We start from the raw sequence: 47556 nt of genomic DNA, 5'->3' as shown, positions 1-47556 counted from the left end.
AACTGCTCAGGCAGCAGACTGATCGGCGTTCAGATGGCTTTTGAACGAACAAGGCCGCCGGACATTCCCCCGTCCGGCGGCCTTGTTCGTTCAAAAGCCATCTGAACGCCGATCAGTCTGCTGCCTGAGCAGTTCCCGCTTCCCGTTCCGTCCCGCCTGGCCTAGTCAGCGACACGGCGGTTGATCCGCCGTGGCGGCGGTCTAGTCTGTCGCCTCATCCGGCGGCCGACGGCCGCGCTTCAAGAGACTCATCATGGCTGGCCAGGCCCGCACCGCGTCCCCTCAGGCGACAACGCTGGAGGCGCTGGAAAGGGCGTTTGCCGCCGGCCTGGGGGCCGGCGGGTCGGTGGGATCGCTGGAGCGCTCCTTCCTCACCCAGGCCTATGAGGACTACGCCGCCGACGAAACGCCCGAGATCGACGGCGATGATCTGGCCGCCGTGCTGGCCGCCGCCTGGCGATCGTCAGCCGTGCGCAAGCCGGGTGAGCCCGCCAGCATCACCGTAGGGCCGCTGACCGGCCGGGACGGCCGCGCCACCGGCTATGACAACATCCAGATCATTCAGGATGACGGCCCCTTCCTGGTCGACAGCGTGCTGGGCCAGCTGGCCGACGCGGGCGTGTCGGTGCGGGCCCTGTTCCACCCCGTGGTTCCCACCGGCCGCGACGCCGCCGGCGCGCGGATGGAGGGCGCGGGCCGCGAATCGATGATCGTGGTCATCCTGGATCCCCTGCCGCAGGAGCGGCGCGACGCCCTGGGCGAGGCCCTGTCCGAGACCCTGGCCGATGTGCGATCGGCCGTGGCCGATCACGCCGCCATGACCGCCCTGATGGAGCGGTCGGCCCAGACCCTGACCGCCTGTCCCGCGGGGACCGATCCCGAAGTTCTGGCCGAGAATGTCGAGTTCCTGAACTGGCTGACCGCCGACCGTTTCGTCTTCCTGGGTGCGCGGGATTATGATTATCCGCGCAGCGCCGACGGCGGCTATGAGGCCGAGGCGCCGCTGAGCCAGTCGGGCGAGGGGCTGGGCGTGCTCAGCGATCCGGAGCGCCGCGTCCTGCGCCGCGCGTCAGAGCCGGCCGTCCTGACCCGCCAGATGCAGCGCCAGCTGGATCTCAGCGAACCGGTCACCGTGGCCAAGGCCAATATCCGCTCGCGCGTCCATCGCCGGGCCTACATGGATTATGTTGGGGTCAAGCGGTACGGCGCGGACGGCCGCCCGTCGGGCGAGACCCGTTTCGTCGGCCTGTTCACGGCCGAGGCCTATGACAAGATGGCCAAGGAGGTGCCGCTGATCCGGCGCAAGGTGGCCAATGCGCTGGAGCGCGCGGGCAAGGCGCCGGGCAGCCACAACCACAAGCGCCTGAAGAACATCCTCGAGAATTATCCTCGCGATGAGCTGTTCCAGATCGGCGAGGACGAGCTGCTGAACATCGCGCTGGGCATCCTGCACCTGTACGACCGCCCGCGGATCAAGATCTTCTCGCGCAAGGATCCGTTCGACCGGTTCGTGTCGATCCTGGCCTTCATCCCGCGCGAGCGGTTCCACACCTCGGTGCGCGAGCGGATCGGCGCCATCCTGGCCCGCGCCTGGGGCGGCCGGGTCTCGGCCTGGTATCCGGAACTCAGCGACCAGCCGCTGGTGCGCATTCACTACATCATCGGCGTCAATCCGGGCGATCATCCGTGTCCGGACGAAGCGACGCTGGAGGCCGAGGTGGCCGAGGCGGGCCGCAGCTGGGTCGACCGGTTCGAGAGCGCCCTGCGCGTCGCCGACTTCGACGAAGTGGCCGTCGGCCCGCTCAGCGCCCGCTGGGCCCAGGCCTTCGGCGCCGGCTATCGCGACCGCTATGACGCGGCCGAGGCCGTGCGCGACCTGATGTCGATCGACACGCTGAACGCCGACGGCAAGGTCGGGGACGGCGAGCCGGTCGCCGTGCGCGCCTTCCGGCCGTCCACCGACAACGCCCTGCAATTCCGGTTCAAGCTGTATCGTCGCGGCGCGCCTGTGCCGCTGTCGGACGTGCTGCCGATCCTGGCGGACATGGGGCTGAAGACGCTGGAGGAGTTCGGTCACGCCATCCGGCCGGGGGGCGGCGACCCTATCCACATCCACGAATTCCTGCTGGAGGATCCGCGCGGCGAGGCGCTGAGCTTTGACGCGGTCAGCGGCCCGTTCGAGGACGCCTTCAGCGCCGTCTGGAACGGCCGCACCGAAAGCGACGGCTTCAACCGGCTGGTGCTGGAACTGGGCGTCGACTGGCGCGAGGCGGCGCTGATCCGCACCCTGTCCCGCTATCGCCAGCAGACCGGCCTGGATCCCAGTCAGGCGGTGCAGGAAGAGGCGCTGCGCGAATATCCGACCGTGGCGCGCGCCCTGCTGGCCCTGTTCGCGGCCAGGTTCGACCCGGCGGGCGGCCCGGTCGAAACGCGCGAGACGCCGGTGGCCGAACTGCATGAGGGGCTTCTGGCCCTGCTGCAGGAGGTCAAGAGTCTGGACCACGACCGCGCCCTGCGTCGGATCGCTGCTTTGCTCCTGGCGATCAAGCGCACCAACTTCTATCAGTTGGCCGCCGACGGCCGGCCGCACCCCTATATCGCCATCAAGATCGCCTCGCGCGAGCTTGATGACCTGCCGCTGCCCAAGCCGTTCCGCGAGATCTTTGTCTGGGCGCCGCACGTCGAGGGCGTGCACCTGCGCTTTGGCCCGGTCGCCCGCGGCGGCCTGCGCTGGTCCGACCGCCGCGACGATTTCCGCACCGAGGTTCTGGGCCTGGTCAAGGCGCAGCAGGTCAAGAACGCAGTCATCGTGCCCGTCGGCTCCAAGGGCGGCTTCTATCCCAAATGCCTGCCGCGCGGCGGCGACCGCGACGCCATCCAGGCCGAGGCGATCCGCGCCTACAAGACCTTCCTGTCCGGCCTGCTGGACCTGACCGACAACATCGTCGGCGACGGCGCCCCGGTGCGGCCGGCCAATGTCATCGCCTGGGAAGGGGACGACCCCTATCTGGTCGTGGCCGCCGACAAGGGCACGGCGACCTTCTCGGACATCGCCAACGGCGTATCGCAATCCTACGGCTTCTGGCTGGACGACGCCTTCGCTTCGGGCGGCTCGGCCGGTTACGACCACAAGGAAATGGGCATCACGGCGCGCGGCGCCTGGGAGGCGGTCAAGCGGCACTTCCGCGAGATGGGCAAGGATATCCAATCCCAGCCCTTCACTGTGGTCGGTGTGGGGGACATGTCCGGCGACGTGTTCGGCAACGGCATGTTGCTGTCGAAAGCGATCCAGCTGGTCGCCGCCTTCGACCACCGCGACATCTTCATCGACCCGACGCCCGACCCGGCCAGGTCGTGGGAGGAACGCCAGCGCCTGTTCGAGCTGCCGCGTTCGTCTTGGCAGGACTATGACAAGGCGTTGATTTCCGAGGGCGGCGGAGTCTTCCCGCGCTCGGCCAAGTCGATCACCCTGACGCCGCAGATCCGCGCCCTGTTCGGCATCGAGGCCGAGAGCGTCGATCCGGCTGCGCTGATGCAGGCCATCCTGCGCGCCGACGCCGAACTGCTCTATTTCGGCGGCATCGGCACCTATGTGAAGGCCGCGCACGAGACCCACGCCCAGGCGGGGGACAAGGCCAACGACGTCATCCGCATCGACGGCGTCGAGGTCCGCGCCAAGGTCATCGGCGAAGGCGCCAACCTGGGCCTGACACAGGCGGGCCGCATCGAAATGGCCCGCAACGGCGTGCGCCTGAACACCGACGCCATCGACAACTCGGCCGGCGTCGACAGTTCGGACCACGAGGTCAACATCAAGATCCTGACCGGGGCGGCCATCGCCTCGGGCGCGCTGAAGGCCGAGGACCGCAACGCACTTCTGGCCTCGATGACCGACGAGGTGGGCCTGAAGGTGCTGGCCCACAACTACGACCAGACCCTGGCCCTGACCCTGCAACAGGCCGAGGGGGCGAATGCGCTCGACGCCCAGCAGCGGTTCATGCAGTGGCTGTCGGCCAAGGGTAAACTGGACCGCAAGGTCGAGGGGCTGCCTGACGATGCGCGGATGGCCGAGCTGAAGGCCACGGCTTCACCGCTGGTCCGGCCTGAGCTGGCCGTGCTGATGGCCTATTCCAAGCTGGAGCTGTTCGACGACATCGTGGGCTCGACCGCGCCGGACGATCCCTTCTTCGAAGAGACGCTGGTGCGCTATTTCCCCGGTCCGCTGGCGAAGTTCGAGGCCGACATGGGTCGTCACCGCCTGCGCCGCGAGATCGTCTCGACCGTGCTGTCGAACGAGATCGTCAACATGTGCGGTCCGACCTTCCCCGAGCGACTGCGCTCGGCGGCGGAATGCGACACCGGGGCCATGGTCACGGCGTTCGAGGCGGCGCGCCGCATCTTCCGGCTGGACGAGGCCTGGGACGCGGTGTCGGCCCTGGACCTGAAGATTTCGGCCGAGGCGCAGACCGCCCTCTATACCGAGATCGCCGTCGTCCTGCGTCGCCAGACCTTCTGGCTGGCGCGCCGCGCGGCGCGTACCGAGACTTCGGTCGGGGGCCTGATCGCCACCTATCGCCCGGCCGCCGACGCGCTGCGCCAGGCCGGGGCCGATGTCCTGTCCCGCTTCGAACAGGACCGGACCGAGGCGCGGGTCCAGCGTTTCATCGGCCTGGGCGTGCCCGAGGCTCTGGCCCGCACCGTCGCGGCGCTGCGTCCGCTGGTGGCCACGGCCGACATCGGCGACCTGTCCGCCGCAGCGGGCTGGAGCGCCCCGGCCATGGCGCGCCTGTATCACCAGGTCGGCGCCGCCTTCGACTTCGACCGGCTGCGCGCGGCGGCGGGGTCGGTGCCTTCGGCCGATCATTTCGATCGGCTGGCGGTGCGTCGTCTGATCCAGGACTTCATGAACGAGCAGGTCCAGCTGACCCGCGCGGTGGCCACGACGTCGGCCGAGGCTGTCGGCGCCAGCGAAGCGGCGGCGGAAAAGGCCGTCGACGCCTGGATCGGCCCGCGCCTGTCGCTGGTCGAGGGGGTCCGCGCCTCGGTCGACGAGATCGAGGCCTCCGGTTCGGGCTGGACCTTCGCCAAACTGACCATCGCCAACGCCACCATCCGCGAAGTCGCGGCGGCGGCGCAGGCCTGATCGGAAGGGGAGGGGCCCATGCCGCGTAAATTCCTCGTCGTCGTCGATGACAGTCCGGAGTTCGGCGCGGCCCTGGGCTATGCCGCGCGCCGCGCCCGCTCGACGGGCGGGCGCGTGGCCCTGCTGCGCGTCATCCCGACCAGTTCCGACGAGCACTGGTCGGGGGTGCGCGACGAGATCCGCCGCCAGCAACGCGAAGAGGCCGAGGCCCTGCTGAATCGCGTGGGTCAGGAGGCGGCCGAACGCTCCGGCTCCTCGCCCCTGTTCCTGATTGAGGAAGGTGAGCCCCAGGCCGCCATCCGCAAGGTCGTCGGCGAGGATCCGGATATCAAGATCCTGGTGCTGGCCGCCGGCGCGGGCGCACGCGGTCCCGGACCACTGGTCACGGCGGTGCTGAAGAGCGGCGGCTTCGGCGGCCGCAAACTGCCCGTAACCATCGTGCCCGGCGAACTGAGCGAGGCGGATATCGAGGATCTGGCCTAACCCACACCGCCTCTCCCTCCCCGGGACGGGGAGGGAGATGCGTCGCACTTGCGATCCGGGGCCTTCGAGCGCATCTCCGGGTCATGTTCATCCAGACCGAAGCCACCCCCAATCCGAACGTGCTGAAATTCCTGCCGGGCCGCGAAGTCTCGCCACAGCGACCGCTGGAGTACCGCACTATCGAGGAAGGCGCCGCCTCGCCCCTGGCCGAGGCGCTGTTCCAGCTTGAGGGGGTCGAAGGGGTCTTCTTCGGCGCCGACTATGTCTCGGTGACGCGGGCCGCGCACGGGCCCGACTGGTCGGAGCTGAAGGCGTCGATCCTGGGCGTGGTCATGGATCATTTTGTCTCGGGCGCGGCCCTGCTGCGCCATGACGACGGCGCCGATGGCCATGCCGAGGACGACAGCGAGATCGTGGCCGAGATCAAGGCCCTGCTGGACAGCCGCATCCGCCCGGCCGTGGCCCAGGACGGCGGCGACATCCTGTTCGACGCCTTCGACGAGGAGACCGGGATCGTTCGCCTGCGCATGCGCGGCGCCTGTTCGGGATGCCCGTCGTCCGGCGCCACGCTCAAGGCCGGGGTTGAGCAGATGCTGAAACACTATGTGCCCGAGGTCACCAGCGTCGAGCAGGTGATCTGAGAGTTTTTCGCGCGCTATCGTTCGCTGCTTGAGCGCGGTTTGATGCTGACGCCGTTTCAATGAAACCTTGGCGTCCCGAACCGACCTGCGCCATGATGGCCCATGGCTCAAACACCCGCCGATGAGGAACGCGCCCAATGGCTGGCCCTGGGCGAAGCCCTGGCCGCGCTGCGGCGCGAGCGCGGGCTCAGCCAGGCCGAGGCGGGCGCGCGGGTCGCCATGACCAGTCAGGGATGGGGCCTGTATGAGGCCGGCCGCCGCGCGGGCCTGTTCCGCCCCGACGTCCAGCGCCGCCTGACCGCCGCCCTGGACGCCACGCCCGAGGATCTGGCCCTGCGGCTGGTGCGCGCCGAGCCGATCGCGGCGCTTCCTCCGGATGGGCTTGAGGCTAGAGGCCGGGCCTATGTCGCCGCCCCGCCTCCGCCCCGCGCGACGCTGCGCCTGTCGGACGACGCCCTGGCGCCTTGGGCGTCGTCGGGTGTGTTGCTGGAGTATGAGCCCGGTCGCTGGCCACGCCGCGATCAGGGCTGTGTGATCGAGATGGTGACCGGCGAGGTGCGGGCCCGGCTGTATGAGAGCTCGGACGGCGATGTGGTGGTGGTGCGCGGCGCCGGGGCGCTGGACCGGGCCGAGCGGATCGCCCGTACAGATATCCGTCAGATATCCGCCGTACTATCGCGGCATGAAACCTGATGAAACATAATAGTTGCAAACCAGATCGTTTCATGAAACGATCTGCCCATGATGATGTCCGCACAGCCGCGCCATGCCGACTCGACCGACCTGTGGGTGGGGGCGCGCATCGCCGCGCGGCGCACGGCGCTGGGCCTGTCCCAGACCGCGCTGGCGCAGGCGATCGGAGTCAGTTTCCAGCAGCTTCAGAAATACGAGACGGGGGCCAACCGCATCTCGGCCTCGCGCCTGCATCGCGCCGCCCTGGCGCTGGGGGCGCCGGTGGCCGATTTCTTTCCGCCTGCGGACGGCGGGGTCGAGGCGCCGCTGACGCCCGGACCCGAATGGACGGCCCTGCGCTTCATGACCGCGACGCGCGAGGGACGGGCCGTGGCCGACGCCTTTCCGCTGATCGAGGATCGCCGCTGCCGCGCCGCCGTGGCGCGGATCGTCACAGCCTTGGCCCGCGCCTGATCCGGGCGGAGGCGTTGTCGTGAGGGTGCTGGCGCTGGACACGGCGCTGGGCGCCTGCACCGCCGCGGTATTCGAGGATGGCCGCGCGCTGGCCGTGGCGGAGGTCGCCATGACCATCGGCCATCAGGAGCGGCTGGCCGGGCTGGCGCGCGATGCCGTGGCGGACGCGGGCGGCGGGTTCGCGGCGCTGGACCGGATTGGCGTCACGGTGGGACCGGGATCCTTTACCGGTCTGCGGGTCGGGCTGGCCTTTGCCCAGGGATTGGGCGCGGCGCTGGACCGGCCGGTGGTGGGGATCTCGACACTGGACGCACTGGCGGCCTCGACCGCGCCGACCGGCCTGGTCGCGGCCCTGATCGACGCGCGCCGGGGCCAGGTCTATGCCCGCCTGTTCCGCGATGGCGCACCGGTGTCGACGGCCGAGCCGCTGGCGCTGGATGTGGCGCTTGAACGGCTGACGGCGTTTCGCGATACGGCGCCGGGTGAGGCGCTGACCCTGATCGGCTCGGGTGCAGCCCTGCTGGCCGAGGGGCTGCCGGGCGCAACCCTCCTGCCGCTGGCGGCGCCGACGGCTGAGGCGCTGACCCGTCTGATCGTCCTGGCGGATCCCGCCGCCGCGTCGCCCCGCCCCCTGTATCTGCGCGCGCCCGACGCAACGCCGCCAACCCGTCTGCCGGGCCAGCCGCGCCCGCCTCGCCCGTGAACGCCCCCGATCCGACCACCCTGGCGGCCCTTCACGCCGAGGCGTTCGACGCGCCGTGGGACCCCGCCGCCTTCGCCGACCTGTTGCGCCAGCCGGGCGTCTTCGCCGTGATGGAGGACGACGGGTTCATCCTGATGCGTCAGGTCGCGGACGAAGCCGAGATCCTGACGCTGGCCGTGCGGCCCGCAGCGCGAAGGGCCGGGCTGGGCGGGCGGCTGGTCGGGCAGGCGGCGGTGTTGTCGGCCGCGCGCGGGGCGACGCGCATCTTCCTGGAGGTGGCCGAGAGTAATGTGGCCGCCCGCACCCTCTACGCCCGCGCCGGGTTCGACGAGGTCGGTCGCCGCCGCGGCTATTATTCGCGTTCTGACGGTGTTCGCGAGGACGCGCTGGTGCTGGCGCTGAACTTTCCCCGACAGCTTCCATAAGGCGGCGCTCCGTCCTATCCTGCCTGCATGGACCGGATCGAAAAACTTTGCGCCGAGCGCGGCATGCGCATGACCGAACAGCGACGCGTGATCGCCCGCGTCTTGTCGAACGCCGAAGACCATCCGGATGTGGAGGAGCTGTATCGTCGCGCCTCCGCCATCGATCCGCACATCTCCATCGCCACCGTCTACCGCACCGTGCGCCTGTTCGAAGAGGCCGGCGTGGTCGAGAAGCATGACTTCGGCGATGGCCGCAGCCGCTATGAAGAAGCCGGCGACGATCACCACGATCACCTGATCGACACCCGCACGGGCGAGGTGATCGAATTCTTCGACGCCGAGATCGAGCGGCTGAAGACCGAGATCGCGCGCAAGCTGGGCTATGAACTGGTCGGCCACAAGCTGGAGCTTTATGGCCACGCCATCCCCGGCGCCGCCCCGACCGAGCGTGAGGGCCTGATCTACAAGCGCCACGTCGCCAAGGTCGATCCCGACACCCTCGACACCTGACGACGGCTTGTCCGACGCGCGTAGTCCGGCGCCAATGGCGCGACGCGTTCTGGCGCACTAGAAGACCTGCATGACCGATACGCTCGACATGCCCGTTGAGACGATGGACCACGCCCCGGCCAGGCGGCTGTTCATCAAGACCTACGGCTGCCAGATGAATGTCTATGACAGTGAGCGCATGGCCGATGTGCTGCGCCCGCTGGGCTATGCGCCGACCGACACGCCAGAGAGCGCCGACTTCGTCATCCTGAACACCTGCCACATCCGCGAAAGGGCGGCGGAAAAGGTCTATTCCGAGCTCGGCAAACTGAAACAGATGCGCGAGGCCAAACTGGCGGCCGGGCGTGGCGGCATGACCATCGCCGTCGCCGGTTGTGTCGCCCAGGCCGAGGGCGAGGAGATCATGAAGCGCCAGCCGGCGGTCGATCTGGTCGTCGGCCCGCAGGCCTATCACCAGCTGCCCGAACTGCTGACCCGCACCGCCCGGGCGCGGGGCGAGCGTATCGGCGCCGATTTCGCGCCGCATGAGAAGTTCGATGCCCTGCCTGCGGAACGCGGCGGCGACGGCGTCACCGCCTTCCTGACGGTGCAGGAAGGGTGCGACAAATTCTGCACCTTCTGCGTCGTGCCCTATACGCGCGGGGCCGAATGGTCGCGGCCGGTCGCGGCGGTGCTGGACGAGGCGCGGGCCCTGGCCGATCGCGGCGTGCGCGAGGTCACCCTGCTGGGTCAGAACGTCAACGCCTATAACGGCGAGGGGCCGGACGGACAGCCGTTCACCCTGGCCAGACTGGCCTATGCCCTGGCCGAAATCCCCGGCCTGGACCGCATCCGTTATACGACCAGCCATCCGAACGACATGTCGGACGACCTGATCGCCGCGCACGGCGAACTGGACGCGCTGATGCCCTATCTGCATTTGCCGGTTCAGGCGGGGTCGGACCGCATCTTGCGGTTGATGAACCGCAAGCACGGGCGGCAGAAATATCTCGACCTGATCGACCGTATCCGCGACGCTCGGCCGGACATGGCGATGGCGGGCGACTTCATCGTCGGCTTCCCCGGCGAGACGGATCGCGATTTCGAGGACACGATGGATCTGGTGCGGCGCGTAACCTACGCCGGGGCCTTCTCCTTCATGTATTCGCCGAGACCGGGCACCCCCGCCGCGACCATGGGCGTCCAGGTTCCGGCGCAGGTCATGCGCGAGCGGCTGCATGCGTTGCAGGGTTTGCTGACGGAACAGCAGATCGCGTTCAACGCCTCGCTGGCGGGCCGCGTCCTGCCGGTGCTGTTCGAGAAGAAGGGCCGCCACGGCGCCCAGGCCATCGGCCGCTCGCCCTATCTGCAATCGGTCCACGTCGATGGCGCGGATCATCTGATCGGCCAGATCGTTCAGGTCGAAATCCTGAGTGGCCAGCAGAACAGTCTGACCGGCCGACTGATCCCGACGATGGAGAGCTGATGGCGCGCGAGTCTGAATTCCTGTCACTGGACGATCGCGCCCTGCGCGCGGTCATCGGCCCCAACAGCCGTCACGTCGCCCTGATCGAGGACGCCTTCAAGGTGCTGATCGAGACGCCCGGCGGCGGCGTGTCGATTAATGGATCCGCGCGCGACAGGGCGCAGGCCAAACGTGTGGTCGAAACACTGGCCAAGCGCGCCGACACCGGCGCCGAAATCACCGAAGCCGATGTCCGCACCGCTCTTGGCGCCGCCGTGTCCCAGCCGCGCGACGACCAGCGGCCTTCGTCGGGCAGGGTTGTGCCGGACGCCGTGGCCCTGCCGGTCGGACGGCGCGGCGCCATCGCGCCCAAGACGGCGGCCCAGGCGCGTTACATCGATCTGTTGAGCCGCTGCGAGCTGACCTTCGGCGTCGGTCCGGCGGGTACGGGCAAGACGTTTCTGGCGGCGGCTTACGGCGCTTCCCTGCTGCGGCGGGGGCAGGTGGACCGGCTGGTCATCACCCGCCCGGCGGTCGAGGCGGGCGAGAAGCTGGGTTTCCTGCCAGGCGACTTGAACGAGAAGGTCGATCCCTATCTGGCCCCGATCTGGGAGGCGCTGAACGACATCCTGGGCGTCGACGACGTGCGCCGCCGGCGCGAGAAGGGCGAGATCGAGGCCGCGCCCATCGCCTTCATGCGCGGCCGGACGCTGAGCCACGCCTTCATCATCGTGGACGAGGCGCAGAACACTTCGCGCCTGCAGATGAAGATGGTGCTGACCCGGCTGGGCGAGGGCGCGCGGATGGTGGTCACCGGCGACCCGTCGCAGATCGATCTGTTGAACCCGCGTGATTCCGGTCTGGCGCACGCCTTGCGGATCCTGAAGGACGTCCAGGGCGTGGGCGTCCAGCAGTTCAAGGCCGAGGATGTAGTGCGCCACGCCATGGTCGAGCGGATCGTGCGGGCCTATGACGCCGACTCGGCGCGTGGCCGTCCGCCTGTGGATCTGGAAGATCCTGAGTTGGCCGCGGGCGCATGATCGAGGTCGAGATTGAGGACGACGCCTGGACTGCGGCCCTGCCCGGCGCGGCGGCCCATGTCGAACGCGCGGCTCTGGCGGCGCTGGGCGCGGTTCATGGCGACGTGGTCATCGCCTTGGCGGACGACGCGGCGGTTCGGGACATCAACACCCGTTTCCGTGACCGCGATGCGCCGACCAATGTCCTGTCGTTCCCGGCGGCCGAGAGCGCCTTTCCGCATTTGGGCGATCTGATCCTGGCCTATGGCGTCTGCGCGCGAGAGGCGGTCGAACAGGGCAAGACCCTGGCCGATCATCTGTCGCATATGGTGGTGCATGGGGTGCTGCACCTGCTGGGCCGCGACCATGAAGTGGACGCCGAAGCCGAGGAGATGGAGGCCGAGGAACGCCAGATTCTGGCGGGACTGGGCATCGCCGACCCCTATGGGCATGAGCATGACTGAGACGACGACGCGCCCGACCGATCGGCGCGCCCAGGTGGTTCGCTTCGGGCGCATCGCCCTGGCTCTGCTGGCCGGGGCTGGCGCGGCGCTGGCGCATCCGCCGTTCGGCTTTCTGCCGGGACTGCTGGGCTATCCGCTGCTGCTGATCCTGTCCGAACGGTCGGTCGCGAGCCGCGGCGCCTTCTGGATGGGATGGCTGGCGGGGTTCGCCTATTTCTTTATCAGCTGCTGGTGGGTGGCCGAGGCGTTTCTGGTCAACAGGGACCAGGCCTGGATGGCGCCGTTTGCGGCCAGCCTGTTGCCGATGGGGTTGGGCCTGTTCTGGGGCTGCGCCTGCGCCCTTTATCGCCGGTTCGCGCCGAAGGGTGTGGTTCGGGTGCTGGTCTTCGCCGCCTTGTTCAGCCTGTTCGAGTGGCTGCGCGGCCATATCCTGACCGGGTTCCCGTGGAACCCCGCGGGGGCCGGCTGGACCGCAGGATCGGCGCCGTCCCAGTTCGCCGCCGTGGTCGGCGTCTATGGTCTGGGGCTGGTCACGGTGGCGGCCGTTTCCGCGTTTGCACCGCTGGTGGGGCCTGACCCGATCCGGTCGCGGGCGGTTTCAGCGCTGGGCGGGCTGATGGTGCTGGTCGCCCTGTTCGTGGGCGGCGCCCTGGTGCTGTCCGGCGCCCGCCCGACGCTGACGCCGACGGTGGTCCGCATCGTCCAGGCCGATGTGAAGCAGGAATCGAAATGGTCGCCCGAGGCCTATCGCTCCATCGTCGATCGTTACGTCAACCTGACCGCGCGATCGGGGGCCGTGCTGCCCGATGTGGTGGTCTGGCCTGAAGGGGCGCTGCCGGCCTCGGCCAACGATGTCTTCGCGTCAGAGGACGGGACCGCCATCGCGCGTGCGCTCAAACCCGGCCAGACCCTGCTGATGGGACTGGCCCGAGGTGAGCCCGATCCCGGCGCGCCGGATGGCGCCCGTTACTACAACAGTCTGTTCGCCCTGCATGATGAAGGCGGCGAGGGGCTGCGGATCAGCGCCGTCTATGACAAGCACCGGCTGGTGCCGTTCGGTGAGTATCTGCCGGTCGGTCAGCTGATGAGCCGGCTGGGGATCCGCAGCCTGGTCCATATGCCGGCCGACTTCACCGCTGGGCGCCGGCCGTCGCCGATCCGCTTGGCCAATGCGCCGTCGGTGCAGCCGCTGATCTGTTACGAGAGCCTCTATCCCGGCTTTACGCCTGCAGGCGGCGCTGACCGTCCGGCGTGGATCGCCAATGTCTCCAACGACGCCTGGTTCGGAAAAACGTCGGGGCCGCTGCAGCATCTGAACCTGGCCAGCTATCGCGCCATCGAGACAGGCCTGCCGGTTGTGCGCGCCACGCCCACCGGCGTTTCGGCCATGATCGACCCTTGGGGGCGCGTTGTGAAAGGCCAGCGGCTGGACCCCGGCGAGAGCGGGGTCATCGACGCCCGCCTGCCCGCGCCCCGCGGCGTCACCCTGTATGGGCGGCTGGGTGATCTGCTGTTCTGGCTGATGCTGTTGGCGGCCTTGGCTCCAGCGATCGCAGCGTCGCGGCGCGACGTATCCCCGCGCCTCCGCTGATAGAGTTTGCTGACACGACAGGTTGTATGCAAAAGCAGATGACAAGGCCTTGCAAAAGCGCAATAAGCCTTGCACTTTTGTAAGTGGGACGGAAAGCACTATGGCCCGAGGACGCGGCGAAGACGGCCCCCACCCGGTAGATCGTCATGTGGGACGTCGGGTGTGCGAGAAACGCATCGCGCTGGGTTACAACCAGAGCGATCTGGGCCGCGCCCTGGGCCTGACCTTCCAGCAGATTCAAAAGTACGAGAAGGGCGCCAACCGGATTTCGGCGTCCAAGCTCTGGGATATCGCGCGCTTCTTCAAGGTCGACATAGGCTATTTCTTCGACGGGCTGACCGCCGCACGACCGGGCATGGCCGAGGGCGACGCCCCGGCCTTCGACCACGACTTCCCCTCAACCCGCCACACCATCGAGATCGGTCGCCTGGCCCCGCAGCTGTCGGTGCGCCAGCAGAAGCTGGCCCTGGACCTGATCCGCGAAATGACGGGCCGGGGCGAGGACGGCGAGCGGTCCTGAATCAGTCCTGGGCTAGTTCTGGGCGCGACGGCGTCCGAACTCGGGGGCCTTGGCCTGTTGCTCGGCCCAGTAGGCCGGGCCGTCGTCGGGCTTGAACATCGTCCGCGCCGTGCCGTCGCGCGCCACCACCGCAAAGGTGTTGGTCGAGGCCTGATAGATCAGGGTGTCGCCATTGGGCCGCTTGGCCGTTTCCGCGTCGCGGGGCGGCGTGCCGGTGAAGGCCCGCACCTTGGCCAGATAATCCTCGGCCGACCGCGCGCCGAACGCGGCGCCGTTTCGCTGGAACAACCGCTCGACCTTGGCGTCGACGGTTTCGCGGCGGTTGGCGGTGACGACGGGCTTGGCCTCTGCCAGGTCCTCTGCTGTTTCCAGCACCGCCGGCGCGGCGGTCATCGCAGCTTGCGCCGCCTCGCCCGCCCGATCCCGCGTCTCGACCGCCGACGGCCCGTTGTCGCAGGCGGCCAGCACCAGCGTCGCCAAACCCAGACCGGCCCCCGCCGTGATGGTGGTGAACTTCATAAGACCCCTCCCCGAAAGTTCGTTAACCGACGTTAGACCGATGCGCGGAGTTCGTGCAATGTTCTTTCTTCTCGGCCGGGGGTTGTTTTGCGCGTGTCATCCGCCTCGGCTAGAGGAAAGGGCATGAGCGCACCCTCCACCGATCTGAGCCGTCGCAAGATCCTGCTGATCGTCGGCGGCGGCATCGCCGCCTACAAGGCGTTGGAACTGATCCGCCTGATCCGCAAGGCGGGCGGGCAGGTGCGGGTGATCCTGACGGCTTCGGGGGCCGAGTTCGTGACCCCGCTGTCGATCGCCTCGCTCACCGGCTTCCCGACCCATCAGGCCCTGTTCTCGCCCGAGGACGAGACGACCATGGGTCATATCGAACTGTCGCGCTGGGCCGATCTGGTGGTGGTGGCGCCTGCGACGGCGGGCCTGATCGCCAAGGCGGCCAACGGCATGGCCGATGATCTGGCCTCGACCACCCTGCTGGCGACCGACAAGCGGGTGCTGCTGGCCCCGGCCATGAATGTCCGCATGTGGACCCACCCGGCGGTTCAGACGAACGTTGCGCGATTGAAAAGCTTCCCTGGCCTGCACGGCATCGCCGTGGTCGGGCCGGACGACGGCGAGATGGCCTGCGGCGAATACGGTCCTGGCCGGATGGCTGAACCCCCCGCCATTCTGGGCGCCATCGCGGCCGAGCTGGATCGCGGCGCGCATCGCCCGTTGACTGGGAAGCGGGTCGTCGTCACCGCCGGTCCGACGTTCGAGCCGATCGATCCGGTGCGCGGCCTGACCAACCGATCCAGCGGAAAACAGGGCTACGCCATCGCCGCCGCCTTGGCCGAACTGGGCGCCGAGGTGACGCTGGTGTCGGGCCCGGTCGCGCTGGACGCGCCCGCCCGCGTGCGCCGCGTCTTCGTCGAGGCCGCCACCGAAATGCAGGCGGCGGTGCAGGCCGCCTTGCCCGCCGACGTCGCGGTGATGAGTGCGGCGGTCGCCGATTGGCGCGTCGATGGCGTGGCCTCGGGCAAGATCAAGAAGGCGCCGGGCGGCCCGCCGTCCCTGGCCCTGATCGAGAACCCGGACATCCTGGCGGGCGTCTCCGCGCCCGGCCCGAAACGGCCCGCCCTGGTGGTGGGCTTCGCCGCCGAGACCACGGATCTGGAAGCCAACGCCCGGGCCAAGCTGTCGCGCAAGGGCTGCGACTGGATCGTGGGCAATGACGTGTCTGACGATGTGTTCGGCGCCGAGTCCAACGCCGTCACCCTGTTCACCCGCGACGGGGCCGAGCCCTGGCCGCGCCAGTCCAAGATCGAGGTGGCCCGCCGTCTCGCCGACCGTATCGCCGCCCACCTGACCGGAGCCGACCGCCCATGACCATCGTCCAGATCCAGCGCCTGCCGCACGCCCAAGACCTGCCGCTGCCGGCCTATGAGACGATGGGTTCGGCGGGGATGGATCTGCGCGCGGCCGTGGCCGAGGACCAGCCGCTGACCCTGGCGCCGGGCGCGCGCGCATTGGTGCCGACGGGACTGAAGATCGCACTGCAGCCGGGATACGAGGCGCAGGTGCGGCCCCGCTCGGGCCTGGCGCTGAAGCACGGCCTGACGTGCCTGAACTCGCCCGGCACCATCGACAGCGACTATCGCGGGGAGGTCGGGGTGATCCTGGCCAATCTGGGCGCCGAGCCCTTTGTCGTGCGTCGGGGTGAGCGCATCGCCCAGATGGTCATCGCCGCCTATGCCCAGGCGAAACTGGAAGAGGTCGACGCGCTGGACGAAACCGCGCGCGGCGCTGGCGGCTTCGGCTCGACGGGGCGCTGAACTTCCCTTCTCCCCTTGCGGGAGAAGGTGGCTTGCGGAGCAAGACGGATGAGGGGTGTCGGCGCGCGGCTGGAAGGTCGTGACCGACGGCGGTTCATGTCTTCGGATAGGGGGCGCCCGCACCCCTCATCCGAGCGCCTCCGGCGCCCACCTTCTCCCGCAAGGGGAGAAGGAAATGCGGGATCAGTGTCGGAACACCCGCACACCGGTGAAGGCCATGGCGATGTTGTTCTCGTCGGCGGCGGCGATGACCTCGGCGTCGCGCATCGAGCCGCCGGGCTGGATCACCGCCGTGGCGCCGGCGGCGATGGCTTCCAGCAGGCCGTCGGCGAAGGGGAAGAAGGCTTCGGACGCGCAGGCCGAGCCTTGGGCCAGCGAATGGGCCAGACCCTTGGCCTCGCCGGCTTCCCTGGCGCGGATGGCGGCGATGCGGGCCGAGTCCCGGCGGTTCATCTGGCCGGCGCCGATGCCCGCCGTCTGGCCGTCCTTGGCGTAGACGATGGCGTTGGACTTGACGTGCTTGGCCACGGTGAAGGCGAACAGCATGTCCTGGATCTCGGTCGAGGTCGGCTGGCGACGCGTAACGATCTTCAGGTCTTCAGGCTTGATCAGCGAGCGATCCCGCGATTGCACCAGGAAGCCGCCCGCCACCGAGCGGAAGACCTCGCCCGCGCCATGCGGATCGGGCAGGCCGTCGGTGATCAGCAGGCGCAGGTTCTTCTTGGCGGCGAAGACGGCCTTGGCCTCTTCATCCGCGCCGGGGGCGATGACGACTTCGGTGAAGATACCGGTGATGGCGCGGGCGTCGTCACCGTTCAGCGGGCGGTTGACGGCTATGACGCCGCCGAAGGCCGAGACGGCGTCGCATTCCAGCGCGCGGGCGTAGGCTTCCGACAGGGTGTTTCCGACGGCCACGCCGCAGGGGTTGGCGTGTTTGACGATGACGCAGGCCGGGGCCTCGAACTCGGCCACCAGCTCATAGGCGGCGTCGGCGTCGGCGATGTTGTTGTAGCCCAGCTCCTTGCCCTGGACCTGTTCGGCATGGGCCACGCCCGGACGACGTTCGCCGGTGCGGTAGAAGGCGCCGGTCTGGTGCGGATTTTCGCCATAGCGCAGGGTTTGCGCCAGGGCGCCGGCGATCGACTTGCGGGCCGGGGCGGCGTCGTTCAACTGAGCGGCGAACCAGCCGGAAACGGCGGCGTCATAGGCGGCGGTGCGGGCGAAGGCGCGGGCGGCCAGCGACTTGCGCAGGGCCAGCGTGGTCGAACCGTCAACCTTCAGCGCCTCGACGATCAGGCCGATGCTCTCGCCGTCCACGGCGACGGCGACGTGGCCGTGGTTCTTAGAGCCCGAGCGGATCATGGCCGGGCCGCCGATGTCGATGTTCTCGATGGCCGCTTCGAAGCCGCCGCCGTCTTCGACCGTCTTCTCGAACGGATAGAGGTCGATCCAGACGATATCGATGGCGCCGATGCTGTGCGCGGCCATGGCGGCGGCGTGGGCCGGCGCGTTGCGCACGCCCAGCAGGCCGCCGTGCACGACGGGGTGCAGGGTCTTGACCCGGCCGTCCATCATTTCCGGGAAGCCGGTCAGGTCGGCCACGTCCTTGACCGGCAGGCCATAGCCCGCGATCGCCGCCTTGGTCCCACCGGTTGAGACCAGCTCGACCCCCAGCCCCGCCAGGGTGCGCGCCACATCTTCCAGCCCTGCCTTGTCCGACAGCGAGATCAGCGCGCGGACAGGCTTGATCGCGTCCGGAGCGGGCGGAAAGTCGGGAGCGGCGGGCATGGCGGCGTCCGTTATGGTTGGGCAGGGGAGATGGCGCGGCCTCTAGCACCATCCCCCGGCCGCGTCAGCCTTTGCGCCGTATTTCCTGGCGCCGAAATACGACGGCGCCCGCCAGCGCCGCCGCCAGGAACAGGCCCGAGGCGGCGCCCCAAGCCAATCCGGACTGACGGTGCCGAACCACGCCCTCCGCCGCATCGAAGCAGCGGCCCTCGGCGTCGAAGCAGCCGCGATGCGCCCAATAGGCGTCCATGAAGCCCGCCAGGCAAAGGGCGGACAGGGCCAGCCCGACCAGAATCCATCCGATCGTCAGCGCACGGATCATCAATGCGGATCGTCGGCGGCGCCGGCGGGGCTCAGCTTCCAGCGGACCTTGGTCTCGCCGTCGGTGCGGGCCGAACCGCGCACGACGATCTGCAGGCTGCGCCGGGTCAGGCCGTTGTCGATGTGGACCGACGGTTCGATGGCCACGTCCGGGCCGTCGGTGCGGAACCACCAGCCGCGCCCCGAATGGCCACGCAGCAGGATCGAGCGACGGTCGCGCGCCAGCGAGGCCTGGACCCCCGGCTCCAGCTGGAAGCGTACGGCCCAGGGGGCGGCGATGGCGCGGACCTCGTGCTTGCGGTCGGGGGCGGGGTGCAGACGCTCTTCGGCGCGCAGCTCGTCCAGCCGCTGGTCCAGATACAGGCGCCGCTGGTGGACCAGGCCGTATTCGGCGGTCCAGCCGTCATGCTCCAGCTCCAGCCAGACGGCGCCGTCGCCGTCGCGCTGATCCTCACTGACGGTCCAGGGATGGCCGAACAGGCGCGACCCCAGAAGCTCGCCCTTCCAGCCGCCCAGCGGCTCGGCCAGCGAGGTCTCGCCCAGCGTCAGGGTCGAGGCGCCGGGCGCCAGACGCAGGGCCTGCCGTTCGGGCGCGCGCGGGGTCCAGCCGCAGCTGGTGATCAGCCGGTCGTGGCCGCAGACGATCTCCAGCGCCAGCGGCTGGGCGCAGGCGGCGGCGGACCAGGCCCCGCGCGCGGGGGCGGCGGCGTCGGCCAGAATGGTCAACAGCGGGCTGTGAATCCGCACATAACCGCCGACGTGGCCCGAACCCTCGGCCGGGGTCTCGTCATGGGCGCGGGCGGCGGCGATCCGGTCGACGCTGGAGGTGCCGCCCCCCTGAAGCGCGGGCAGACGCCCATCCGGCAGGGTCAGCACGCGCAGGGCGGCGGTCAGCCGGGCGATGGCGGCGGCGACCGGGGCGGGTGTCGGCTCCGACAACTGGGCCAGGGCGTCGTCCAGCGTCAGCAGGTCCAGCAGCAGCTCCAGCCCCGCCTCGGGCGAACGGCTGGCGTGAACGCCGTCGGCCGCGACGGCGGCCTCCAGCGCGCGCGGCAGGCGCGACAACGCCCTGCGACGCAGCCCCGCGCCGGTCGGACCGGCCAGCACGCAGCCGGCCACGGCGGCGGCGACCAGTCGTTCGGCTCGCGTGGCCACGCCGCCCGGCGGGCGCATCAGCTGGCGGGCGTGTCGGCCCAGAAGATCGGTCAGCCGCAGCCGTTCGGCCTCGGTCGCCACCGTGCCCATGCGGCGGGCGGCGCACGACAGGTTCAGCGTCCGCCGGGTCAGCACCAGCGGCCCCCAGGCGAACGGCGACCAGCGGGCGAAGGTCTCGGCCCAGGCCAGGGTCAGGCGCAGCGCCTCGCGCGCGCCGCGCTCGCCCTGCAACATCAGGCCGGGCAGCCAGGCGAAGGCGTGCAATTCGGTGGCGAAGGCCCGGCTGGGGCTGGGCCGGTTCCAGGGATCCTCGGGCGCGATGGCCTCCAGGCTGGATTCCGCCAGGATGAACCGCCCCGACAGGGCGGCGGCCCCGCGTTCCACATCGACTGGCCGGAAATCGCGCGGCGTGGCGGCCAGCGCCTCGACCTTGCGGCCCTTCAGCGTCAGGCCGTAGCCGGGCAGGCCGTACAGCTCGACCCAGAACTGGCGGCTGATCAGATGGCCCGCCAAGGTCGGCCACAGGCCCGGCCCGGTGACGGGGCCGGCAGACCGGACAGGCGTGCGGACGGGCGCGCCGCGCAGGCCGGGGATCTCGCCCGGCGGCGGGCTGTGCGGCTCGGGGCGGGCGAAGGGTCCCACAGGGCTCACGCCGCTTCCTTCAACGTCCTGATGTTGGCGGCATAGGCGTCCGGCCCGCCCTTGAAGACGAACGAGCCGGCGACCAGGGCGTCCGCCCCCGCCGCGACGCAGGCGGCGGCGTTGTCGGCGACCACGCCGCCGTCTACCTGCAGATGCGCCTTCGACCCGGCGCGATCCAGAATGGCGCGGGCGCGCTCGATCTTGGTCAACGAGGTCGGGATGAATTTCTGGCCGCCGAAGCCGGGGTTGACCGACATGATCAGCACCAGATCGACCAGATCGACCACCTCTTCCAGCAGCGACAGCGGCGTGCCCGGATTGAACACCAGCCCGGCCTTGGCGCCCAGCTGGCGAATGCGGCCCAGCGTCCGGTGGACGTGCGGACCGCTCTCGGGATGGACGGTCAGGATATCAGCCCCCGCCTCGCGATACGCCTCCAGCCACGGATCGACCGGCGCGACCATCAGGTGCACGTCGAACGGCAGGGCGGTGTGTGGACGCAACGCCTTCACCACGTCCGGGCCGATGGTGATGTTGGGCACGAAATGCCCGTCCATCACATCGACATGGATCCAGTCGGCCCCCGCGCTTTCAAGCGAACGGATTTCCTCCCCCAGCTTGGCGAAGTCGCTGGCGAGGATCGACGGGCAGATCAGGGGTGCGCGGGCCATGCCCCGGACTTACGGCGAGGCGACGGACGGGGCAAGCGGCGCAAAGGTCGCTCTCGGCCTTGATGGCGCATTTACCGGCTCGCGCCTGAGGTGGGAGCGCTGATCGTAATCGCGCCGTCAGACGGCCTGAGGCGTAGATGCGTTCGAGTCGTCGGGCAGCGGGCGCGGCTTGCGCTCGGCGTCGATGGCCACATAGGTGAAGACGCCCTCGGTTACCCGCACCGATTGGGCCTCGGCTTGCCCGCGTGACCGCTTCCACGCCTCGACATGCACCCGGATCGAGGTGCGGCCGGTGTGCACGACCCTGGCGTAGATCGACACCTCGTCGCCGACCGAGACCGGCTGGTGAAAGACCATGCCGTCCAGCGCCACGGTGGCGCACCGCCCCCCCGCGCGCTCGAATGCCGGGGTCGCCCCAGCGAGGTCCATCTGCGCCAGCAGCCAACCGCCGAAGATATCACCCTCGGGATTGGTGTCCGCCGGCATGGCGATCACCCGCCCGACCGGCTGGCCCTCGGGAAGCGGCGCGTGGGCGGATTCTGCAGACATGGGGGAGGGAGCCTGTCGGGAGGTCGGAGAGGGAGGCGCCCGCTTTAAACCCGGACCTGTTTACGGCCAAGACAGAGGGAGCAGAAGAATGGCGCACCCGAGAGGATTCGAACCTCTGACCCCTGCCTTCGGAGGGCAGTACTCTATCCAGCTGAGCTACGGGTGCGTCTGTGGCCGCGAGGGCCGGACGGCGGTGCTTACATGAGGACGCGTGCGGCCTCAATCCCAAAGGGGCTCAATCCCGAAGACAGCAGCTTGGCGCGGGCGCGGTCGTGGCCTAGCGTCCGCACGACTGTCCTATGGGAGGGATGATGATGCGCACCCGGCTTCTCGCCAGAAATTCGCTGGCCTGTCTTTCGCTTGGTCTGGCGGTCGCCGGCCTGTCGCTGTCGGCGTGCGCCACCCCGGCCCGGCCGCCCGCTGTCGCCTCGCCTTCTCCGGTCATGGCCGCGCTGGACGCCGCCGCACGGGATTATGTCGCCCTGACTCTGGAGATCGGCGAGCGCGAACCGGGCTATGTCGACGCCTATTACGGCCCGGCGGACTGGGCCGAAGCTGCGAAGGCCAGCCCCCGCACCGTGGCGCAGTTGTCGGTCGCCGCCGCCGACCTGAGCGCTCGCCTGAACGCAATGCCGACGCAGGGCCTGGACCGCGAGGGCCTGCAACGCCGCGCCTATCTGCTGGCCCACGTCTCGGCCGCCTCGGCCCGGTTGCGGATGCTGGCGGGCGAGAAAATGGGCTTCGCGGACGAGGCCGAGGCCCTGTTCGGCGTCCGGCCGGAATTGAAACCGCTGGAAAGCTATGACGCAACCCTGGCGCGGATCGACGCCCTGGTCCCCGGCGACGGGCCGCTGGCCGATCGGGTCGCCGCCTTCCGGTCGCGCTACGTCATTCCCAAGGACCGGCTGGACACGGTGATGCGGGCCGCCATCGCCGAGTGCAAGGCGCGCACCGCCCGCCACATCCCCCTGCCGACCGACGAGACCTTCACCCTGGAGTTTGTCAACGACAAGCCCTGGTCCGGCTACAACTGGTACAAGGGCAAGGCCTTCAGCCTGATCCAGATCAACACCGACCTGCCCATCTATATCGACCGGGCGGTCGATCTGGGCTGCCACGAGGGTTATCCCGGCCACCACGTCTATAATGCCCTGCTGGAACGCACCTTTGTGACGAACAAGGGGTGGATCGAGATGAGCGTCTATCCGCTGTACAGCCCCATGTCCTTCATCGCCGAGGGCAGCGCCAACTACGGCATCGACCTGGCCTTCCCCGGCCATGAGCGGGTCGAGTTCGAACGCCGCGTCCTGTATCCGCTGGCCGGGCTGGACCCTGCCACGGCCGAGGCTCAGGCCCAGGTGCTGGGCCTGACGCGCGAACTGGCGCGGGCCGAATACACCATCGCGGACGACTTCCTGTCGGGCCGGGTGGATCGGGAGACGACGCTGGACCGGCTGCAGAAATACAGCCTGGTGGCGCGCGATCGGGCGACCCAGCGGCTCAGCTTCATCGAGACCTACCGCAGCTATGTCATCAACTATGGCCTGGGCCGCGACACGGTTCAGGCCTGGGTCGAGCGCCAGGGGCCGGATCACTGGAAGGGGATGGAGACCCTGCTGGCCAGCCAGACCCTGCCGGTCGATCTGCTGTAGGTCGCGGCGCCTCTTGCATCGCGGGCCGTCTGGTCCTTTAAGCGCCGCGAACGCCTCCCCGCGCTCCTGCAAGGATTTTCGCCATGACCGCTGCTCCCAAGAAGGTCGTCCTCGCCTATTCCGGCGGGCTCGACACCTCGATCATCCTGAAGTGGCTGCAGACCGAATATAACGCCGAGGTCGTGACCTTCACCGCCGACCTGGGCCAGGGCGAGGAACTGGGGCCGGCGCGCGAAAAGGCGCTGAAGCTGGGCATCAAGCCCGAGAACATCTTCATCGACGACCTGCGTGAGGAATTCGTGCGCGACTTCGTCTTCCCGATGTTCCGCGCCAACGCCCTGTATGAAGGCCAATATCTGCTGGGCACCTCGATCGCGCGACCGCTGATCGCCAAGCGCCAGATCGAGATCGCGCGTCAGGTCGGCGCCGACGCCGTCTGTCACGGCGCCACCGGCAAGGGCAACGACCAGGTCCGGTTCGAGCTGGGCTATTACGCGCTGAACCCCGACATCCACGTCATCGCCCCCTGGCGCGAGTGGGAGTTCCGCAGCCGCGAAGCTCTGCTGGACTTCGCCGAGAAGAACCAGATCCCGATCGCCAAGGACAAGCGCGGCGAGGCGCCGTTCAGCGTGGACGCCAACCTTCTGCACTCCTCATCCGAGGGCAAGGTGCTGGAGGATCCGGCCGTCGAGGCGCCCGAGTTCGTGCACCAGCGGACCATTTCGCCGGAAGACGCGCCGGATGTGGCGACGGTCATCGAGATCGGCTTCGAGCGCGGCGACGCCGTCTCGATCAACGGCGAGGCCATGTCGCCCGCCACCCTGCTGACCGCCCTGAACCAGTACGGCCACGACAACGGGATCGGCCGTCTGGACCTGGTCGAGAACCGCTTCGTCGGCATGAAGTCGCGCGGCGTCTATGAGACTCCCGGCGGGACCATCCTGCTGGCGGCGCACCGCGGCATCGAGTCGATCACGCTGGATCGCGGCGCCATGCACCTGAAGGACGAGCTGGCGGTGAAATACGCCCACCTGGTCTACAACGGCTTCTGGTTCTCGCCCGAGCGCGAGATGCTGCAGGCCGCGGTGGACAAGAGCCAGGAAAAGGTGTCCGGCACGGTGCGGGTCAAGCTCTACAAGGGCAACACCACCGTCATCGGCCGCGAAAGCCCCTACAGCCTGTACGATCAGGATCTGGTGACCTTCGAGGAAGGCGTCCAGGCCTATGATCACCACGACGCCGAGGGCTTCATCAAGCTGAACGCCCTGCGCCTGCGGGTGCTGGCCAAGCGCGACGCTCGGGACGTCTGACAACGGACGTTCGGCCGCGAACAGTGTGTCGCGGCCGAACGCCCTGATCGATCAATCGTCCGGGTTCTGACTCCGCGCCCGGTACTGGGCGGCCGTCATGCGCAGTCGGACCGTATCGCCCTCGACGAAGGCTTCGCGGCCGTAAATGCGGCGATAGTTCATATATCGATCTTCAGTGAAGAAGGTCTGGTTGGGACCGTAGTCCGTCGGTTTCGAAGCCCAGGCGATTTCCGCCACGCGTCCGCCGTCTGACGAGATAACGGCCATCCCGTTGACCAGCCCTTTCACGCCTTCAGCCTGGGTTGCGGCGGCCGGGGCGGCTTCAGTGGTCGCGGCCTGCTGGGCCACGGCGGGAGAGGCTGCGGCGAGCGCCAGGATCGCGAGAAGCGTTTTCATATAATCCTCCGTCGACTGGCCCTAAGGCGGGCCGTCAACGATGCGGGGCCATCACCTTGGCTCCGGCAACCGCATTGAGACGGAAGCGCTGCTGACTGCGACGAGCGGGCGCCTTACCGCGATTTCACTTGTCGGCGAGTGACGTTGGGCGGACTTTGCGGCCACCGACAGGAGCTCCGCCATGATCCGCGTTCTTTCCCTGACCGCCGCCCTGGTGCTGGCGCCCATGGCGATCGCCACGTCCGCATCCGCTTTCGACGGCGACCCCACAACGGCCCAGACCGCCGCCGAGGCCGCTCTGGAGCGCGCGGCCGCCGATTTCGAGGCGCGAATGCAGACCTTCCGCGATCAGGCCGAGCCGATCCGCGCCGACAGTCGCCTGAGCGAGGGCGAGCGCGAGGAAGAGCTGGAAGCGCTGTGGAACGCCTACGCCGAAGAGGTCGAGACCTTCACCACCCTGGCCACCGAACACGCCGCCGAAATCGCGGCTCTGGCGCTGGCCTCGCTCGATATCGACGCCATCGTCGCCGAGGCGACCCGGACCACCAGCGCTGTGGCCCTGGGCATGGCCCGGAACGGCGCCTGGGCCATCGACGATCCCGATCAGGTCGTCACCTATGGACTGATGGCCGACTACGCCATTCACGCCGTGGCCGACGCCATGGACGACGTCGAAGAGGCGGAGGGGGAATGAGAACCGCCATGCTGAAACCGCTTTCCCTCGCCCTTGCCGGGCTGTCGCTGGCCGCGACGGTCGCGACGGCCGATCCGCTGGATACGCCCAACCGGCCCGGCGCGCCCGTCGTCTGCGACGGCCGGCTGGACCCGCAGTTCAACGCCATCAAGGCCGATGCGGCGCTGAGCGAGGCCGAACGCGAGCTGCGCCTGAAGGAAGTGTGGGAGACGTGCAGCCCCGGCCTGATGGACGCCATCGGCGGCCTGACCCGGATGGCCGTCGATCTATCGGTGGACACCTATATCGACGCCGCCGTCGGCGGGGCCGACGCCGATGTGGCGGCCGCGAACGCCGACGCCGCCGTGGCCGGGTTGAAGGCCAACAGCGCCGACCCTGATCACCGCGTCACCAACGCCCTGGTCGCCCAGTATCACCGCGAACGCGGCGCCGCGGACTGATCCGCCGCACAGGCGCTTGACCGCACACCGGCTTCGGCCGACACGCGCGCCATGACCGCGCCGCACCTGCCCGTCGATCCGCACCTGTTCCTGGCATATGTCGGGGTCATGGCGGTGATGGCGGTGACGCCCGGCCCGGCCAATGTCTTCGCCGTCGCTACAGGCGCCCAGCGTGGCAAGCGCGCGGCCCTGGCCGCCGTGGCCGGGATGAACAGCGCCACCCTGGTCTGGTTCGGCGCCGCGGCCCTGGGGCTGGGCGCCCTGGTCACCGCCTTCCCGCAGGCCTTTCGCCTGATCGCCGTCGCGGGTGCGGCCTACGTCGCCTGGCTGGGGATCAAGGCGCTGATCGGCGCGCTGAAGGCCCAGGCCCCGGCCACGCCCGAAGATCCCGAACCCGGCGCGCCGCGCCTGAACCGCAGCGCCGTGCGCGACGGCTTCATGGTCCAGATCGCCAATCCCAAGGCTATCCTGTTCTTCACCGCCGTTCTGCCGCCGTTCCTCGACATGCAGCGCCCCGCCGCGCCGCAACTGGCGCTGTTCGCGGCGACCACCGTGGTGCTGGATAGCCTGGCCATGTGCGGTTACGGCCTGGGCGGGGCGGCCATCGCCGAGCGGATGCAGCGGCCCGGGTTCAGGCGCGGGTTCGGGGTGGCGGTCGGCGTGCTGCTGATGCTGGCGGCCGGCCTGATCGTACTGCGGCTCTGAGGCCCCTTGCCAAGCTTCGGAACCGGCGCATTCATGCGCCGTTCAGGAGTCATCGCGCCAGACTCTCTCCCAAAGGAGATTTCCATGAAATTCCGCGCCCTGAAACCGATGGTCGTCGTGGCGACCGCCGCACTGGCCCTGGCCGCCTGCGCCACGGCCACCCCGTACCAGCCCGCCGGTCAGGGCAGCCGTTACGGCTATTCCGACATGCGGCTGCAGGAAGATCGCTATCGCGTGACCTTCGCCGGCAATTCGGTGACCTCGCGCGAGCAGGTCGAGATGTCGCTGCTGCTGCGCTCGGCCGAGGTGACGCTGCAGAGCGGCTATGACTGGTTCGCCACGGTGAACCGCGCCACCGACCGCGACAGCCGCTACTACACCCAGCCTGATCCGTTCTATTCCAGCCGTTACGGCCCGTACTGGAGCCCCTACTGGCGCTTCCAGCGGCGTGGCTACTGGAGCCGCTGGGACCCCTTCTGGGGCAATGACTTCAACGTTCAGGAAGTGACCCGCTACGAAGCCTCGGCCGAGATCGTCATGGGACGCGGCCGCAAGCCCGCCAACGACGCCAACGCCTTTGACGCCCGCGAGGTGGTGGACAATCTGGGACCGCGCGTGGTCCGCCCGGCGAACTGATCCGGCCTGAAACAGCAGACGCCGCCGCCCGAAAGGACGGCGGCGTTTGTCGTTCTGGCGGCGTTCCTAGCCGACCCGGGGCGTCTTCAGCCGGCGCTTGTTCACATGGGCCGGGGCGGCGCCCATCGCCTCGGGCAGTTCGCCCTTGAAGTAGAACCGCTGCCACGCCTCCTTGGCCGCATCGGGATCGCCCGACGCCAGGCGGCTGTTGAAGTCGGTGCGCTGGCGGTTCCAGGCCTCGAACTGGCCCTTCATGCCGGGGTTGGACTCCAGCGAGCGGATCACCGGCTCGAACGCCTCGATCTTCTTGTGCTCGATCGGCTGGATGAAGCAGAAGGGCTCGCCCTTCTCGAACCGCACCCGGCCCGGGCGCGTGAACAGCCAGTTCATGGTGAAGGGGAAGGGCAACCAGTCCGTCTCGACCAGACCCGTCAGCGGCTGGATGCCGTCCTTGATGTGGTTCGGCGCGCCCGAGCACAGCATCCCCCAGCCCGGCGGCGTGCGGAACAGATACTGCGGATGCAGCGTCAGCACCCCGCTGGAGAAGTGCGAGGTGACGAAATGCTCCAGCTCGGGCTGGGGCCGGTCCGGCGTGATGGTGATGTCTTCCTGACGCGGGCCGCCGTTCCATTCGGCGGTGAAGCCGAACGGGCACAGGATCTCCCACCCCGTGGTGTTGGCCATGTTCAGCGGCAGGCAACGATAAGGATGGCGACCGATGAAGGCGTCCATCCAGTTGCGCGACTGACGACCGGGGACCAGGTCACACGGCCGCGACATCATCGGATAGCATTCCAGTTCCAAGGGGGCGCTCCGGCGGGTATCGAACAAGGGAAGGCTCCTCCCTAGCCCTCGTCCGGACCAGCCGTCAAAGCATGACCGAGCCCCAGCATCAGCCGCCCTTCGACCGCGACCGTCTGCTGGCCTGGATGGCCGATCGCGGCGTCGCCCAGACCACCCACGATCACCCCGCCGTCTTTCGCGTGGAAGAGGGGCTGGAGCTCAAGTCTGCACTGCCCGGCGCCCATACCAAGAACCTGTTCCTGAAGGACAAGAAGGGCCGGCTTTGGCTGATCTCGGCGCGTCAGGACACGATCATCGACCTGAAACGCGCCCACCGGGCCATGGGCTCGGACCGGCTGTCGTTCGGCAATGAAGCCCTGCTGTGGGAGACGCTGGGCGTCCGCCCCGGTTCGGTCACGGCTCTGGGCCTGATCAACGACGTGGACCGCCGCGTCACCTTCGTGCTGGATCGCCGCCTGCGGGACGCCGACATCGTCAACTTCCACCCCCTGACCAACACCGCGACCACGGCCCTGTCGCAGGCGGATTTCCGCAAGGTCATGCAGGCGCTGGGCCGCGACCCCATCGTCGTGGATTTCGATGCGCTGGAAACGGACCTCTTGCGGGTTTGAACGCCAGCCCACATCATCGTTTGGCTGTGATGGGGGAGAGAGCGCATGGCTGAAGACAAGGTGAAGGGGCCGGCGTCCTACTTCCCGTCCATCGAGAAGACCTATGGACGTCCGATCGCCGAGTGGCAGCACCTCGTCCGCGGCGCCTATCCGGCCAAACACATGGATCTGGTGGCGATGTTGAAGGCCGACCACGGCCTGGGTCACGGACACGCCAACGCCATCGTCGCCTACACCCTGTCCCAGGACGGTCTCAAATGACGGACCCGCAGACTCCGCCGTCAGGGCCCTCCATCAAGAAGGACGGTCCGCCATTCGTCCTTGGAATTTGCGGCGGAATCATCCTGGGCGCCCTGATCGACAATATGGCGATCGGCCTGCTGGTCGGCTTCGCCGTGGCGTTCGGCCTCATCAGGTTCGGACGCCGTTCCTCCTGAGCTCCCCTCCATAAACACTCCCATTGGGAGAGGGTATCGATCCGCCCCCTTCTGACGCAACGCTCTGTTATGGCCGGCCCCGATTGAGGGGCCGAACCGGCCCATTTCAGACTAATCAGACTATTCGGACCTGTTTTTTCGGCGACGGGTCTGAAATCCTGCGGCAGTGCGCCCGACTTCCTCCCGATCGGCGCTTGATGGCGAGGCATCCCGACGCCATCTGATCCGTTACAAATCCTGCGCGCCACCACGGACCCGACCATGACCTTCGCCGACCCGACGCTGAACACACCCCAGGACCTGATCAGGGACGGCACGGACGCCTCCTTCATGACGGACGTGATCGAGGCGTCGAAGACCCAGCCGGTCATCGTCGATTTCTGGGCGACCTGGTGCGGCCCGTGCCGGACCCTGGGTCCCGCGCTGGAAAAGGCCGTGCGCGCCGCCAAGGGGGCGGTGAAGATGGTCAAGATCGACGTCGACAAGAACCCGGCCTATGCGGGCCAGCTGCGGGTTCAGTCGATCCCCACGGTCTACGCCTTCGTCAACGGCCAGCCGGTCGATGGCTTCCAGGGCGCCATTCCGGACAGCCAGATCGCCGCCTTTATTGACAAGCTGACCGGCGGCGAGGGCGGCAACGCCGACATCGAGAAACTGCTGTCGCTGGGCGAGGAATCGCTGGGCCTGAACGATCTGGGCGGCGCCGCCCAGGCTTTCGCCGAGGTGCTGACCATCGAGCCGGAAAACCAGAAGGGCATCGCCGGCATGGCGCGGGTCTATCTGGCCGACGGCGACGCCGAACAGGCGCGCCAGACTATCGCCATGGCCCCGGCCGACTCGACCGATGCGGCGGTGCAGAGCGTGCGCGCGCAGCTGAGCCTGGCCTCATCCGCCCCTGAAAACGCCGCCACTGCCGAGCTGGAGGCGAAGCTGAAGGCCGACGCCAACGACCATCAGGCGCGCTTCGACCTGGCTTTGGCCCTGGCTGCGGGCGGCGACCTGAAGGGCGCCGTCGATCACCTGCTGAAGATCGTCGCCGCCGACCGCGAGTGGAACGAACAGGCGGCCCGCAAACAGCTGCTGACCATCTTCGAGGCGGCGGGTCCGACCAGCGAGGTCGCGCGCGACGGACGGCGCGGCCTGTCCACCATCCTGTTCTCCTAGCGGCAGGCGCGGCGAATGGCCCAGGGCTATGTGCGAACCAGCGAACTGTCCCAGGTCCTGCCGGTGTTTCCGTTGGGCGGGACGATCCTGCTGCCGCGCGGCCAGCTGCCACTGAACATCTTCGAGCCGCGCTATCTGAACATGATCGATGACGCCATGGCGGGAGATCGAACCATCGGCATGATCCAGCCCATGGGCGGGCCGCCGCAACTGCCCGGTCTGGCGGCGGTCGGTTGCCTGGGTCGGATCACCAGTTTCGCCGAGACCTCTGACGGACGCTATCTGATCACCCTGACCGGCGTCTGTCGGTTCGCGGTCGGCTCGGAACTGCCGGTACAGACGCCCTATCGCCAGGTGCGGGCCGACTTCCGTTCGTTCGAGCATGACCTGAACGCCCCCGATCCGGCCGAGGATTTCGATCGCCAGGGGTTCCGTGAGGCGTTGCGCGCCTATCTGGATGCGCGCGGGCTGGAAGTAGACTGGGATACCGCCGACAGCGCTCCGCCCGAGGCCCTGATCAACAGCCTGTCGATGGCCCTGCCGTTCGAAGTGGCCGAGAAACAGGCCCTGCTGCAGGCGCGGACCCTGCTGGATCGCGCTGCCGCCCTGACCGCCCTGATGCGGATAGACGCGGCCGACCCGGGCGACGAGGACGGGCCGGGACTGCAGTAGTGGCGGACCGGTGGCGCCGGGACGATCCGGGGACTAAACAGCGATCTGAAACAGGGCTCCAGACGGCCCTCAAGTAGCGCGAAGCGCGGTAGGGCCACCCATAATGAGCGACGTCTTCAACACTCCCGTCTCGGTCGACCCCCGCCTGCTGGAAATGCTGGTCTGCCCCGTCACGCGCGGACGCCTGACCTATGACCGCAAGGCCAATGAGCTGGTCTCGGCCGGGGCCAAGCTGGCCTATCCGATCCGCGACGGCGTGCCGATCATGCTGGCCGAGGAAGCCCGCAAGCTGGACTAGGGATCAGCCCCCTTGCTCAGCCCCAAGGGCCACGCGGCTGGGGCGTGGTGGGCACGCCGGTCGTGACGCGCGCGGGCGCCACATCGGCCACGGACGCGCGCGGACGCATCCCCATCTTCGTCCCCAGCTCCATCAGGGCGCGGACGCGATTGCAGGTCGCCGGGTGGGTCGAGAACAGGTTATCGGCGCCGCGCCCCGCCAGCGGATTGATGATGAACAGCTGGCCCGAGGCCGGATTGCGCTCGGCCGTGACGTTCACGATCCGCTTGGAATAGGCCTCGATCTTCTGCAGGGCGTCGGCCAGGGCCTGGGGATCGCCGGCGATCTCGGCGCCGACGCGGTCCGCCTCGTATTCGCGGGCGCGGCTGATGGCCATCTGCACCAGGCCCGCCGCCATCGGGGCCAGGATCATCAGCGCCAGCGTCCCGATCATGCCGCCCGGCCGCTCGCGGTCGTTGCCGCCGAAGAAGAGGGCGAAATTGGCCAGGGCCGAGATGGCGCCTGCCACCGTGGCCGTCACCGTCATGGTCAGGGTGTCGCGGTTCTTCACATGGGCCAGTTCGTGCGCCATCACGCCGCGCACCTCGTCCCGCGTCAGCATGTCCAGCAGGCCGGTGGTGGCGCAGACGGCGGCGTTCGCCGGGTTGCGGCCGGTGGCGAAGGCGTTGGGCTGGTCGTTGGGGATGATGGCGATCTTCGGCCGAGGCAGGCCCGCCCCCTCGGCCATCTGGACCACGTCGGCGACATAGTTGCGCACCACGGCGTTGGGATGGCTCTCGTCCACCGGCTGGGCGCGGTACATCTTCAGGACGATCTTGTCCGCGTTCCAGTAGCTGAACAGATTCATCCCCCCGGCGAAGACCAGGGCGATCAGCATGCCCGTGGTCCCGCCGATCAGGTAGCCGATCCCCATGAACAGGGCGGTCAGGGCGGCCAGCAGGACAAAGGTCTTCAGGTGGTTCATTCGGGTCGATCTATCGCGAAAAACATGGCGCCGCTCGCCTGAACGCCTATTTGAGACCGCGTATCCCCGCCCTCAAGGCAAGGCCCCTGTGACCGAACAGCCCACCCCGCCTGAAGACACGCCCGGCTTCAACGCCGAAACGCCCCACGCCACGCCGGAGCGGCCGATCAGCGACATCGCGCGCCGCGCCCTGCTGGAAGCGGCCGAACGTCGCGCCGCCGAGGACGCGGCCGTCCTGTCGCCCGAGCATGGCGGCCCGCGCGGCCCCGAACCGACCCGGTATGGCGACTGGGAGAAGAAGGGGCTGGCGGTCGATTTCTGACCCGCCGTCACGCCTGACAGGCGAATTCCGAACGAAGTTCTTTCATCCGCGTTAACCTTTGCCGCTTGACCCCAAAGGACGCCGCCGATGACCCGTCACCGCCTTTCCCCCCGCGCACTCGCGACTGGCGCGGCGGTATCCTTGCTGCTGTCCGGGATCGCCGGGGTCGCCTCGGCCCAGAGCTATCGCTACGCCCCGCCTCCGCCGCCGGTCGAGGCCTGGGGCGCGCCGGCCTGGGGCCAGCCGTATGGCGCCGGAAACTGGAGCCATGTGACGGGTTATTCCTATGGCTATTCCGGCGTCGGCCAGCCCTATGCGCCGGTTCAGCCCTATGCCTATGGCGGCCATCCGGCCTATGGCGGCGCCTATCCCTATGACTGGCGGCGTCAGGATCGGGGCGGGCGGTATGGATACAGCGTCCGGCATGACGAGCGGCGGTCCGGCTACCGCGACCGCTGGGGCTATAATGATGACCGGCCGCCGACCAGTCGCCGCTATGGCGATGACCGTCCGTATGCGGACTATCGCCCGGACTGCGACTGCCGTGACATCTATCTGTACGACCGCTGAGGTCTAGATCAGGGCGATGGAGGCCGCGATGGCGCCCGCCGCCGCGCGCGGATCCGCCACGGCGGTGATCGGGCGGCCGATGACCAGATGGGTCGCCCCGTCCGACAGGGCCTGCTGCGGGGTCGCCGCGCGGGCCTGATCGTCCATGGCCGCGCCCGCCGGACGCACGCCGGGCGTGACGATCAGGAAGTCGTCGCGTCCTGCAGCGCTGGCCAGTTCGCGCACCCGCTTCGCCTCGACCGGGCTGGCGACCACGCCGTGCAAGCCGACGTCCAGCGCCTGACGCACCCGGTGCTCAACCAGGTCAGCGGCGTTCAGCCCGTGATCGTCGGCGCGCAGGTCGGCGTCGGTCAGGCTGGTCAGGACAGTGACGCCCAGCACCTTCAGCCCCGACCCCGCCACGCCGCGCATCGCCGCCGCCATGACCTGGGGCCGCGCATGGACGGTCAGCAGGTCGCAGCCGGACCCGGCAAGCGCCGCCGCTGCCTTTTCCACCGTCGCGCCGATGTCGTGCAGCTTCCAGTCCAGGAACACCTGTTTACCCTGGGCCTTCAACTCGCGCGCCAGGCCCATGCCCCCGGTCGCGAACAGTTGCAGGCCGATCTTGTAGAAGACCACGCTGTCGCCCAGCCGGTCGACCAGCGCCCGCGCCTGATCGCCCGTCGGCACGTCCAGGGCGCAGATGACGCGCGGGTCAGCGGGGCGATTGGTCAGCTCGACGGACATTCGGACGCCTTTGGGCTATGGCGGGTTGCAGGCGCGCGCGGCCCGGCCGATAGGTAGGCGGCGGCAGCGCGAACAAGGCTTTCTGGGCGAGGGGAATCAATGGACGCGGTCGATCTGGGGGTCAACCTGTTCGTGACGCTGTTCGCGTTGCTGGATCCCATCGGCAATATCCCGATCTTCGCCGCCGCCACTGCCGGCGCGTCCTTGCGCCAGCGCATCTCGGTGTCGGGCCTGATCTGCCTGTTCGCAGCGGTTTTCCTGGGCTTCTTCTTCTTCACCGGCCTGGGGCTGCTGCAGTTCTTCGGCATCTCGCTGGCGGCGTTCCGCATCGCCGGCGGCGTGCTGCTGCTGCTGCTGGGTCTGGACATGGCGCGCGAGGATTTCATCGCCACCTTCGCCGACAAGGACGCGGCCACCGACCTGAAGGATGTGCGTGGTTACGCCAAACGGCGGTTCCAGCGGCTGGTCGTGCCCTTCGCCATTCCGCTGATGATCGGGCCGGGCGCCATCTCGGCCATCATCATCCAGGCGGGCGAGGCGGAAAAGCTGGGCGCGGCGGGCACCGCCGCCTCGCTGGCCGCCATCGCCGCCGCCTGCGTCGTGTCCTTCATCAGCTTCGCCCTGACCGGCCCGATCAGCCGCGTGCTGGGCGACGTCGGTCTGGCCATCGTGGTGCGGGTGCTGGGCCTGATCCTGTGCGCCCTGGCGATCCAGTTCATCCTGATGGGCCTGGGCGAGGCCCTGCCCGGGATCATCAGCTCGGGCGTGACCACGCCCTATCCGGCGGGTGGGCACTGATCGCGACGGTTCCTCCCCAGGTGGAGAGGAGCAAGCGGCTCAGATCCGCTTCAGCCGCTTGGCGTGACCGCCGACCATGTTCAGGGCGATGCGGTCGGGCAGGTGCTTGGCCAGGGCGGCCAGCAGGCGGTTGCGGCGGCCCGGCGTGACGCTGGGCCGGTTGGCCTCCAGCGCGGCATAGCCCTCGCGCGCGACGCGGGCGGCGTCCATCCACATCCAGGCTGGATAGGCGGCCGAGACCTCGGCCCGCGTGCCGTTGGCGTCGTGGAACTCGGTCAGGGTGTAGCCGGGGTTCAGACTGGTGACGTGGACGCCCCGGTCGCGCAGTTCCAGATGCAGGCCCTGCGACGCCTTGATCAGGAAGCTCTTGATCGGTCCATACAGGGTGTCGCCCCCCGTCGCGGGCATCTGACCGGCCAACGAGGCGACGTTCAGGATACGGCCGAAGCCGCGCTGGACCATGCCGGGCGCCAACAGGCGGCTGAGTTCGACCGGAGCGGCCAGCATGACCTGCAGCATGGCGGCCTGATCGTCCGGCGGCGTGTCGAGGAAGCCCGCCGTGCGGCTGAACCCGGCGTTGTTGACCAGTCCGTCGACGATCAGGCCGCGCGCCGTGAGGGCCTCGACCAGACGGCGCGACGCGGCGGGGTCGGACAGGTCCGCGGGGATGACGTGAGCGGCGACGCCATGGGTCGCCATCAGGCGCTCGGCCAGGGCGCGCAGAGCGGGCTCGCGCCGCGCGGTCAGGATCAGGTCCCAGCCGTTCGCGGCGAAGACTTCCCCCAGTGCGGCGCCGATGCCGGCCGAGGCGCCGGTGATCAGAACAAGAGGACGTCGGCCGTCAGGTCGGCTCACGCGTCAGGCTCAGGCGGCGCAGGGCGAGGCAGGCACGTCGACCAGCGAGTCCGCATTTTCGGCCAACAGGTCGGCGATCGTCACCTTGGACAGGCGGTCGGCGGCGGCCTGATTGGCGGCGGTCAGGGCCTTGGCGACCTGTCGCGGAATATGTTCGCCGACCGGACACCCCTTGGCGCCCGCCGGGGTCGAACCCAGGTGTGCGCAGCCGTTCACGGCCTTGAGCACCTCGTCCATGCGAATGTCCTCGGGCCGACGCAGCAGCCAGGCCCCGCCGGCGGCGCCGGGGCGCGTGCCGATCAGGCCGGCCTTGGCCAGCAAGGCCGTGACGCGGCGGATGACGACGGGGTTGGTCGGAACCGAGGCCGCCAGCAGGGCGCTGGGCGCGGCCTGGGCAGGCGCATAGGCGCCCTTGTGGGCCAGATAGGCCAGGGCATGGGCGGCGACGGGGAAACGCTGGCTGTCTGACATGGCTTTTACCGCCTGAATGTAGTGATCTCGCGCCGGTTTCACAAATTGCGTCGCCCAACGCCGCCGATACCGATGCAACCGGACCCTCACGGGCACGATTGAAGCGGGCGCGGAAAGGGTCTAAAGGCCCGCCGCTCTGGATGGGCCCGGCTCCCTTCGGCGCCCGGAGGAACGAGATGGTCGGGGATTCTTCCCGCGCCGACGGCGCCGGCCCTTCGGGGGAGGCTCAGCCGGATCAATCGATCGACGACAGCCATCAGCCCGGCAAGCGCTGGCCGCTGATCATCGCCGCCATCGGTGTCGTCTTCGGCGACATCGGCACCAGCCCCCTTTATGCCCTGCGCGAAGCCATCGACCACGCCCGGACCGGCGTGGGCGGCGATCTGGCTGTGCTGGGGGTCGTGTCGCTGGCCTTCTGGGCGCTGATGGTGGTGGTGACGTTCAAATACGTCCTGTTCCTGATGCGCGCCGACAACAAGGGCGAGGGCGGCACCCTGTCGCTGATGGCCCTGGCGCAGCACGCGATCGGCCGACGCAGCGCCTGGATTTTCGTGCTGGGCGTCTGCGGGGCGGCCCTGTTCTATGGCGACGGCATCATCACGCCCGCCATTTCGGTGCTGTCGGCGGTTGAGGGCCTGCAGGACGCGCCGGGGCTGGATGGGCGGCTGGACGCCTTTATCCTGCCGATCGCAGCGGTGATCCTGATCACCCTGTTCATGGTCCAGTCGCGCGGCACGGCCCGGCTGGGACGGTTCTTCGGCCCGATCACGGCTGTCTGGTTCCTGTGCCTGGGCGGGCTGGGGCTGTTTCATATCTTTGATGACATCAGCATCCTGCGGGCCCTGTCGCCGCATTACGGGATCATGCTGCTGATCAATGACGGCTTCCTGGGCTTCGTCATCCTGGGCAGCGTCTTCCTGGCCGTCACGGGGGCCGAGGCGCTGTACGCGGACATGGGCCATTTCGGAAAGGCGCCGATCCGCCAGGGCTGGCTGTATTTCGTCCTGCCCTGCCTGACGCTGAACTATCTGGGCCAGGGAGCCCTGATCCTGGACAATCCGGGGGCGGCGTCGAACCCGTTCTGGAACATGGTGCCGCAGTTCGCCTACTGGCCCATGCTGATCCTGGCCACGGTCGCGACGGTGGTGGCGTCACAGGCGGTCATCACCGGCGCCTTCTCGGTGACGCAGCAGGCGGTGCAACTGGGCCTGCTGCCGCGCATCGACATCCGCAACACCTCCGAAAGCCAGGCCGGGCAGATCTATGTTCCGGCGGTCAATTCCCTGCTGATGGTCGGGGTGCTGGCGCTGCTGGTCACCTTCCAGTCGTCGCACAATCTGACCGCGGCCTATGGCGTGGCCGTAACGGGCACCATGCTTGTCAACACCCTGATGTCGTGGTCGGTGGTGACGAAGAAGTGGAAATGGCCGCTGTGGGCGGCGCTGGGCACGCTGATCCCGTTCGCGGTGATCGATCTGACCTTCCTGACCTCCAACCTGCTCAAGATTCCGGACGGGGCGTGGATGCCGCTGGTGCTGGGCGCGGGACTGGTGCTGATCATGTGGACCTGGGTCAGCGGCACCCAGATACTGACCGCCAAGACGCGCAAGGACAGCCTGCCGCTGGCCGACCTGATCGAGATGCTGAAGGCGCGACCGCCGCACCGGGCGCCGGGCACCGCCATCTTCCTGACGTCAGACCCCGAGGTCGCGCCGGTGGCGCTGATGCACAATCTGAAGCACAACAAGGTGCTGCACGAGAAGAACATCATCCTGACCGTGCGCACCGCCGACCGGCCGCGCGTGGCCGAAAGCCAGCGCGTGGTGATGTCGCCCATCAACGACGACTTCAAGACACTGACCGTCACCTATGGCTTCATGGAGACGCCCAATGTGCCCAAGGCGCTGGGCCTGTGTCGCAAACAGGGGCTGAAGTTCGACATCATGTCGACCAGCTTCTTCCTCGGCCGTCGCTCGGTCGTTCCCTCCGCCCGTCAGGGCATGCCTTTGTGGCAGGACAAGCTGTTCATCTTCCTCATGCGTAACGCCGCCAACCCCACCGACTTCTTCCGCATTCCCCCCGGCCGCGTGGTCGAGCTGGGCACACAGGTGTCGGTGTGAGCGCCGGTCCTGGAAAGCCGACGGGCGGGCGCTCGTCCGCCGCGCGCGGTCGCCGCATGGCCGAAAAGGCGCGCGGCCCTCGCCCCGCCCCGGCCGCCGCGCCGGTTGAAGACGCCGCCGCCGACATTGGCGTCGAGGCCCGGCTGGCCGCCGGCGTGCTGCTGAATGCGGCGCTGGAAAAGCGCGGCGGCATGGACGAGGCGTTGAGCCAGCCCGCGCTTCAGGCCCTGCCCGCACCGGACCGGGCCTTCGCCCGCGCCGTGGCCATGGCCGCCCTGCGCCGGCTGGGCGAGATCGACCAGATTCTGGACCGCCGTCTGCAAAAGGCGCCGCCCCTGCCCGTGCGCACCATCCTGCGCATCGCCTTGGCCCAGACCCTGGTGCTGGAGACGCCGGCCTTCGCGGCGGTGTCGACGGCCGTGAAATTGGCAGAGCGCGATGCCAAGGCCCGACCGTACAAGAATCTGGTCAACGCCGTGCTTCGCGGCATCGGTCGCGACGGCCCCGGCCTGACCACCGCCACCTCCAACCTGCCGGACTGGATCGCCGCCCGCTGGCGCGCTGCCTATGGCGAGCCGTTGCTGGAAGGTCTGGCCCTGGCCACGCGCGAAGAGCCGCTGACCGACCTCAGCCTGAAACCCGGCGCCGATCCGGCCGCCGTGGCCGAGGCGTTGGACGGCGAGGTCCTGCCCGGCGGCACGGTGCGCACCGGCCGTCGCGGCGATGTGGCCGGCTGGCCCGGCTATGACGACAGCGGCTGGTGGGTTCAGGACGCGGCGGCCGCCGTGCCCGCCCGCCTGCTGGACGTGAAGGCCGGTCAGACTGCGCTGGACATGTGCGCCGCGCCGGGCGGCAAGACGCTGCAACTGGCCGCCGCCGGCGCCGACGTCGTCGCGCTGGACCGGTCCGAGGCCCGGCTGAAGCGGCTGCAGCGCAATTTCGAGCGCACCGGCCTGCCGGTCGAGGTCGTCGCGGTTCCGGCCGAGGATTGGGACGACGCCCGCACCTTCGACGCCGTGCTTCTGGACGCGCCCTGCACCGCCACCGGCACCTACCGCCGCAACCCGGAAGTGCTGCGCGCGACGCGGCCCGCCGACGTGGCCAAGCTGGCCGACGTGCAGCACCGCCTGCTGGACGCCGCCGCCGAACGGGTGAAGCCGGGCGGACGGCTGGCCTATTGCGTTTGCTCGCTGGAGCGCGAGGAGGGGGAAACCCAGATCATCGCCTTCCTGCGCCGCAACCCCGCCTTCCGCACGGTGGCCGCCGATCCGGTCGCCGTGGGCGCCCCGCCTGAGGCCCTGACACCCGAAGGCTGGCTGCGCATCCTGCCCGCCCACTGGCCGGAAAAGGGCGGTCTGGACGGCTTCTTCATCGCCTTGCTGGAACGCGTGGCTTAGGGGCTGTCATCTTGGTGTGCAGGCGCCCTAAGACCCAGTGCGACACTGGGAAATCTTGACCTGAGGGGCCTGTGCGCCTACCTCCCCGGCATGGCTATTCGTCGCATCCTGACCATCGACAACCCCGCCGATCTGGCGGTGCTCAAGACCGTCTCCACACTCGTCGAGGGCGGGGTCGGTGAAGAGTTGCGCGGTCTGATGGATGACATGCTGGAGACTATGTACGCGGCGCCGGGCATCGGCCTGGCCGCGGTGCAGATCGGCGACACGCGCCGGGTCATCGTCATGGATCTGGGCGACAAGGCTGTCGACGGCGCCTCGGAAGAGCCCGAGGCCGAGGAGAGCGAAGACCTTCAGCGGGCCCGTCGCAACCCGCGCTATTTCGTCAATCCCGAGATCGTCTGGTCGTCCGAAGAGCTGTTCAGCTACGAAGAGGGCTGCCTGTCGGTGCCGGAATATTTCGACGCCGTGCAACGCCCCGCCCGCGTGCGCATTCGCTACCTCGGCTATGACGGCCAGTCGGTTGAGGAAGAGGCCGAGGGCCTGTTCGCCGTCTGCATCCAGCACGAGATGGATCACCTCCAGGGCGTGCTGTTCATCGACCACCTGTCCCGTCTCAAGCGCGAGCGGGCGGTGGCCAAGGTCAAGAAGAACGCGAGGTTGGCGGCGTGAGCATCCGTTTCCGTGACGACGAACATCACCTGACCCGCGCCGGCAAGGTCGGCGTCGGCTCGGTGGCGGCCCTGGTCGCCGTGGGCGTGATCGGCTTTGTCGCGGGCCTGCTGGTCGATCGCCTGCTGGATTTCGACGACGCGCTGGACGCCGGCGGCGAGTGGGACGAGGGCGGCGGCGTCTATACCCGCTGGCAGTAACCGCCTAAACGCGTCGTCCATGCGCCTAGCCTTCATGGGAACCCCCGAATTCGCCGTGCCCTCGCTGGCCGAGCTGATCGCCTCGGGTCACGAGATCGTCGCCGTCTATTCGCAGCCGCCGCGCCCCAAGGGCCGAGGGCAGAAGCTGACGCCGTCACCGGTCCACGCCTTCGCCGAGGCCATGGGCCTGCCCGTCTTCACGCCCGAGAGCATGAAGGCGGCCGACGCCATCGAGACGTTCAAAAGCCTGGACCTGGATGCGGCCTGCGTCGTCGCATACGGCCAGATCCTGAAGCCAGAGGTGCTGGCCGCGCCGCGCCTGGGCTGTTTCAACCTGCATGGCTCGCTGCTGCCGCGCTGGCGCGGGGCCGCCCCGATTCAGCGCGCCATCATGGCCGGCGACCGCCAGACCGGCGCCCAGATCATGCGCATGAGCGAGGGGCTGGACGAGGGGGCGATCATCCTGTCCGAGGTGATGGACATTCTGCCGACCGACACGGCCGCCAGCCTGTCCGAACGCATGGCGACCACGGGCGCGACGCTGTGGACCCGGGCCCTGGCCGCCATCGAACGCGGCGGCTTCACCGAGACCGAACAGGTCGGGGAGGTCACCTATGCCAAGAAGATCACCCCGGCCGAAGCGCACATCGACTGGACCCGCTCGGCGGCGGACGTGGACGCTCACATCCGCGGCCTGTCGCCCTTCCCCGGCGCCTGGTTCGAGATTGCGGGCGACGAGCCTGTGCGGATCAAGGCGCTGATGTCGAAGGGGGTCGAGGGCGCGGGCGCGCCGGGCCAGGTGCTCGAGAGCGGGCCGCGATTGGTGGTGGCCTGTGGTACGGGCGCGGTCGAACTGATCCGCGCCCAGCGCCCCGGCAAGGCGGCGCAGGCGGCCGAAGAGATGCTGCGCGGCTATCCGGTCCCCGTTGGAAGCGTGGTGGGCTGATGCCCCGTTATCGCCTGACGCTGGAATACGACGGCTCGGCCTACAACGGCTTTCAGGCCCAGCGTGACCAGCCGACGGTGCAGGGCGCGGTCGAGACGGCGCTGACCGCCTTTTGCGGCGAGACGATCCGGCTGGCCGCCGCCGGACGCACCGACACGGGCGTGCATGCGATCGGTCAGGTGATCAGTTTCGACCTGGCCCGCGACTGGCCCGAGGCGACGGTGATGAACGCCCTGAACGCCCATCTGGTGCAGGAGGCGGTGGCGGTGCTGGACTGCGCCCGGGTCGAGGGCGACTGGCACGCGCGCTTCTCGGCCACGGGACGGGCCTATCTGTACCGCATCCTGAACCGGCCCGGCCGTCCGGCGCTGGATCAGGGGCGGGTCTGGCATGTGAAGCGGCCGCTGGATGCGGACGCCATGCACGCGGCGGCACAGACGCTGGTCGGGCTGCACGACTTCACCACCTTCCGCGACGTGAACTGCCAGTCGGCCAGCCCGGAAAAGACGCTGGACGTCGCCCGCGTGTCGCGCGTCGGCGAGGAGGTGCATCTGGTGTTCGAGGCGCGCAGCTTCCTGCATCGGCAGGTGCGGTCGATGACCGGCACCCTGGCGGAGGTCGGTCTGGGCCGCTGGAGCGTGGCGGACGTGGCGGCTGCGCTGGCGGCGAAAGACCGCACCGCCTGCGGACCGGTGGCGCCGTCGGACGGCCTGTATCTGACCGGCGTCCGGTATTGACGGCGCCGCTCCTCCCCACAAGCGGGTGAGGAGCGGCCCGCGATCTCAGCGACGCGCCGAGTTCGAGCCCGACGTGACCGCGTCGCCGGCGGCGGATACATCGCGGCCGATCCCGGCGATGGTGTTGCAGGCCGAAACGGCCAGGGCGGCGGCGATGACGGTCAAAGCGACGATCTTGCGCATGAGTTTTCCCCGAAAAACGATTGTGACGGTGTATGAACACCAAGCTTGACCATACAGTTGCATGGTCAAGCCTGTCTCTGATCTGCTAACGGCGAACTTATGACGCAAGCCCCCGGAACCGCCGCCCGCCGCCTGGTCGAAACCCTTGTCGTGAACGGGGTGGATCGGGTCTTCTGCGTGCCGGGCGAGAGCTATCTCGCCGTGCTCGACGCCCTGGCCGATGTCGAGGAGCGGATTCAGGTCATCGCCTGCCGCAACGAGGCCGGCGCCGCCAACATGGCCGAGGCCTATGGCAAGCTGACGGGCAAGCCGGGCGTCTGCATGGTCACGCGGGGACCGGGCGCGACCCACGCCAGCATCGGCGTGCACACGGCGCATCAGGATTCGACGCCGATGATCCTGTTCGTCGGCCAGATCGCCCTGACCGACCGGGGCCGCGGCGCCTTCCAGGAGGTCGATTACCGCGAGGTGTTCGGCGGCCTGGCCAAATGGGCTACCGAGATCGAGAGCCCCGAACGCACCGTCGAGATCGTCGAGCGCGCCTTCGCCACCGCTCTGCAAGGGCGGATGGGGCCGGTCGTGGTGGCCCTGCCCGAGAACATCCTGCACGACGACGGCGGCCCGGCCCCCGTCCGCGCCGTGACCCCCGCGCGTTCGGCGCTGGACCCGGCCTTCGTCGAACAGGTGCGCGCCCGTCTGGCCGCCGCCGAGCGGCCGCTGCTGGTGCTGGGCGGGTCGGGCTGGACCGAGGCGGCGACCACCGCCATCGCCGACTGGTCCGCGCGCCTTGGCCTGCCGGTCGCCCTGTCGTTCCGGCGCAAGGACCTGATCGACAACCTGGCGCCGAACTATGCCGGCGACCTGGGGCTGGGTTCGAACCCCAAGCTGCTGCAAAGGGTCCGCGACGCCGACCTGATCCTGTGCATCGGCGCGCGCCTGGGCGAAAATCCGACCCAGGGCTATACGCTGCTGGACCGCGCGCGCACGGCGCAGACCTTGATCCACATTCATCCGGGTCCGGAAGAACTGGGCCGCGTCTGGCCGACGCTGGCGTCCGCCGCCGCCGATAATTCGTTGGCCGCCATCGCCCTGTCGGCGGTCGAGCCGGGTCGCACTTGGGCCGATCAGGCCGCCGCCGCCCACGCCGACTACATCGCCTTCTCGACCCCCATCGCGGTCGAGAGCGCGGTGAACATGAGCGAGGTGATCGCGCATCTGGGCGAAACGCTGCCCGCCGACGCCATCCTGACCAACGGGGCGGGCAATTTCGCCGCCTGGCTGCACCGCTTCCACCGCCACCGCGCGCGTGGCACGCAACTCGCCCCCACCTCGGGCGCCATGGGCTATGGCTATCCGGCCGCCATCGGCGCCAAGAGCGCCCAACCGGGCCGCGAGGTCGTCTGCATCGCGGGCGACGGCGACTATCTGATGACGGGACAGGAGATCGCCACGGCGGTCCAGTACGGGATCAACGTCATCGTGGTGGTGGTCGACAACGGCGCCTACGGCACCATCCGCATGCACCAGGAAGGCCACTATCCGGGCCGGGTCATCGCGACCGACCTGAAGAATCCCGACTTCGTGAAATACGCCGAGGCCTTTGGAGCGTTCGGCGTTCGCGTCGAGCGGACCGGGGATTTCCCGGCGGCGCTGGCCGCCGCGCGGGCGGCGGGCCGCCCCGCGCTGATCCATGTGATCACCGACGCCGAAAATATCGCGCCGGGCCGCACGATCACGGGCCTGCGCGCCGCCGCCAGGGACTGATCGAACGGGGCTGATCGCAACTCCGCCGCAAGCGACTTGCGGTGGAGCTTTCCCGCGTCAGGATCGTTGAACGGCGACACCCGCCGCACGGAGCCCCTATGCGCGCCATCCTTGTCTCCACCCTGATCGCCGGCGTCGGCCTGACGGCCTGCGCCACCCCCGCCGCGCCGGATGGCGGATCCGTCGCCGCCGGCTCGGGCGACGACTGCGCCGTCATCGCCGCCATCGGCAAGGAGCATTTCCGCTTCAACACGACCGACAACGTGCCGCCGCCGCTGTGGCTGGACGCCGCCGGCTCGAACTGGGCGCCGCAGTGCGACTGGGCCCGCTATGGCCTCAGCTTCCCGACCATCCACGACCCGAACCGCCCACCCGCGACCGGCGAGCGCCTCCGCTGGGTCCAGTTCAAGCAGCCGCGCTATGACGGACAGGGCGCGATGGTCGAGGCCGCGATCATGCACGGGCCGCTGGCGGGCATGGGCTATGAATGCCGTGTCCGCTCGGGCTTCGCCGGCTGGACGGTGCAGGAGTGCAAGGCCGGCTGGGTCTCCTGATCGGCTTGTCGATCTGACCTAGGCGGTTGCGTCCGGGACCGGCTGCGGGAATGGTGCGCCCCTGATTTTTGTTTCGGGGGTATCTCATGCGTCGTCTTCTGATCTCGTCCGCCGCCGCCCTGGCCCTGATGGCCGGACCGGCCCTGGCCCAGCAGGGCGCGACGCCCCCGGCCAATGAGCCTGCCCCCGCCCAGGTCCAGAACGAGGACGCGCGTCTGGCGTCCTTCTTCGATCAGGCCTTCCAGGAGCGGATCGCCCTCAGCCCGCAGTCGATGACGTCACTGGGCATCAAGACCGACTACGACAAGCTGGATGATGTCTCCGACGCCGCCGCCGAACGCGCCCTGGCCCTGCAGGAAGACCAGCTGGCCCGGATGAAGGCCGGCTTCGACCCCGCGCGGCTGAGCGAACAGAGCCGCCTGTCGTGGCGTCTGTTTGAATACGGCGTCGAGCAGGCCCGCCTGTCGAACCGCTGGCGCGACTGGGGCTTTCAGTTCGCGGCCAACGGCAATCCGACCACCGGGCTGCCGGTCTTCCTGATCAACAACCACCGGATCGACAGCGTCGCGGACGCCGAAGCCTATGTGGCGCGGATCGGCGAGGCCGAACGCTATATGGGTCAGGTGGCCACGACGCTGAAGGCGCGCGCGGCCGGGGGCGTGGTGTCGCCGCGCTTCGTCTTTGAACCCAGCCTGGCCAATACCCGCGCGGTGATCTCGGGCGCGCCGTTCGACAGCGCCGCCGACAATCCGGTGTGGGCTGATTTCCAGAAGAAGGTCGGCGCGCTGGACGTCGATCAGGCGACCCGGGACCGGCTGCTGGCCTCGGGCCGTGAGGCGCTGACCGGACCGTACAAACGCGGCTATGACACCGTGCTGGCGGCCCTGGCCGAGGTTCGACCGATGGCCGACAGCGATGCGGGCGTGTGGCGCCTGCCGCAGGGCGAGGCCTATTACAACGCCCGCCTGCAACTCTCGACCACGACCGACCTGACCGCCGACCAGATCCACCAGATCGGTCTGGACGAGGTCGCGCGCATCCAGGCCGAGATGGAGACGATCAAGGCCAGGGTCGGCTTCACCGGCTCGCTGCAGGAATTCTTCGCCCACCTGAAGACCGATCCGCGCTTCCAGTATCCGAATACGGCCGAGGGCAAGGAACAGTATCTGACCGACGCCCGCGCCTTCATCGCCCAGGTGATGGATGTGGCGCCTCAATGGTTCAGCGACCTGCCGAAGGCGGCGCTGGAGGTGCGGGCGGTCGAGGCGTGGCGCGAATCCACCGCCTCCATCGCCTTCTACAACTCGCCCGCGCCCGACGGTTCGCGGCCCGGGATCTATTACGTCAACCTGTCGGACATGACCCAGGTGCTGAAGCCCCAGATCGAGGGCATCAGCTATCACGAGGGCGCGCCGGGCCACCATTTCCAGATCGCCTATGCGCAGGAGATCGAGGGCCTGCCCCGCTTCCGCCGCTTCGGCGGTTACGGCGCCTATGCCGAGGGCTGGGGCCTGTACGCCGAGCAACTGGGCAAGGAGATGGGCTTCTATCAGGACCCCTATTCCGACTTCGGCCGCCTTTCGACCGAGCTGTGGCGCGCGGTGCGTCTGGTGACCGACACCGGTCTGCACGCCAAGCGCTGGAGCCGCGAACAGGCCATGGCCTATTTCCGCGACAACTCCCTGCTGTCCGAGCGCGACATCGGCAAGGAGGTCGAGCGCTACATCACCAGCCCCGGCCAGGCGACCAGCTACAAGATCGGCGAACTGAAGATCTTCGAACTGCGTCGCCGGGCGAAGGCCGCGCTGGGCGACCGCTTCGACATCAAGGATTTCCACGCCGTCGTCCTGCGTTCCGGCTCGGTGCCGCTGGACGTGCTGGAAGACCAGGTCGACGGCTGGATCGCGACCGGGGGCGGCGCGCCGGGCTGACTGGCCTTGTAGCGTTCGGAGCGGTAAAGGCGCGCCATGGCTTTCACCGCGACCGTCCTGACCATGTTCCCCGAGGCGTTTCCCGGGCCGCTCGGCGTGTCGCTGATCGGCACGGCGTGGCGCGAGAAGGGGCTGTGGGACCTGCAGACGCTGGACATTCGCGCCTTTTCCGAAGATAAGCGCGGCTTCCTGGACGACACCCCTGCGGGTGGCGGTCCCGGAGCCGTGCTGAAAGCGGACGTGGTGGCCCGGGCTCTCGACAGCCTGACAGGCCCATCCCGGCCGCTTTTGTACATGAGCGCCCGTGGTCGGCCCCTGACCCAGGCGCGCGTGAAGGAATGGGCCAGGGCGGACGGCGTTGTCGTTCTGTGCGGCCGTTTCGAGGGGGTGGACCAGCGCGTGCTCGACGCGCGCGGGTTCGAGGAGGTCTCCGTCGGGGACGCGGTGCTCGCCGGCGGCGAGGCGGCGGCCATGGTGGCGATCGAGGCGTGCATAAGGTTGATCCCTGGCGTCCTCGGCCAGGCGGACAGTCTCAGTAGCGAGAGTTTCGAGGACGGCCTTCTGGAGCATCCGCAGTACACGCGACCGCGGACGTTCGAGGGGCTGGAGATACCCGAGGTGCTTCTGTCGGGCGATCACAGGAAGATCGCTCAATGGCGCGAGGCGCAGCGGGAACTAACGACGCGGGATCGCCGACCGGACCTCTGGGACGCGCATCTGGCCAAATCACAGCTAAAGGGCGCGAAAGCCCGAGGAGAATGACCATGAATATCGTTCAGCAGCTCGCTGCCGAAGAAAAAGCCCGCGTCCTGGGCGACCGCAAGATCCCCGACTTCCAGCCGGGCGACACCCTGCGAGTCAACGTGAAGATCAAGGAAGGCGAGCGCGAGCGCGTTCAGGCCTTCGAAGGCGTCTGCATCGCCCGTGACGGCGGCGGCGTGAACGAGACCTTCACCGTCCGCAAGATTTCCTTCGGCGAGGG

Annotated in this window: 54 protein-coding genes and 1 tRNA gene; 41 read left to right on the top strand and 14 right to left on the bottom strand. The window is 68.9% G+C overall.

All coding sequences use genetic code 11. The features are described 5' to 3' along the window. Nucleotides 1–253: 253 nt before the first annotated feature. The 13 genes from EON91_RS05525 to EON91_RS05465 all read left to right on the top strand — a co-directional run bounded on the left by EON91_RS05525 (nucleotide 254) and on the right by EON91_RS05465 (nucleotide 14089). The gene (locus EON91_RS05525; protein WP_292092284.1) at nucleotides 254–5143 is read left to right on the top strand and encodes an NAD-glutamate dehydrogenase; all 4890 of its coding nucleotides are present in this window, start codon (nucleotides 254–256) and stop codon (nucleotides 5141–5143) included. 18 nt (nucleotides 5144–5161) lie between these two features. Beyond that, on the top strand, nucleotides 5162–5626 hold the full coding sequence (locus tag EON91_RS05520; RefSeq protein WP_292092280.1) for a universal stress protein: 465 nt from the start codon (nucleotides 5162–5164) through the stop codon (nucleotides 5624–5626). Between the two features lie 83 nt (nucleotides 5627–5709). Further along, a complete protein-coding gene (locus tag EON91_RS05515; RefSeq protein WP_292092278.1) occupies nucleotides 5710–6267 on the top strand; it encodes a NifU family protein in 558 nt (185 codons plus the stop codon). Between the two features lie 102 nt (nucleotides 6268–6369). After that, the gene (locus EON91_RS05510) at nucleotides 6370–6960 is read left to right on the top strand and encodes a helix-turn-helix transcriptional regulator (RefSeq protein ID WP_292092276.1); all 591 of its coding nucleotides are present in this window, start codon (nucleotides 6370–6372) and stop codon (nucleotides 6958–6960) included. Nucleotides 6961–7008: 48 nt separating this feature from the next. After that, nucleotides 7009–7413 carry a helix-turn-helix transcriptional regulator gene (locus tag EON91_RS05505; protein WP_292092274.1) on the top strand — a complete coding sequence of 135 codons (405 nt, stop codon included), beginning with the start codon at nucleotides 7009–7011 and terminating at the stop codon, nucleotides 7411–7413. A gap of 19 nt (nucleotides 7414–7432) precedes the next feature. Next, complete coding sequence (tsaB, locus tag EON91_RS05500; protein ID WP_292092272.1) at nucleotides 7433–8116, top strand: tRNA (adenosine(37)-N6)-threonylcarbamoyltransferase complex dimerization subunit type 1 TsaB; 684 nt, start codon at nucleotides 7433–7435, stop codon at nucleotides 8114–8116. Next, on the top strand, nucleotides 8113–8541 hold the full coding sequence (gene rimI, locus EON91_RS05495) for a ribosomal protein S18-alanine N-acetyltransferase (protein WP_292092270.1): 429 nt from the start codon (nucleotides 8113–8115) through the stop codon (nucleotides 8539–8541). The genes tsaB and rimI overlap by 4 nt, the downstream gene beginning before the upstream one ends. A 27-nt stretch (nucleotides 8542–8568) precedes the next feature. Then, entirely contained in the window at nucleotides 8569–9051 is a 483-nt protein-coding gene (locus EON91_RS05490) for a Fur family transcriptional regulator (RefSeq protein WP_292092268.1), read from the top strand. Between the two features lie 103 nt (nucleotides 9052–9154). Then, the gene (gene miaB / locus EON91_RS05485; RefSeq protein ID WP_292092289.1) at nucleotides 9155–10516 is read left to right on the top strand and encodes a tRNA (N6-isopentenyl adenosine(37)-C2)-methylthiotransferase MiaB; all 1362 of its coding nucleotides are present in this window, start codon (nucleotides 9155–9157) and stop codon (nucleotides 10514–10516) included. Further along, on the top strand, nucleotides 10516–11535 hold the full coding sequence (locus EON91_RS05480; protein WP_292092267.1) for a PhoH family protein: 1020 nt from the start codon (nucleotides 10516–10518) through the stop codon (nucleotides 11533–11535). Before miaB ends, EON91_RS05480 begins: the two co-directional genes overlap by 1 nt. Continuing rightward, nucleotides 11532–11978 (top strand): rRNA maturation RNase YbeY, encoded by a 447-nt coding sequence (gene ybeY / locus EON91_RS05475; RefSeq protein ID WP_292092264.1) that lies wholly within the window; start codon nucleotides 11532–11534, stop codon nucleotides 11976–11978. The genes EON91_RS05480 and ybeY overlap by 4 nt, the downstream gene beginning before the upstream one ends. Further along, on the top strand, nucleotides 11971–13569 hold the full coding sequence (gene lnt / locus EON91_RS05470; RefSeq protein WP_292092263.1) for an apolipoprotein N-acyltransferase: 1599 nt from the start codon (nucleotides 11971–11973) through the stop codon (nucleotides 13567–13569). The genes ybeY and lnt overlap by 8 nt, the downstream gene beginning before the upstream one ends. A gap of 100 nt (nucleotides 13570–13669) precedes the next feature. Continuing rightward, nucleotides 13670–14089: a helix-turn-helix domain-containing protein gene (locus tag EON91_RS05465; protein ID WP_292092261.1), complete on the top strand. Its 420-nt coding sequence runs from the start codon at nucleotides 13670–13672 to the stop codon at nucleotides 14087–14089. Between the two features lie 12 nt (nucleotides 14090–14101). Here EON91_RS05465 and EON91_RS05460 read toward each other — a convergent pair whose 3' ends face one another. Beyond that, on the bottom strand, nucleotides 14102–14608 hold the full coding sequence (locus EON91_RS05460) for an S-type pyocin family protein (RefSeq protein ID WP_292092260.1): 507 nt from the start codon (nucleotides 14606–14608) through the stop codon (nucleotides 14102–14104). A gap of 123 nt (nucleotides 14609–14731) precedes the next feature. Between EON91_RS05460 and coaBC the strand changes: the two genes are divergently transcribed. Continuing rightward, the gene (gene coaBC / locus EON91_RS05455; RefSeq protein WP_292092258.1) at nucleotides 14732–15973 is read left to right on the top strand and encodes a bifunctional phosphopantothenoylcysteine decarboxylase/phosphopantothenate--cysteine ligase CoaBC; all 1242 of its coding nucleotides are present in this window, start codon (nucleotides 14732–14734) and stop codon (nucleotides 15971–15973) included. Next, nucleotides 15970–16419, top strand: a complete 450-nt coding sequence (gene dut / locus EON91_RS05450) for a dUTP diphosphatase (protein WP_292092256.1) — start codon at nucleotides 15970–15972, stop codon at nucleotides 16417–16419. Before coaBC ends, dut begins: the two co-directional genes overlap by 4 nt. A 183-nt stretch (nucleotides 16420–16602) precedes the next feature. On the opposite strand, the gene purH is transcribed toward dut, so the two are convergent. From purH to EON91_RS05420, 6 genes are all read right to left on the bottom strand, one after another. Beyond that, entirely contained in the window at nucleotides 16603–18207 is a 1605-nt protein-coding gene (gene purH, locus EON91_RS05445; RefSeq protein WP_292092254.1) for a bifunctional phosphoribosylaminoimidazolecarboxamide formyltransferase/IMP cyclohydrolase, read from the bottom strand. Nucleotides 18208–18271: 64 nt separating this feature from the next. Beyond that, complete coding sequence (locus EON91_RS05440) at nucleotides 18272–18529, bottom strand: hypothetical protein (protein ID WP_292092252.1); 258 nt, start codon at nucleotides 18527–18529, stop codon at nucleotides 18272–18274. After that, nucleotides 18529–20334, bottom strand: a complete 1806-nt coding sequence (locus EON91_RS05435) for a heparinase II/III family protein (protein ID WP_292092249.1) — start codon at nucleotides 20332–20334, stop codon at nucleotides 18529–18531. Before EON91_RS05435 ends, EON91_RS05440 begins: the two co-directional genes overlap by 1 nt. Then, a complete protein-coding gene (rpe, locus tag EON91_RS05430) occupies nucleotides 20331–20996 on the bottom strand; it encodes a ribulose-phosphate 3-epimerase (protein ID WP_292092248.1) in 666 nt (221 codons plus the stop codon). The genes EON91_RS05435 and rpe overlap by 4 nt, the downstream gene beginning before the upstream one ends. A 117-nt stretch (nucleotides 20997–21113) precedes the next feature. Then, complete coding sequence (locus EON91_RS05425; RefSeq protein WP_292092247.1) at nucleotides 21114–21545, bottom strand: acyl-CoA thioesterase; 432 nt, start codon at nucleotides 21543–21545, stop codon at nucleotides 21114–21116. 89 nt (nucleotides 21546–21634) lie between these two features. Beyond that, nucleotides 21635–21711: transfer RNA gene (locus EON91_RS05420), tRNA-Arg, on the bottom strand. A gap of 148 nt (nucleotides 21712–21859) precedes the next feature. Between EON91_RS05420 and EON91_RS05415 the strand changes: the two genes are divergently transcribed. Further along, nucleotides 21860–23197, top strand: a complete 1338-nt coding sequence (locus EON91_RS05415; RefSeq protein WP_292092246.1) for a hypothetical protein — start codon at nucleotides 21860–21862, stop codon at nucleotides 23195–23197. 83 nt (nucleotides 23198–23280) lie between these two features. Continuing rightward, complete coding sequence (locus tag EON91_RS05410; RefSeq protein ID WP_292092244.1) at nucleotides 23281–24507, top strand: argininosuccinate synthase; 1227 nt, start codon at nucleotides 23281–23283, stop codon at nucleotides 24505–24507. 51 nt (nucleotides 24508–24558) lie between these two features. Here the strand turns inward: EON91_RS05410 and EON91_RS05405 are convergent, their stop codons facing one another. Then, the gene (locus EON91_RS05405) at nucleotides 24559–24903 is read right to left on the bottom strand and encodes a hypothetical protein (protein WP_292092242.1); all 345 of its coding nucleotides are present in this window, start codon (nucleotides 24901–24903) and stop codon (nucleotides 24559–24561) included. 181 nt (nucleotides 24904–25084) lie between these two features. Here EON91_RS05405 and EON91_RS05400 point away from each other — a divergent pair, with 181 nt between their 5' ends. The 4 genes from EON91_RS05400 (at nucleotide 25085) to EON91_RS05385 (ending at nucleotide 27378) form a co-directional block, all read left to right on the top strand. Then, entirely contained in the window at nucleotides 25085–25597 is a 513-nt protein-coding gene (locus tag EON91_RS05400; RefSeq protein WP_292092240.1) for a hypothetical protein, read from the top strand. Between the two features lie 8 nt (nucleotides 25598–25605). After that, a complete protein-coding gene (locus tag EON91_RS05395; RefSeq protein WP_292092239.1) occupies nucleotides 25606–26037 on the top strand; it encodes a hypothetical protein in 432 nt (143 codons plus the stop codon). Nucleotides 26038–26088: 51 nt separating this feature from the next. After that, nucleotides 26089–26742, top strand: a complete 654-nt coding sequence (locus EON91_RS05390) for a LysE family translocator (protein WP_292092236.1) — start codon at nucleotides 26089–26091, stop codon at nucleotides 26740–26742. An 84-nt stretch (nucleotides 26743–26826) separates the two neighbouring features. Next, nucleotides 26827–27378, top strand: a complete 552-nt coding sequence (locus EON91_RS05385) for a hypothetical protein (protein ID WP_292092235.1) — start codon at nucleotides 26827–26829, stop codon at nucleotides 27376–27378. A gap of 66 nt (nucleotides 27379–27444) precedes the next feature. Here EON91_RS05385 and EON91_RS05380 read toward each other — a convergent pair whose 3' ends face one another. Beyond that, a complete protein-coding gene (locus tag EON91_RS05380) occupies nucleotides 27445–28182 on the bottom strand; it encodes a DUF6065 family protein (protein WP_292092288.1) in 738 nt (245 codons plus the stop codon). 71 nt (nucleotides 28183–28253) lie between these two features. Between EON91_RS05380 and EON91_RS05375 the strand changes: the two genes are divergently transcribed. The 6 genes from EON91_RS05375 to EON91_RS05350 all read left to right on the top strand — a co-directional run bounded on the left by EON91_RS05375 (nucleotide 28254) and on the right by EON91_RS05350 (nucleotide 31364). Further along, on the top strand, nucleotides 28254–28793 hold the full coding sequence (locus EON91_RS05375) for a prolyl-tRNA synthetase associated domain-containing protein (RefSeq protein WP_292092233.1): 540 nt from the start codon (nucleotides 28254–28256) through the stop codon (nucleotides 28791–28793). A 45-nt stretch (nucleotides 28794–28838) separates the two neighbouring features. Further along, the gene (locus EON91_RS05370) at nucleotides 28839–29054 is read left to right on the top strand and encodes a DUF4287 domain-containing protein (protein WP_292092230.1); all 216 of its coding nucleotides are present in this window, start codon (nucleotides 28839–28841) and stop codon (nucleotides 29052–29054) included. Continuing rightward, a complete protein-coding gene (locus EON91_RS05365; protein WP_292092227.1) occupies nucleotides 29051–29230 on the top strand; it encodes a hypothetical protein in 180 nt (59 codons plus the stop codon). Before EON91_RS05370 ends, EON91_RS05365 begins: the two co-directional genes overlap by 4 nt. Nucleotides 29231–29491: 261 nt before the next feature. Further along, nucleotides 29492–30394 carry a thioredoxin gene (gene trxA, locus EON91_RS05360; protein ID WP_292092224.1) on the top strand — a complete coding sequence of 301 codons (903 nt, stop codon included), beginning with the start codon at nucleotides 29492–29494 and terminating at the stop codon, nucleotides 30392–30394. Nucleotides 30395–30409: 15 nt separating this feature from the next. Then, complete coding sequence (locus tag EON91_RS05355) at nucleotides 30410–31066, top strand: LON peptidase substrate-binding domain-containing protein (RefSeq protein WP_292092219.1); 657 nt, start codon at nucleotides 30410–30412, stop codon at nucleotides 31064–31066. 103 nt (nucleotides 31067–31169) lie between these two features. After that, a complete protein-coding gene (locus EON91_RS05350) occupies nucleotides 31170–31364 on the top strand; it encodes a Trm112 family protein (RefSeq protein ID WP_292092216.1) in 195 nt (64 codons plus the stop codon). 16 nt (nucleotides 31365–31380) lie between these two features. Here EON91_RS05350 and htpX read toward each other — a convergent pair whose 3' ends face one another. Beyond that, nucleotides 31381–32328: a zinc metalloprotease HtpX gene (gene htpX, locus EON91_RS05345; RefSeq protein ID WP_292092214.1), complete on the bottom strand. Its 948-nt coding sequence runs from the start codon at nucleotides 32326–32328 to the stop codon at nucleotides 31381–31383. Between the two features lie 88 nt (nucleotides 32329–32416). Between htpX and EON91_RS05340 the strand changes: the two genes are divergently transcribed. Further along, a complete protein-coding gene (locus EON91_RS05340; protein ID WP_292092212.1) occupies nucleotides 32417–32650 on the top strand; it encodes a DUF1674 domain-containing protein in 234 nt (77 codons plus the stop codon). Between the two features lie 141 nt (nucleotides 32651–32791). Next, a complete protein-coding gene (locus tag EON91_RS05335; protein WP_292092210.1) occupies nucleotides 32792–33220 on the top strand; it encodes a hypothetical protein in 429 nt (142 codons plus the stop codon). 3 nt (nucleotides 33221–33223) lie between these two features. Here the strand turns inward: EON91_RS05335 and pyrF are convergent, their stop codons facing one another. Then, nucleotides 33224–33946: an orotidine-5'-phosphate decarboxylase gene (pyrF, locus tag EON91_RS05330; protein ID WP_292092208.1), complete on the bottom strand. Its 723-nt coding sequence runs from the start codon at nucleotides 33944–33946 to the stop codon at nucleotides 33224–33226. A 99-nt stretch (nucleotides 33947–34045) separates the two neighbouring features. Between pyrF and EON91_RS05325 the strand changes: the two genes are divergently transcribed. Continuing rightward, nucleotides 34046–34744 carry a MarC family protein gene (locus tag EON91_RS05325; RefSeq protein ID WP_292092206.1) on the top strand — a complete coding sequence of 233 codons (699 nt, stop codon included), beginning with the start codon at nucleotides 34046–34048 and terminating at the stop codon, nucleotides 34742–34744. A 39-nt stretch (nucleotides 34745–34783) separates the two neighbouring features. Here the strand turns inward: EON91_RS05325 and EON91_RS05320 are convergent, their stop codons facing one another. Both EON91_RS05320 and EON91_RS05315 read right to left on the bottom strand, forming a co-directional pair. Further along, on the bottom strand, nucleotides 34784–35599 hold the full coding sequence (locus EON91_RS05320) for an SDR family oxidoreductase (protein ID WP_292092204.1): 816 nt from the start codon (nucleotides 35597–35599) through the stop codon (nucleotides 34784–34786). Nucleotides 35600–35608: 9 nt separating this feature from the next. Beyond that, nucleotides 35609–36070 (bottom strand): Rrf2 family transcriptional regulator, encoded by a 462-nt coding sequence (locus EON91_RS05315; RefSeq protein ID WP_292092201.1) that lies wholly within the window; start codon nucleotides 36068–36070, stop codon nucleotides 35609–35611. 176 nt (nucleotides 36071–36246) lie between these two features. Here EON91_RS05315 and EON91_RS05310 point away from each other — a divergent pair, with 176 nt between their 5' ends. The 6 genes from EON91_RS05310 (at nucleotide 36247) to truA (ending at nucleotide 42142) form a co-directional block, all read left to right on the top strand. Beyond that, entirely contained in the window at nucleotides 36247–38190 is a 1944-nt protein-coding gene (locus EON91_RS05310) for a potassium transporter Kup (RefSeq protein ID WP_292092199.1), read from the top strand. 56 nt (nucleotides 38191–38246) lie between these two features. Next, entirely contained in the window at nucleotides 38247–39587 is a 1341-nt protein-coding gene (locus EON91_RS05305) for an RsmB/NOP family class I SAM-dependent RNA methyltransferase (protein ID WP_292092287.1), read from the top strand. A 90-nt stretch (nucleotides 39588–39677) separates the two neighbouring features. Further along, nucleotides 39678–40259, top strand: a complete 582-nt coding sequence (gene def, locus EON91_RS05300) for a peptide deformylase (protein WP_292092198.1) — start codon at nucleotides 39678–39680, stop codon at nucleotides 40257–40259. After that, the gene (locus tag EON91_RS05295; RefSeq protein ID WP_292092196.1) at nucleotides 40256–40459 is read left to right on the top strand and encodes a hypothetical protein; all 204 of its coding nucleotides are present in this window, start codon (nucleotides 40256–40258) and stop codon (nucleotides 40457–40459) included. The genes def and EON91_RS05295 overlap by 4 nt, the downstream gene beginning before the upstream one ends. Before the next feature lie 19 nt (nucleotides 40460–40478). Then, on the top strand, nucleotides 40479–41405 hold the full coding sequence (gene fmt, locus EON91_RS05290; RefSeq protein ID WP_292092193.1) for a methionyl-tRNA formyltransferase: 927 nt from the start codon (nucleotides 40479–40481) through the stop codon (nucleotides 41403–41405). After that, nucleotides 41405–42142, top strand: coding sequence for a tRNA pseudouridine(38-40) synthase TruA (truA, locus tag EON91_RS05285; RefSeq protein WP_292092192.1), 738 nt, complete (start codon nucleotides 41405–41407; stop codon nucleotides 42140–42142). Before fmt ends, truA begins: the two co-directional genes overlap by 1 nt. 45 nt (nucleotides 42143–42187) lie before the next feature. Here the strand turns inward: truA and EON91_RS05280 are convergent, their stop codons facing one another. Continuing rightward, nucleotides 42188–42325, bottom strand: coding sequence for an entericidin A/B family lipoprotein (locus tag EON91_RS05280; RefSeq protein ID WP_292092190.1), 138 nt, complete (start codon nucleotides 42323–42325; stop codon nucleotides 42188–42190). A gap of 99 nt (nucleotides 42326–42424) precedes the next feature. On the opposite strand from EON91_RS05280, the gene EON91_RS05275 reads away from it, so the two are divergent. The 5 genes from EON91_RS05275 to EON91_RS05255 form a co-directional block, all read left to right on the top strand. Continuing rightward, on the top strand, nucleotides 42425–44089 hold the full coding sequence (locus tag EON91_RS05275; protein ID WP_292092188.1) for a thiamine pyrophosphate-binding protein: 1665 nt from the start codon (nucleotides 42425–42427) through the stop codon (nucleotides 44087–44089). A 98-nt stretch (nucleotides 44090–44187) separates the two neighbouring features. Beyond that, on the top strand, nucleotides 44188–44643 hold the full coding sequence (locus EON91_RS05270; RefSeq protein WP_292092187.1) for a hypothetical protein: 456 nt from the start codon (nucleotides 44188–44190) through the stop codon (nucleotides 44641–44643). 86 nt (nucleotides 44644–44729) lie between these two features. Beyond that, nucleotides 44730–46574 (top strand): DUF885 family protein, encoded by a 1845-nt coding sequence (locus EON91_RS05265; RefSeq protein WP_292092185.1) that lies wholly within the window; start codon nucleotides 44730–44732, stop codon nucleotides 46572–46574. 36 nt (nucleotides 46575–46610) lie between these two features. Then, nucleotides 46611–47336 carry a tRNA (guanosine(37)-N1)-methyltransferase TrmD gene (gene trmD / locus EON91_RS05260; protein WP_292092184.1) on the top strand — a complete coding sequence of 242 codons (726 nt, stop codon included), beginning with the start codon at nucleotides 46611–46613 and terminating at the stop codon, nucleotides 47334–47336. Nucleotides 47337–47338: 2 nt separating this feature from the next. Then, nucleotides 47339–47556: 50S ribosomal protein L19 (locus tag EON91_RS05255; protein ID WP_292092181.1), on the top strand; the 218-nt coding region annotated here is incomplete at its 3' end.

This window comes from Brevundimonas sp. (assembly GCF_004210735.1).
Taxonomy (GTDB): Bacteria; Pseudomonadota; Alphaproteobacteria; order Caulobacterales; family Caulobacteraceae; genus Brevundimonas.
This window is presented reverse-complemented; position numbering and strand designations above follow the sequence as displayed.

Coding starts and splice junctions, on each gene's coding strand:
- EON91_RS05265 (WP_292092185.1), top strand. CDS start 44,730: ATGCGTCGTCTTCTGATCTCGTCCGCCGCCGCCCTGGCCCTGATGGCC.
- EON91_RS05315 (WP_292092201.1), bottom strand. CDS start 36,070: ATGTCAGACAGCCAGCGTTTCCCCGTCGCCGCCCATGCCCTGGCCTAT.
- EON91_RS05490 (WP_292092268.1), top strand. CDS start 8,569: ATGGACCGGATCGAAAAACTTTGCGCCGAGCGCGGCATGCGCATGACC.
- EON91_RS05520 (WP_292092280.1), top strand. CDS start 5,162: ATGCCGCGTAAATTCCTCGTCGTCGTCGATGACAGTCCGGAGTTCGGC.
- EON91_RS05355 (WP_292092219.1), top strand. CDS start 30,410: ATGGCCCAGGGCTATGTGCGAACCAGCGAACTGTCCCAGGTCCTGCCG.
- EON91_RS05510 (WP_292092276.1), top strand. CDS start 6,370: ATGGCTCAAACACCCGCCGATGAGGAACGCGCCCAATGGCTGGCCCTG.
- EON91_RS05350 (WP_292092216.1), top strand. CDS start 31,170: ATGAGCGACGTCTTCAACACTCCCGTCTCGGTCGACCCCCGCCTGCTG.
- htpX (WP_292092214.1), bottom strand. CDS start 32,328: ATGAACCACCTGAAGACCTTTGTCCTGCTGGCCGCCCTGACCGCCCTG.
- EON91_RS05310 (WP_292092199.1), top strand. CDS start 36,247: ATGGTCGGGGATTCTTCCCGCGCCGACGGCGCCGGCCCTTCGGGGGAG.
- trmD (WP_292092184.1), top strand. CDS start 46,611: ATGGCTTTCACCGCGACCGTCCTGACCATGTTCCCCGAGGCGTTTCCC.
- EON91_RS05410 (WP_292092244.1), top strand. CDS start 23,281: ATGACCGCTGCTCCCAAGAAGGTCGTCCTCGCCTATTCCGGCGGGCTC.
- EON91_RS05390 (WP_292092236.1), top strand. CDS start 26,089: ATGACCGCGCCGCACCTGCCCGTCGATCCGCACCTGTTCCTGGCATAT.
- fmt (WP_292092193.1), top strand. CDS start 40,479: ATGCGCCTAGCCTTCATGGGAACCCCCGAATTCGCCGTGCCCTCGCTG.
- EON91_RS05395 (WP_292092239.1), top strand. CDS start 25,606: ATGCTGAAACCGCTTTCCCTCGCCCTTGCCGGGCTGTCGCTGGCCGCG.
- EON91_RS05465 (WP_292092261.1), top strand. CDS start 13,670: ATGGCCCGAGGACGCGGCGAAGACGGCCCCCACCCGGTAGATCGTCAT.
- EON91_RS05385 (WP_292092235.1), top strand. CDS start 26,827: ATGAAATTCCGCGCCCTGAAACCGATGGTCGTCGTGGCGACCGCCGCA.
- EON91_RS05505 (WP_292092274.1), top strand. CDS start 7,009: ATGATGATGTCCGCACAGCCGCGCCATGCCGACTCGACCGACCTGTGG.
- EON91_RS05515 (WP_292092278.1), top strand. CDS start 5,710: ATGTTCATCCAGACCGAAGCCACCCCCAATCCGAACGTGCTGAAATTC.
- EON91_RS05370 (WP_292092230.1), top strand. CDS start 28,839: ATGGCTGAAGACAAGGTGAAGGGGCCGGCGTCCTACTTCCCGTCCATC.
- EON91_RS05305 (WP_292092287.1), top strand. CDS start 38,247: ATGGCCGAAAAGGCGCGCGGCCCTCGCCCCGCCCCGGCCGCCGCGCCG.
- dut (WP_292092256.1), top strand. CDS start 15,970: ATGACCATCGTCCAGATCCAGCGCCTGCCGCACGCCCAAGACCTGCCG.
- EON91_RS05365 (WP_292092227.1), top strand. CDS start 29,051: ATGACGGACCCGCAGACTCCGCCGTCAGGGCCCTCCATCAAGAAGGAC.
- lnt (WP_292092263.1), top strand. CDS start 11,971: ATGACTGAGACGACGACGCGCCCGACCGATCGGCGCGCCCAGGTGGTT.
- EON91_RS05270 (WP_292092187.1), top strand. CDS start 44,188: ATGCGCGCCATCCTTGTCTCCACCCTGATCGCCGGCGTCGGCCTGACG.
- pyrF (WP_292092208.1), bottom strand. CDS start 33,946: ATGTCCGTCGAGCTGACCAATCGCCCCGCTGACCCGCGCGTCATCTGC.
- ybeY (WP_292092264.1), top strand. CDS start 11,532: ATGATCGAGGTCGAGATTGAGGACGACGCCTGGACTGCGGCCCTGCCC.
- EON91_RS05275 (WP_292092188.1), top strand. CDS start 42,425: ATGACGCAAGCCCCCGGAACCGCCGCCCGCCGCCTGGTCGAAACCCTT.
- trxA (WP_292092224.1), top strand. CDS start 29,492: ATGACCTTCGCCGACCCGACGCTGAACACACCCCAGGACCTGATCAGG.
- EON91_RS05460 (WP_292092260.1), bottom strand. CDS start 14,608: ATGAAGTTCACCACCATCACGGCGGGGGCCGGTCTGGGTTTGGCGACG.
- coaBC (WP_292092258.1), top strand. CDS start 14,732: ATGAGCGCACCCTCCACCGATCTGAGCCGTCGCAAGATCCTGCTGATC.
- truA (WP_292092192.1), top strand. CDS start 41,405: ATGCCCCGTTATCGCCTGACGCTGGAATACGACGGCTCGGCCTACAAC.
- EON91_RS05525 (WP_292092284.1), top strand. CDS start 254: ATGGCTGGCCAGGCCCGCACCGCGTCCCCTCAGGCGACAACGCTGGAG.
- EON91_RS05280 (WP_292092190.1), bottom strand. CDS start 42,325: ATGCGCAAGATCGTCGCTTTGACCGTCATCGCCGCCGCCCTGGCCGTT.
- EON91_RS05400 (WP_292092240.1), top strand. CDS start 25,085: ATGATCCGCGTTCTTTCCCTGACCGCCGCCCTGGTGCTGGCGCCCATG.
- rpe (WP_292092248.1), bottom strand. CDS start 20,996: ATGGCCCGCGCACCCCTGATCTGCCCGTCGATCCTCGCCAGCGACTTC.
- purH (WP_292092254.1), bottom strand. CDS start 18,207: ATGCCCGCCGCTCCCGACTTTCCGCCCGCTCCGGACGCGATCAAGCCT.
- EON91_RS05375 (WP_292092233.1), top strand. CDS start 28,254: ATGACCGAGCCCCAGCATCAGCCGCCCTTCGACCGCGACCGTCTGCTG.
- EON91_RS05415 (WP_292092246.1), top strand. CDS start 21,860: ATGCGCACCCGGCTTCTCGCCAGAAATTCGCTGGCCTGTCTTTCGCTT.
- def (WP_292092198.1), top strand. CDS start 39,678: ATGGCTATTCGTCGCATCCTGACCATCGACAACCCCGCCGATCTGGCG.
- EON91_RS05325 (WP_292092206.1), top strand. CDS start 34,046: ATGGACGCGGTCGATCTGGGGGTCAACCTGTTCGTGACGCTGTTCGCG.
- miaB (WP_292092289.1), top strand. CDS start 9,155: ATGGACCACGCCCCGGCCAGGCGGCTGTTCATCAAGACCTACGGCTGC.
- EON91_RS05405 (WP_292092242.1), bottom strand. CDS start 24,903: ATGAAAACGCTTCTCGCGATCCTGGCGCTCGCCGCAGCCTCTCCCGCC.
- EON91_RS05440 (WP_292092252.1), bottom strand. CDS start 18,529: ATGATCCGTGCGCTGACGATCGGATGGATTCTGGTCGGGCTGGCCCTG.
- EON91_RS05480 (WP_292092267.1), top strand. CDS start 10,516: ATGGCGCGCGAGTCTGAATTCCTGTCACTGGACGATCGCGCCCTGCGC.
- EON91_RS05425 (WP_292092247.1), bottom strand. CDS start 21,545: ATGTCTGCAGAATCCGCCCACGCGCCGCTTCCCGAGGGCCAGCCGGTC.